Source organism: Amycolatopsis sp. NPDC114504 (genome assembly GCF_055633595.1).
This window is the reverse complement of record NZ_JBVKDU010000004.1, coordinates 506,279-563,949: the sequence shown is the minus strand read 5'-3', so window position 1 is coordinate 563,949 and position 57,671 is coordinate 506,279. Positions and strand designations below refer to the sequence as shown.

Below are 57,671 nucleotides of genomic sequence, written 5' to 3'. Positions count from 1 at the left end.
GTTGTCGCCGCCTTCGCGCGTCTCGATGATCTCCGTCGTCGAGCCGAGCCCGCTGCAGTCGTGGAAACTGGCCTGCGCGATGCCCTCCAGCTCGACGAGGAAGTTGAAGTTGCGGTACGGATCGACGCGCTGTCCGGTCTGTGGCATGGCTGTTGTCTCCTAGCTTTCGTTCACCGAGGCGCCGCCGTCCCAGATGCCGATGCGCACGACGACGTATTCGGCGGGCCGGGTCGGCGCCATTCCGATCTCGACGACGACCTCGCCGAGGGCGCGCGTCGCGGGCGGGTTGAGCTCTTCGTCGATCTTCACGTAGAACGCCTCCGCGGCCGTGCGCCCGAACAGCGCGCCGGACTGCCACACCCGCGTCAGGAACTCGGTGATCGAGCGCTCGAGGCCTTTCCACAGGCCCGTGTTGTTCGGCTCGAACACCGCCCAGCGCAGGCCCGCGAGGAGGGAGTCCTCCACGAAGGAGAAGAGCCGGCGGACGTTCACGTACCGCCACGGCGTGCCGTCGGTCAGCGTCCGCGCGCCCCACACCAGCGGCGGCTGCCCGGGGAAGGCCCGCAGCGCGTTGATGTTCTTGGTGTTGAGCTGGTCCTGCTCGAGGTTGTTGAGCGGGTAGGCCAGGTCGATCGCGCCGCGGACCGGCTCGTTGGCCGGCGCCTTGTGCACCCCGCGCGTGTTGTCGCTGCGCGCCATGATGCCCGCGACGTGCCCGGACGGCGGCTTGGTCAGCGTGACCGTCGTCCCGGGCGCCGCCTGCGGGTCGGGGATCACGACCCACGGCCAGTACAGGCCCGCGAAGCCGTTCTTGGAAAGCAGGCCGCCGCGCTGTTTCTGCAGCGCGCCGTCGCTCTTCAACGGCGTCGTGTCCGGTGCGCCGTCGAGGATGGCGAACCGGTCGCCCATGGCCTCGCAGTGGGCGATCACCGTGGACTGCACGGCCGGGTCGACCACGCCGGGCAGCGCGACCAGGCTCACGTCCGGCCGGCGGGTCAGCTGGTCGAGCGCCGCCGGCAGCCCCGCCAGGTCCTTGATCGGGACGACGTAGGCGAAACCGCCGCCGTTCTCGAAGAAACCCCGCACGGCGTAGGGCAGGTTCAGGGTGGTGGCGAAGTCGCCGAACTGGCTGGTGTACCCGGTCCAGCTGGTGATCGGGACGGGAATGCCCAGCTTGTCGTTCGGCACGGTCGCGGCCACCGTGCCGATCAGGGCCGGGGTGCTCGTGCCGCTGCCGGCGATCGGGCCGGCCGGCGTGATCTCCTCGATGTACACACCGGGCGCTTTGGTCGAATAATCCACCATCTGTGAATCCTTTGCTCAACCTTGCTGTTTCAGGTTCAACCGCACGTCCTGCACGGCCGGGAACTGCTCTGGCGGCTCCGCCAGCGCCAGGGTGATCGTGGTGGTGAGCGAGAACGCCGGCCGCGGCGCGATGCCCAGCGCGGTCCAGAACTGGCCGCTGCTCTGGTCCTCCTTGAGCTGGGCGACCATGGTCGGCGGCGGGAACGGCTGCGGCGGGCTGGCCAGGCCGCCCCGGAGGAACCCGGCCCCGATGACCGGGAACCGGTTGAGCCACACCAGGGCCAGCCCGAGCAGCTTGTGCTCTTCCTGTGCCCGCAACGCTCCCGTCTTGGTCGACCACGTCGTGACCAGGTAGGTGCAGTCGACCCGGATCGGTGGGGCGGCGCGTTCGAAGTGGCCGTCGACCAGGCTCAGGATCGGCGCGTTCTCCCGCAGTGAATGGTTTTCCTGAGCCTCGTAGAAGAAGAGGTTGACCACCGCGTGCGCGGGTGCGAAATCTTTGTCCGGGGTTTCGAAACTGACGTCGGCGGCACGCAGATCCGCGGGCGCCGCCGGGTCTTTCAATACCGCCTGGAGGGTGGCGTCAAGGTCGTCGAACAAGACGTCTCACCGACCTTTCCCGTCGGGGAAGCTCATGGCACACTACGCATTCGTGAGTGCGTCCGAAGGGGGAATTCCGGTGACGGCACGGGGATATGCGGACTGCCGGGAACACCTGGCCGACGAATTGCGGCGGCTGGACCTGCTGATCCGGACGCGGCTGACGGCGGCGGACGCCGCGGCCGACCAGGTGAGCCGGGCGATGTACGTCACCCGGCAGGAGGTCGAGTCGCTGCTGGCCGGCGAGGCCGCCGACCCGGCGCCGGACCTCGCCGGGCTCGACGAGTTCACCGCTCAGGTGGCCGCGCGGGTCGAGGCGAGTGCCGGAGCGCTGCCGTTGCCGGAGCTCGGCCGGATCTTCGGCCTGTCCGCCCTCGAGCTCGACGCGGTGCTGGTCTGCCTGGCTCCCGAGGTGCGCCGCAAGTACGACCGGCTCTACGCGTACCTGCAGGACGACATCACCCGGCAGCGGCCGAGCGTCGACCTCGTGCTGGACCTCTTGTGCCCCACCGAGCGCGAGCGCTGGGCGGCCCGCGCGGTGTTCGCCGACGGTGCGCCGCTGGCGCGGTCCGGGATCCTGCGCCCGGTCGAGGACCCGCACAGTCCGTCCGGCTCGTCCGGCCTGAGCCGGTTCCTCGCGCTGGACCCGCAGATCACCGCGTTCCTGCTCGGCACCGCGCGGCTGGACGCCCGCCTGTCCGGGCACGCCCGGCTGTACCCGGCGGCCGACCTCGAGGCTGGTCCCGGCCCCGAGGCCGGCCTGGCCGACCGGATGGTGCGGTTGTGCGGGCACCGGCCGGTCGTCTTCTACCTGCACGGCCCGGCGGGGGCGGGCAAGCGGGCGCTGGCGATGCAGTGCGCCGGGCGGCTGGGCGTGCCGTTGGTCAGCGTCGAGGCCGCGAGCCTCGGCGAGGACGGCACCCTGCTTCCCTTGGCGTTGCGCGAAGGCCTGCTGCACGGCGCCGCCGTGCACGTCGCCGGAGCCGACGAGCTGAACCACGCGACGCTGATGCCGGCGCTGGCCGGGCACGGCGGTCTCGTGATCCTCTCCGGGGAGTCCGAGTGGCCGGCCGGGGACGACGTCGTCCCCCTCGCGGTGACCCTGCCGGATCTCGCGCGCAGCACGGCCATCTGGCGCGAAAGCCTGGCCGCGTGCACCCCGGACGCCGCGGCGTGGGCCGAAGAGCTGGCCGGGCGCTACCGGCTGCCCGCCGGCCGCATCCCGGCCGTGGTCCGGCTGGCCCGGGACAACCGGCTGATGGCGCCGGACCCGGGGCCGCTGCGCCTGGCCGACGTGTCCGCCGCCTGCCGGCAGCAGTCCGCCCGCACGCTCGGCGGCGTCGCGGTGAAGATGACGGTCGCCGCCGGCTGGGACGACCTGGTGCTGCCCGCCGACCAGGTGGCCGTCCTGCACGAGATCCGTGACCAGTTCGACCACCGGCACCAGGTGCTCGAGAGCTGGGGCTTCGGCGCGAAGCTGGCGCGGGGCAAGGGCCTGACCGCGTTGTTCAGCGGTCCGCCGGGCACCGGCAAGACGATGGCCGCCGAGGTGCTGGCCACCGACCTCGGCCTGGACGTGTACCAGGTGGACCTGTCCCAGGTCGTCAGCAAGTACATCGGCGAGACGGAGAAGAACCTCGCGAAGATCTTCGACGAGGCGCGCAGCGGGAACGCGATCCTGTTCTTCGACGAGGCGGACGCGCTGTTCGGCAAGCGCACTGAGGTGTCCGACGCCCACGACCGGTACGCCAACATCGAGACCAGCTACCTGCTGCAGAAGGTGGACGAGTACGACGGCGTGGTGATCCTGGCCAGCAACCTCCGGCAGAACCTGGACGAGGCGTTCACCCGCCGGCTGCGCTTCATCGTCGAGTTCCCGTTCCCGGAGGCCGACAGCCGGCGCCGCATCTGGCGGGCGGTCTTCCCGCCCGCGGCGCCGTTGGCCGCCGACGTGGACTTCGCCGAGCTGGCCGGGCACTTCACGATCGCCGGCGGCAACATCAAGAACATCGCCCTGAACGCCGCGTTCCTGGCCGCGGTCGACCAGAGCGAGATCGGTCGCCGGCACGTCCTGAGCGCCACCCGCCGCGAGTTCGAGAAGATGGGCAAGGTGTGGACGGAGCCCGTCCCGGCCGCCTGACGCCCCCGCCGTGTCCCACGCGGACATGCCGATCACCCCCTCCCGTCGATCCCTGGGTGTCACGCTGGCACGGGCCGTCGACAATCCGTCGACAGTCGTCGACGGCCCCTCGACAACACCGGCCCGACCAGGCACGTCCACTCGGGACCGACCGGCGTTCCCGGGAGGTCGGGCACCCACGCAGTAGGCTGAGGCGAATGAGCGCGGCATCCGGCACGGAGCACTCGATGGTCGAAACCCGGCACCAGACCCGGCTGCTCACCCTGTTGCGGGACGAGGGCCCGATGTCGCGGGTCGAGCTGGGGGAGCGGCTGGAGCTGCCGCGGGCCCGGGTCGGGGCCGAGGTGACCCGGCTCGGCGAGGTCGGGCTCGTCGAGACCGCGGGGCCGTCGGCCAGCCGCGGCGGGCGCCGCTCGACGCTGGTCCGGCTCGCGGGAGACCTGCGGGTGCTTTCGGTGGACGTCGGCGCGACGTCGGTCGGCGTGGCGGTCACCGACGCTTCGTGCGAGGTGCTCGCGCACGCCGTCGAGGACTGCGACGTCCGGCAGGGGCCGCACCCGGTGCTGCGGCGGGTCGCCGAGCTGGCGGCGAAGATCCGCGACGAGGCACCCGGCCGGCTGGTCGCGGCGGGCATCGGGCTGCCGGGGCCGGTGAGCTTCGCCGAGGGGATGGCGGTCGCCCCGCCGATCATGCCGGGCTGGGACCGGTTCAACGTGCGCGACCACCTGGGCGGGCTGTGGGGCTGCCCGGTCGCGGTGGACAACGACGTCAACGCGATGGCGCTGGGGGAGCGCCACGCCGGGGTCGCCCGCTCGACGGACGACCTGATGTTCGTCAAGATCGGCACGGGCATCGGCTGCGGAATAGTCCTCGGCGGCAAGGTGTACCGAGGGGTCGCGGGCACGGCGGGCGACATCGGGCACATCCGCCTGGACGACTTCGGCCCGACGTGCGCGTGCGGCGAGGTCGGCTGCCTGGAGGCGTATTTCGGCGGAGCGGCACTGGCCCGCGATGGCTTGGCCCTGGCCCGCAGCGGCCGTTCGGCCCACCTGGCCGAGGTGGCAACGGAGCGAGGAGCGGTAACGGCCCGCGACGTAGGCCGCGCGGCAGCGGCAGGAGACTTCGGCGCGGTCAACCTCATCCGCGACGGCGGCCGCCGGTTGGGTCAGGTGGTGGCGTCGCTGGTCAGCTTCTTGAACCCGGGGATGGTGGTGATCGGCGGCGGGGTGGCCCAGCTGGGGCACCAGCTGCTGGCCGAGGTCCGGGGAGCGGTCTACCGCCGGTCCCTGCCGTTGGCGACGGGGAACCTGCCGATCGTGCTGTCGGAGCTGGGCGAGACGGCCGGGGTGATCGGGGCTGCGTGGTCGGCGACGGATCGGGCGTTCACGTTGAGCAGCTGATCGGGTGGGCCGCTCGGCCTTGCCGCCCCCGCCTTGCCGCCCGCGTTGCCCGCCCGGGCTTGGCGATCGCCGCCCGCACGGTCGCGTTGCCCTGCCGCCCACTCGCCTGCGCTGCCTGCCGCCCGCTGCGGTGTTGCCGGCCGCCGCCTGCTCGCCCATGCCGCGCTGGGCCCCGCTCCGGGGCGCTGGTTGCGCCAGCCGCCGCCGACCGCCGCCCGCCTGCCGCACGGTCGCGCTGCTGTGCCGCCCACTCGCCCGGGCTGCCTGCCGCCCGCTGCGGTGTTGCCGACCGCCGCCGACCGCCCCGGCCCGCCGCGCTGCTGTGCCGCCCGCCTCGGCCGCCCGCTCCGCCCGGACGCTCCGCCCGGGGGCCCCCGCTCGCGCTGCCCTGCCGCCGCCGCAGTGCCGCCCGCCCGGCCGCGCAGGCAGCGTGCACCCCGCCGCGGCCGACCCACCCCTCTCACCCTCGGTTCCTGAACAACCCCTCCTCGTAACGCCAAAACCAGACAGACTTTTGCATCAAAAAACCGAAAGTCTGTCCGGTTTCGCACGTCTATCCGGGTGAAAAGCGGACGTATCGCGACGACATCACCTTGACGAGTGATGCATACCACCCTACTTTCGCTGCCGGAGAGACAAAGTCCGTTCAGTAGGCAGCACAAGTTGGGGGCACCGTGGCCGTCACCGGGACGAGGGGCGCCGAGCCGGCGAGCCCGCGTACGGCGAACCTGGCCGCCGTCCTGCGGGCGCTGCGCGCCGGACCTCTCTCGCGTACTCAGCTCGCGGCCCGCTGTGGGATCGCGAAGTCCGCCGTTCCCGGGCTGCTCACCGAGCTCGCCGGGCGCGGGCTGGTCCGGCCCGCCGGGGTCCTCCCCGGCAACGGGCGGCCGAGCCGGCTGGTCGAACTGCACGGCGAAGACACCTACGCCCTCGCCCTCAGCATCGAGGCCGATCGGCTTTCGGCGCTGGTCACCGACCTCTCCGGACGAGTGCTGGCCGAGCGGGCGGAGACCGTCGACGTCGCCGCGCTCGGGCTTCAGAGAGGCATGGACGAGCTCGCCCACCTCGCCCACCGGGTGCTGCCCGGCCCGCCCGTCGGGGTCGCGATCGCGGTGCCCGGGCTGGTCGACTCGGCCGCGGCCGTGCTGCGGCTGGCTCCCGCCCTGCGGTGGCGTGACGCCGAGATCGCCGGCCTGATGGCGGCCCGGCTGAACCTCCCGGCCGACGCCATCGCCGTCGACAACGACGCCAACCTCGGTGCGCTCGCCGAGTCGGCCGCCGGTGCCGGTGAGCTCTTCTACCTCAGCGGCGGCACCACCGTCGGGGGCGGGCTCGTCTCCGGCGGCGCCATCCTCCGCGGCGCGCGCGGGTTCGCGGGCGAGGTCGGGCACATCGCCGTCGACCCGTCCGGGGAACGCTGCTCGTGCGGCCGGACCGGCTGCCTCGAGACGAAGGCGAACCTGGCCGCCGTCCTGCGCGCCGCGGCACCTCCCGGTGACTCGCTGCACGATCCCGCCCTCGGCGTCGACGGCCGGGTCGCCCAGCTGCGGCAGCGCGTCCGGCAGGGTGACCGGCGCGCGGCCACCGCCGTCCACGACCTCGGCGTCGCCCTCGGCATCGCACTGTCCACTGTGGTCGACGTGCTCGACCCGGACGTCGTCGTCCTCGGTGGTTACTTCGCCGAGCTCGCGGACTGGCTGGTCGAACCGATCCGCGTCGAGCTCGCCGTCCGGCCGCTCGGCCACGCCCGGGTGGTGCCGTCCCGGCTCGGCCTGAAGGCCCCCTTGCGAGGCGCCGCGCACCTGGCCGCCGAGCGGCTCTTCGCGAACCCGACGCTGATCGAGGAGGCCTCGGTATGAGCTTGCTGTCCGTTCGCGGCATCGTGAAGACGTTCCCCGGCGTCCGCGCGCTCGACGGAGTCGACCTCGACGTCGAACCCGGCGAGGTGCACTGCCTGCTCGGGCAGAACGGCGCGGGGAAGTCGACGCTGATCAAGGTGCTCGCCGGGGCGCACCAGCCCGACGCGGGGGAGATCACCTGGCAGGGCGAGCCGGCGAGCCTCGGCACGCCGGTCGACGCGTTGCGCCTCGGCATCGCCACCATGTACCAGGAGCTCGACCTCGTCCCCGGGCTTTCGGTGGCGGACAACATCTTCCTCGGCCACGAACGCGCCCGCTTCGGGTTCACGCGGATCTCGCAGGCCCGCGACGAAGCCGCCCGGCTGATGGCCCGGCTGGGCCACCCGGACATCCGGCCGTGGCACGAGGTCGGCAAGCTCTCCGCCGCCGGCCAGCAGCTCGTGTCGATGGCCCGCGCGCTGGCCCACGACGCGCGGCTGCTCGTCATGGACGAGCCCACCGCCGCGCTGGCCGGCGAGGAGGTCGACAACCTCTTCCGCATCGTCGGCGAGCTGACCGCGGACGGCGTCGCGGTCGTCTACATCTCGCACCGGCTCGAGGAGCTGCGCCGGATCGGGCACCGGGTGACCGTGCTCAAGGACGGCCGGACCGTCGGCACCGGCCTCGACGCCGCCGCGACGCCGACCGCGGACCTGGTCGCGTTGATGGCCGGGCGCAAGGTCGAGACCGTCTTCGGGCCGCGCCACGACGGCCACGCCGACCGCACCAAGGAAGCACTCACGGTCGACGGGCTCTCCCGGGCCGGCGAGTTCGAGGACGTGAGCTTCACCGTCCACGCCGGCGAGGTCGTCGGCATCGCCGGGCTGGTCGGGTCCGGCCGCAGCGAACTGCTGGAGACGATCTTCGGTGCCCGCAAGGCCGACCGCGGAACCGTGGCGGTGCAGGGGAAACCGCTGAGCTCCGGCAACGTCCGGGCCGCCGTCCGGGCGGGCATCGGGCTGGCCCCGGAGGAGCGCAAGAGCCAGGGCCTCCTGCTCGACCTTTCGGTGGCGCACAACGTGACGCTCGCCAGTCTCGGCCGCTACTCGAAGCTCGGGTTCACCGAGCGCGCGAAGGAGCTGGACGACTCCGGCGCGAGCCTGCGGCGCCTCGACCTGCGGCCCGCCGACCCGCGGCGGATCGTCCGGACGCTCTCGGGCGGCAACCAGCAGAAGGCGGTGCTCGCGCGCTGGCTGGTCCGCGGCTGCAAGGTCCTGCTGCTCGACGAGCCCACACGCGGCGTCGACGTCGGCGCCCGGGCCGAGCTGTACCGCCTGATCGACGAGCTGGCCGCGACCGGCGTGGCGATCGTGCTGGTGTCCAGCGAGATCCCCGAGGTGCTCGGCCTGTCCGACCGGGTGCTGGTGCTGCGCGAGGGCCGCGTCCTCGCCGACCGGCCGTCCGCCGGCCTGACCGAGGCCGAAGTGCTCGACGTGATTCTGGAGGGGAGCGCGGCATGACCGAAACCCAAGCACCGCCACAGGAAGCGCTTCCCGTCGAACGGAGGCGGTTCGCCTTCCGGGCCGACCCGCGGCTGCTCGGCCTGGCCGGGGTGCTCGTCGTGCTGTGCCTGGTCGGGCAGTTCACCCGGCCGGAGCTGTTCTTCACCGAAAGCAACATCTCGACGATCCTGCGGCTGGCCGCGGCCATCGGCGTGGTCAGCGTCGGGATGACGTTCGTGATCATCAGCGGTGGCATCGACCTGTCCGTCGGCTCGATCGTCGCGCTGTCGAGCGTCTGGCTGACGACGCTGGCCACCCAGTCCTACGGGCCGTGGGTCATGGTCCTCTGTGGACTCGCGGTCGGCCTCGGCTGCGGGCTGGTCAACGGCGTGCTCGTCTCCTACGGCAAGGTCGTGCCGTTCATCGCGACGCTCGCGATGTACGTCTCGGCCCGCGGGCTCGCCGAACGGCTCAGCGGCCGCCGCACGCAGGTGGTCGGCGACCTGGACTTCCTCGCGTTCTTCCGCGGCGCCTTCCTCGGCATCCCGGCGTTGATCTGGATCTTCGCGCTGGTGTTCGCGGTCGGCTGGGTCGTGCTCAACCGCACCACTTTCGGCCGCCGGACTTTCGCGGTCGGCGGCAACATCGAGGCGTCCCGCCTGGCCGGCATCAACGTCAAGCGCCACCTCGCGCTCGTCTACGGCGTGGCCGGGCTGTGCTGCGGGATCGCCGCGCTGATGGTCGTCGCGCGGACGACGGCGGGCGCGTCCACCAACGGCATGTTCTACGAGCTCGACGCGATCGCGGCCGTCGTCATCGGCGGCACCCTGCTCACCGGCGGCCGCGGCTCGTTGATCGGCACCCTGATCGGCGTGCTGATCTTCACGGTGCTGTCCAACCTCTTCACGCTCAACAACCTGGACACCGACATCCAGAACATCGCCAAGGGCGTGATCATCGTGCTCGCCGTGCTCTTGCAGTTCCGGGCCAGGAAAGCCAGGACCGGGTCGTAGTAGTCACCACCGATGGAGGTCATCATGGCCGAACAACCCTTCCTCGGCCGCCGGGGATTCCTGCTGGGCGGGGCCGCCGTCGGCGCCGGCGCGCTGCTGGCCGGCTGCACGTCGAACACACCGGCGGCGTCGGAGTCCAACGCTCCGGTCGCCAACGCGGGGGACAACGCCCAGCCCGGGAAGCCGGTCACGATCGGCTTCTCCGCGCCGGCCGCCGACCACGGCTGGATCGCGGCGATCACCAAGAACGCCAAGGCCCAGGCGCAGAAGTTCACCGAGGTGAAGTTCAACGCCACCGAGGGCACCAACGACGTCAACCAGCAGATCTCCCAGGTGGAGACGCTGATCAACGCCAAGGTCGACGTGCTCGTCATCCTGCCCTTCGACGGCAAGGCACTCACCTCGGTCGGGCAGCAGGCGATGGACGCGGGCATCCCGGTGATCAACCTGGACCGCGTCTTCGACACGCCGCTCGCGTACCGAACCTGGATCGGCGGCGACAACTACCGGATGGGCGTCAACGCCGGCAACTACATCGCGCAGCAGCTGAAGGCCAAGAACGTCGCGAACCCGATCATCGGCGAGGTCGCCGGGATCGACTCGCTGCCGCTGACCCAGGAACGCAGCAAGGGCTTCTCGGACGCGCTCGGGCGCGCCGGGTTCAAGGTCGGCCCGCGGGTCTCGGCGCAGTTCACCTCGGAGTCCGGTGAGCAGCAGACGGCGAACCTGCTCCAGGGCGCGCCCAAGCTGGACGCCCTGTGGAACCACGACGACGACCAGGGCATCGGCGTCAACGCGGCCATAGACACCGCGGGCCGCAAGGAGTTCCTCATGGTCGGCGGCGCCGGCTCGAAGAACATGATGAACCTGATCAAGGCCGACAGCTCGCCGATCAAGGCGACCGTGCTCTACAGCCCGTCGATGGCTTCGACGGCGATCGCGCTCGCGCGCCTGCTCGGGCAGAAGAAGGGCATCGGCGACCTCGCCGAGCACGACATCCCGGCCGAGATCACGACGTACTCCGCGGTCGTCACCAAGGAGAACGTCGACCAGTACCTGGACGTCGGCTTCGACTCCTGATCGGTCCATACCAACGAAACCAGAGGAGGGGTATGTCCGCGGCACGGGCAACGATCGGGATCGGCATGGTGGGCCACGCGTTCATGGGTGCGGTGCACTCCCACGCGTGGCGCAGCGTCCACCGGTTCTTCGACCCACCGCTGGTCCCGAGGCTCGCCGTGCTCGCCGGCCGCGACGAGACCCGGGCCACGGCGGCGGCGCAGCGGTTCGGCTGGGAAGCCGTCGAGACCGACTGGCGGAAGCTGATCGCCCGCGACGACGTCGACCTGGTCGACATCTGCACGCCGGGCGACACCCACGCCGAGATCGCGATCGCCGCGCTGGAGGCCGGGAAGCACGTGCTGTGCGAAAAGCCCCTGGCCAACTCGGTCGCGGAGGCCGAAGCGATGGCCGAGGCCGCGCGGCGGGCCCGTGACCGCGGGGTACGGGCCATGGTCGCGTTCAACTACCGCCGGGTGCCCGCCCTCGCGCACGCCAGGAAGCTGGTCGAAGGCGGGGCGCTCGGCGAGATCCGGCACGTGCGGTCGGTCTACCTGCAGGACTGGCTCTCCGATCCGCGGTCGCCGATGACCTGGCGGCTGCGGAAGGAGACCGCCGGCTCGGGCGCGCTGGGCGACCTCGGCGCGCACATCGTCGACGCCGCGCAGTTCGTCACCGGCGAGGTGGTCACCGGCGTCTCGGCGCTGACGAACACCTTCGTGAAGCAGCGGCCGGGCGAAAACGGCGGGACGGACGACGTGACGGTCGACGACACCGCGTTGTTCTTGGCACGGCTTTCCGGGGGAGCCGTGGCGAGCTTCGAGGCGACCCGGTTCGCGCTGGGCCGCAAGAACGCGATGCGGCTCGAGGTCAACGGGTCGAAGGCGAGCCTCGCGTTCGACTTCGAGTCGATGAACGAGCTCCAGTGGTACGAGGGGACCGGCACCGAAGCCGGGTTCCGGCGCATCCTCGTCACCGAACCGGACCACCCGTACGTCGGGGTGTGGTGGCCGCCGGGTCACCTGCTCGGCTACGAGCACACGTTCACCAACGAGGTCGCCGACCTCCTGGAAGCCATCGGCGCGGGCACCGATCCGGCGCCGGGCTTCGACGACGGCCTGCGCGTCCAGCGCGTGCTGGCCGCGGTCGAGGAAAGCGCTGCCGGAGAAGCGAAGTGGACCGCGGTGGAGGGAACGAAATGAGCCGTCCGGTCACGCTGTTCACCGGCCAGTGGGCGGACCTGCCGTTCACCGAAGTCTGCAAGCTCGCGGCGGAATGGGGGTACGACGGGCTCGAGATCGCCTGCTCCGGCGACCACTTCGAAGTCGACCGCGCACTGTCCGAAGAGGACTACGTGCCGGGGCGGCTGGCGCTGCTCGCCGAGCACGGCCTCAAGGTGTGGGCGATTTCGAACCACCTCGTCGGCCAAGCCGTCTGCGACGACCCGATCGACGACCGCCACCAAGCCATTCTCCCGCAGCGGGTGTGGGGCGACGGTGAACCCGAAGGCGTCCGGCAGCGGGCCGCGGCCGAGATGGCCGACACCGCGCGGGCGGCGGCGAAGCTCGGCGTGGACACGGTCATCGGCTTCACCGGGTCGAAGATCTGGAAGTACGTGGCGATGTTCCCGCCGGTCGGGCGCGATGTCATCGATGACGGTTACGCGGACTTCGCCCGCCGCTGGAACCCGATCCTCGACGTCTTCGACGAGGTGGGCGTCCGGTTCGCGCACGAGGTGCACCCGTCGGAGATCGCGTACGACTACTGGACGACCCGGCGCGCGCTGGACGCCGTCGGCAGCCGGCCCGCGTTCGGGCTGAACTGGGACCCGTCGCACTTCGTGTGGCAGGACCTCGACCCGGTCGGGTTCATCCTCGACTTCGCCGACCGGATCTACCACGTCGACTGCAAGGACACCCGCAAGCGCCTCGACGGCCGCAACGGACGGCTCGGCTCGCACCTGGCCTGGGCCGATCCGCGCCGGGGCTGGGACTTCGTGTCCGTCGGCCACGGCGACGTCCCGTGGGAGGACTGCTTCCGGGCGCTGAACTCGATCGGCTACGCCGGTCCCGTCTCGGTGGAGTGGGAAGACGCCGGGATGGACCGCCTCCGCGGCGCGGCGGAGGCGGTGAAGTACCTGCGCGAGCACCTGTTCGACCAGCCGTCGGCGGCTTTCGACGCGGCTTTCAGCAACCAGAGATGAGGGAGTTCCATGTGCGGTGACTTGCCAGAACAGCACTCCCGAAGGACGTTCCTGAACGTGGCGACAGCGGCGCTCACGGTGGGGGCGGCGGCGGTGGCCCTCCCCGGCTCCGCGAGCGCCTCTTCGGCCCGGCAGCGGGTCCCGGTCGACAAGATCAGCATCCAGCTCTACTCCCTGCGTTCCCTGCTGCAGAACGACCCCGAAGGCACGCTCTCCGCGCTGGCCGACATCGGGTACCGCAAGGTCGAGCTGGCCGGGACGTACGGCCGCAGCGCCACCGAGTTCCGCGCCATCCTCGACCGCAACCACATCAAGGCCACCTCGACGCACGTCGGCATCGACGGCGACCTGAACCAGGTCATCGCCGACGCGAAGGTCCTCGGCAACCGCTCCGTCGTGGTGCCGTACGCGAACTTCGGCACCATCGCCGAGTGGGAGGCCTTCGCGGGCCGGATGAACACCGCCGCGGTCGCCTTCAAGAAGGCCGGGCTCGCGCTCGGCTACCACAACCACGACCACGAGTTCCACCCGATCGACGGCGTCCTCCCGTACGACGTGCTCACCGCGAAGACGAACAAGCGGGACGTCCACCTGGAGATCGACCTCTTCTGGGCGGTCAACGGCGGCGCGGACCCGGTCGAGCTGTTCCGGCGCAACTACCCGCGCGTGACGCAGTACCACGTGAAGGACCGGACCGCGGACGGCCAGATGGTCGACCCGGGCGCGGGGGTCATCAACTTCCCGCGCATCTTCGCCGCGTCCTGCCACAACATCGGCGAGTACATCGTCGAGCACGACCAGCCGGCCGACCCGTTGGGCACCGCCAAGGTCGGCTTCGAGTACCTCCGCACCGTTCGGTTCTGACCCCCGGGGGAAAGCACATGCGAGTGTCACGTCGGTCGATGCTGGCCGGAACCGCCGCGGGGGTGCTCGTGCCCGCCATCGGCGTCGGCGCCGATTCGGCGTCGGCGGCGGGTCTGACCCGCAGGATCACGATCTACGCGGAAGCGCTTCCCGGCGGCCTCTACGGCTACGGCCTGGAGCCGGGCAAAGCGACGATCCCCGGACCGCTGCTGGAGATCTACGAGGCCGACACCCTCGAGATCGAACTGGTCAACACGACCGACCAGCGGCTGTCGATCCACCCGCACGGAGTCATCTACGACACCGAGTCCGACGGCGCCCCGCTCAACGCGTCGTTCAACAACCCGCACGAGACGCGGACCTACACCTGGAAGACGCGGACCCGGTACGAGGCGAGCGGCGGGTTCTGGATGCCCGGCAGCGCCGGCTACTGGCACTACCACGACCACGCGATGGGCACCGACCACGGCACCGGCGGCCTCGCCCGCGGGCTCTACGGCGGGCTGATCGTGCGCAAGCGCGGCGATCTGCTGCCCAGCAAGCAGTACACCGTCGTGTTCAACGAGATGATGATCAACCACGAGATGGCGCCCGACACCCCGATGTTCGAGGCGCGGCTCGGCGAGCGCGTCGAATGGATCTGCGTCGGGTACGGCAGCCTGCCGCACACGTTCCACCTGCACGGGCACCGCTGGGCCGACACCCGCACCGGGATGCTGAGCAGTGCCACCGACAACGCCCAGATCGTCGACAACAAGAACCTCGACCCGGGCAGCTCGTTCGGCTTCCAGGTGATCGCCGGCGAGGGGGTCGGGCCGGGGGTGTGGATGTACCACTGCCACGTCCAGACCCACTCCGACGGCGGCATGGTGGGCCTCTTCCTGGTCCGCGACCCCGACGGCGGGCTGCCGGCCGGGGCGCAGGACGCGATCGACCGCTTCAAGATGCACGGCCATTCCGGGCACGAGACGAATCCCGACGCCCACACGCATTCTTAGGAGGGGAGCCATGAAACGACGATGGTTCGGCAGGCGCGGGGCGCTCGTGCTCGCCATCGGGGCGGTCCTCGCGGCCGGGGCCCCGCTGATCACGATGCCGGTGGCCCAGGCGGCCCCGGCGGTGAACGTCCCGGTGAACGTGCTGGTCTTCCACGGCGCGGCCGGCGACCAGAAGGACCCGGTGCTGCGCGCGGCGGACGCGATCGCGCGGCTCGGGTCGGACAACGGCATCACGGTGACGGCGTCGTCCGACCCCGCCGTGTTCAGCACGGCGAACCTCGCCCGGTACCGCGGCGTGGTGTTCCTGTCCGCGCAGGGTGTGACGCTCGCGCGTGAGCAGGAAGCCGCGCTGCAGGCCTACATGAAGGCCGGCGGCGGGTTCCTCGGCATCTCCGACGCGGCTCGCGCACAGGACTCGTCCCAGTGGTTCACCGGCTTGATCGGCGCACGCCCGGTCGGCGCGCGCCCGACGCCCGAAGCGGTGGCGTCGGTGACCGCGAGCGCGGAGAACCCGCCGAACGAGACCAAGGAGAAACTGGCCGACAACAACGAGAACACCAAGTGGCTGACGTTCGCGACGACCGGCTGGGCGGCCTACAAGATGGCCACCCCGGTCGCGGTCAGCAGCTACTCGCTGGTCTCGGCGAACGACTTCCCCGGCCGCGACCCGAAGAACTGGACCCTCCAGGGTTCGGCGGACGGCGCCACCTGGACCGACCTGGACACGCGCACGAACGAGGTGTTCACCGACCGGTTCCAGACCCGGACGTTCACCTTCGCCAACACGACGGTGTACCCGAACTACCGGCTGAACATCACCGCGAACTCGGGTGAGCCGCTGATCCAGCTCGCCGACCTCAAGCTGTTCAAGGACACCTCGACCACCCCGCCGCCGCCCGAACCGGCACCGCAGCAGGCCGTCGTCGACGTCCTCGACGCCCAGCACCCGGCCACCGCCGGGCTGCCGCAGAACTGGACGCGGACCGACCGGTGGCTCAACTGGGAGTCGAACCCGGTGGGCACCGTCCACACCGTCGCGCAGGTCGAGGAGAAGGGCTACAACCCGGGCGTCGGCGCCAACGGCGCGTTCCACCCGATCTCGTGGTGCCGTGACTACGACGGCGGCCGCTCCTTCTACACCGGCATGGGCCGCACCGACGCCTCCTACGGCGAAGACCAGTTCCGCAAGCACCTGCTCGGCGCGCTGCGCTGGACGACCGGCATGGTCCGCGGCGACTGCCAGGCCGGCATCGCCGCGAACTACAAGATCGAGCGGCTGACCGGCAAGAACGCGGCCGGGCAGCTCGACCAGATCGGCGAGCCGCACGGGCTCACCATCGCCCCGGACGGCAAGGTGTTCTACATCGGCAAGGCGGCCTGCCCGACCGGGCCGATCGTCAGCTGGGACGACCCGAACGTCGGCCTCGGCTGCGGCACGGTCCACCAGTGGGACCCGGCCACCAAGAAGGTCAAGCTGCTCACGACCCTGCCGGTGATGGGCAACCGCGGCAGCGGTGACGAGCTCGTCAAGAACGAAGAGGGCCTGCTCGGCCTGACGCTCGACCCGAAGTTCACCGAGAACGGCTTCATGTACGCCTACTGGATGCCGCACGCGTCCATCGACCGCGACAAGCGGATCGGCAAGCGCACGATCTCGCGGTTCACCTACAACGCCACCGCGCAGACGCTCGACCAGGCCACGCGCAAGGACCTGCTGTCCTGGGACGTGCAGATCCACAGCTGCTGCCACGCCGGTGGCGGCATGGCGTTCGACAAGGACGGCAACCTCTACGTCGGCTCCGGGGACAACAACTCCTCGGGCGGCTCGAACGGGTACTCGGGCAACAACTGGACGCTCGACTACAAGGGCCTCTCGTTCCAGGACGCGCGCCGCACGGCGGGCAACACGAACGACCTCGGCGGCAAGATCCTGCGCATCCACCCGGAGGCGAACGGGACGTACACGATCCCGCAGGGCAACCTCTTCCCGAACGGGCCCGCGGACAAGACGCGCCCGGAGATCTACGTGATGGGCGTCCGCAACATCTCGCGGCTGCAGATCGACCCCGTGCACAACTGGATGACCGCGGGCTGGGTCGGCCCCGACGCCTCGTCGCCGAGCCCGGAGCTCGGCCCGGCGAAGTACGAGACGGCGACGATCATCACCGAGGCGGGCAACCACGGCTGGCCGTACTGCATGGGCAACCGGCAGCCCTACCGCGACCGCAGCAGCACGAACGCCGCGGAGCTGACCGGCTGGTACGACTGCGACAACCCGGTCAACACCTCGCCGCGCAACACCGGTCTGGTGAACCTGCCGCCGATCAAGGACAACATGATCTGGTACTCGCCCGACGGCGGCGGCCCGGTCTTCCCGAAGCGGCCGGGCTCGTCCATTCCGACGTACAACGCGGCGGACGCCACCTACACCCAGCCGTACCTGCGGGGCGGCGGCCAGGCGATCATGTCCGGGCCGACGTACCACCGTTCGCTGGTCAACACGAACAGCGGCGTCGCGTGGCCGGCGTACTGGGACAACAAGTGGTTCATCGGCGACGAGTCCAACTCGCAGAACCGCGTCGCGGTGACCGTCGACCCGGCGGGCGTGCCGACGCACCAGCCGCCGGTGTTCGCCGAGACGTTCCGGCAGATCATCCCCGGCGGCGCGGGGGACACCAAGGTGCAGAGCTGGATGGACGCCAAGTTCGGGCCGGACGGCGCGCTGTACGTGCTCGACTACGGCAACGGGTTCTTCTCCCTGGACCAGAACCAGAAGCTGCTGAAGATCAGCTACACCGGCGGCGCGCCGACTCCCGCGCCGGCGGCGTCGTCGGTGCTGGTGCAGAACAAGGCGCTGACGGCGGCGTTCACCGGGTCGAAGTCCGGCGGCGTCTCCTACCGCTGGGAGTTCGGCGACGGCTCGGTGTCCACCCAGGCCGACCCGCGGCACACCTACCCGCGGACCGGGATCTTCACCGCCAAGCTGACCGTGACCTACGCGAACGGCGAGGCGGTGACCACGCGGACCGCGGTGAACGTCGGGTGCGTCGTGGCCGATCCGAGTCCGGTGGTGACCCTCGGCGACCAGATCACCAAGGTGCCGAACCGCAACGCGGGCGGCGGGTGCTCGGTGGACGACTTCATCGACGACGAAAGCACGTGGAGCACGCACGCGGCCTTCGCCAACCACGTCGAACAGGCCACCGAGACGCTCACGGACATCGGCGTCATCAACGACGACGAGTCGGCCGAGCTGAACGCCGCGGCCGAGGCGTCGCCGATCGGGAAGCCGGGCACCACCGGCTACGACGCGATCTTCGACGGCACGGCGGCGTCGCTGCGCGGCTGGGAACAGGCGCCTTCCGGGCAGTTCACCCTCCAACCCGACGGGTCGATCCGGTCGGCCGGCGGGCTGGGCATGCTCTGGTACGCCCAGCGGCAGTTCACCGACTTCTCGGTGAAGGTGCAGTTCAAGGACATCGCCCCGGACCCGAACCGGGCCAACAGCGGCGTCTTCGTCCGGTTCCCGGATCCGCGGACACCCCTGGCCCAGCGGCCGCCGGGCAGCTGCGGCACGGTCGGGTCGGCGCGGGACTCGCAGGCGTGGGTCGCGATCTACTGCGGTCACGAGATCCAGATCTACGACGGCGACTCCGGCGAACCGCAGAAGACCGGGTCGGTCTACAACTTCGACCCGCGCCCGCTCGACCAGGCGGGTGCCCGGCCGAAGGGCACGTGGAACGAGTATGAGATCAAGGTCGTCGGGCAGCACTACACGATGATCCGCAACGGCGTGGTGATCAACGAGTTCGACAACACGCCGGGTCAGCAGTCCTCGCGCGCCGGGGACCCGCCGACCGACCTGCGGCAGTTCGTCAGCGGGTTCATCGGGCTGCAGAACCACAGTGACAACGACCTGATCGAGTTCCGCAATATCCGGGTGCGGCAGCTGTAGCGCGATGGGGGCCGGGCACGCGCCCGGCCCCCATCCCTCACAGGAAGGTTCCTCCGGCGATGTCCCCTCCACGCTTGATCACAGTGCTGCTGGCCGGGTTGCTGGCCTTGTCCGGGCTGGCCACGCCCGCGGTGGCGGCGCCGGTCCAGACGCTGACCTGGACCGCGAACAACAGCACCACCGAATACGCGTCCGCGCCCACCGGGGCGCTGCCCGGCGAAACCACGATCGTCTTCGAGAACAGCGAAGCCACCGGCAACACGACGGGGATGTCGCACACCCTGACGTTCGACACGTCGACGCCGGGCTACAACCACGACGTCTCGCTGAACGTCCTGGCCAACCCGTTCGACCCGCAGAACGGCCGGCACGAGGCGGTCGTGACGCTCACCCCCGGCAAGTACCGCTACTTCTGCACGATCCCCGGCCACACGACGATGGTCGGCGAGTTCGTCGTGTCCGACGGTACCGGCGACACGACCCCGCCGACCGTGACGGCCGCGGTGGCGGGGGACAAGGATCCGTCCGGCAACTACATCGAGTCGGCCACGGTTTCCCTGTCCGCGACGGACGCGGGCTCCGGCGTGGCCTCGGTCGAGTACCAGCTCGACGGCGGGACCTGGACCCCCTACGCGGCGCCGGTCGTGGTGTCCGCCGTGGGCATGCACATGCTCCATTACCGTGCCACCGACGTCGCCGGGAACGCGTCCGAAGAGGGCATGGAGCACTTCACGATCGTCGAAGGGCAGGGGGACACGACCCCGCCCACGGTGACCGCGGCGATCAGCGGTACGCAGGACTCCTCGGGCAGCTACGTCGACGTCGCCACGGTCAAGCTGACCGCGACCGACGCCGACTCGACGGTGGCTTCGGTCGAGTACCAGCTGGACGGCGGGGCGTGGACCGCCTACACCGCACCGGTCGCGGTGACCGGGGCGGGCGAGCACATGGTCCACTTCCGGGCGACCGACGCCGCCGGGAACACGTCACCGGAGGGCATGTCCCACTTCACCGTGGTGAAGAGCGACACGACCCCGCCGATCGTCACGGCTTCGGTGGCCGGCACGAAGGACGACGCCGGCAGCTACGTCGGCAAGGCGACCGTCACGGTCGTGGCGTCGGACACCGGGTCCGGGGTCGCCGCGGTCGAGTACCAGGTGGACGGCGGCGCGTGGACCGCTTACACGGCCCCGGTGGCGGTTACCGCCCCCGGCGCGCACACGGTGGGCTACCGCGCTCGTGACGTCGCGGGGAACTCGTCCGCCGCGGGGAGCGTGTCGTTCACGGTGGTGGCCGGCGGCGACACGACGGCACCGGTGCTGACGATGATGGTGGGCGGCAACCAGGGCGGCGACTGGTCGTACATCGGCCGGGCGACGGTGACGGTGACCGCCAGCGACGCCGAGTCCGGTGTGGACTCGGTCGAGTACAAACTGGACAGTGGAGCGTGGACCCGGTACACCGCCCCGGTGGTGGTGACCGCACTCGGTACGCACACGGTGCGTTCCCGGGCCACGGACGTCGCCGGCAACGTCGCGCCGGAGGTGTCCGGCACCTTCACGGTGGTCGCGACCCCGCCGCCACCGGACGCCTGCCCGGACTCGGACCTCCGCGAGACGGTGGTGATCGGCGAGGTCGACAGCCAGGTGGAGAACATCGACATCGGCAACGGCTGCACGCTCAACGACGTCATCGACGCGGACGCGGAGTACGCGTCGCACGACCGGTTCGTCAAGCACGTGAAGGCGGTGACGCAGGAACTGGTCGGCAACGGAGTGCTGTCGAGCGGGGACCGCAACCGCGTCGTGACGGCGGCGATCGAGTCCGACATCGGCGGCTCCGCTGCCGCCGACCGCGGCCGAGATGTGAAGAAGGCGCTCTAGCACCAGGAGCTGCTCGGCCGGGCGCCTTCCTCTCGGATGTCGAGAGGAAGGCGCCCTTCGTCGTCGACCGGGGTCACGACGGCAGGGAACCCCGGATACCGGCCATGATCAGCTCGAGCCCGCACTCGAACGCCCGGTCCCGCTCCTCCCGCGGCCACCCGGTCTTCCGTGCCTGCTCCTCGATCGTGAAACCGTTGGCGTAGGCCAGAACGGTGTCCACCGCGACCGTCGCCGTCCCGACCGGCACACCCGCGCCGGCCAACGCGCCGATCAGGTACGAGAACGCCGCGATCGCCTCGTCGCCCGGGTGGTGGAAGCCCGAGATCAGCCGGGCGCCGTCGCGGTGGGCCAGCATCACCTCGCGCAGGCCCGATGCCGCGCCGCGCAACGCCTCCTCCCAGGACCCTCCGGGTGGCGTGGCGCCGGAGCTCACCAGGTGCGCGACCATCGCGTCGAGCAGGGCCTGCTTGCTCGGGTAGTGCCGGTACAGGGCACTCGCGCGCACCCCGAGCCGGCTCGCCAGGAGCCGCATCGTGAGGGCGTCCAGGCCGGCCTCGTCGAGCAGCTCGATGGCCGCCTGCAGTACCTCGGTGCGTCGCTGCCCCACGAAAGTCCTCCAAAATCCGGGCTTGACAGTACCGCCCCGGCTACGTGAACAATGTACACGTGAACGTTGTTCACCTGGAGATGGGGGATCATGATGACAAGAGTTCTGGTGATCGGCGCCGGGCTGGGCGGGCTGACCCTCGCGCACGCCCTGGTCCGCGCGGGCCTCGACGTCCGCGTGTTCGAGGCCGACGACGGGACCGGCGAACGCACCCAGGGCTACCGGATCGCCCTGGCGCCGCCGGCGATGGACGCCCTGCGCGCGAGCTTGCCGCCGCGGCTCTACGCGCTCGCCGAGGCCGCCAGCGGCAGCCTGACCGGGCCGGGGCTGCTCTTCGACGAGCAGCTCACGTTGCTCGGCAGCGACCTGCCCGGCCCGGAGACGTCGAGAGCGTTCGACCGGCAGGTGCTGCGGCAGATCCTGCTCGGCGAGCTGGGCGACCGCGTCACCTTCAAGAAACGGCTCAAGAGCTTCACCGACGCCGACACCGTCACCGCCTTCTTCTCCGACGGGACCAGCGCCACGGGTGACGTCCTGGTCGGCGCCGACGGCGGCAGCTCCGCGGTGCGCCGCCGGCTGGTGCCCGAGGTCGGGCTCGTCGACGCCGACCTCTGCGGAGCGATGGGACGCACGCCCATCACCGAGCGCTTCCGCCGGCTCGTCCCCGGCCGCGGCACGATGGTCAAGGGACCTGAGATCACGTTGATGCTGGGCCGGATGGAGTTCGATCGCGAGCCCTCCGCGGCGGCCGCCGAACTCGTTCCCGGGCTGCCCATGCCGCACCGGGAAAGCTATGTGCGGTGGGTCCTGCTCGTCCCGCCGGCCACCCCGCCGACCGGGGAGGACGCCCGCGAACTGGTACTGGAGCTGATCGACGGCTGGCACCCCGACCTCCTCGACCTGATCAAGAGCGCCGACCTGAGCAGCGTCGGCCGCTCGAAGGTCTTCGACCGGCCGATGCCGCCCTGGCCGGTGAGCCGCGTGACGCTGCTGGGCGATGCCGCGCACCAGACGCTGGCCAGCGGCGGCAACGGCGCCATGACCGCGATGCAGGATGCCCTGCAGCTGAGCGCACTGCTGGCCGGGGGAGGGAACCTGCACGAAGCTCTTCGGGACTACCAGCACGACCTGCTGGCCCGCGGGAACGCGGCGGTGGAGGCCGGCAAGCAGGCCCTGCGCAGGTTCGTCCCGGTCGCGGGGGAGGCGCGATGAACGACCAAGTCGTTTCGGCCGACGGCACCACGATCGGCTACCGCACCCTCGGCGACGGTCCCGCGGTGATCCTCCTCCACGGCGGAATGCTGGCGTCGCCGGACTTCTCGAAGCTGGCCGACGCGCTGGCGGGGGAGTTCACCGTCCACGTGCCCGACCGGCGCGGCCGCGGGCTGAGCGGTCCACACGGCGCCGGCTCCCGTGTCGAGCGGGAGGTCGAAGACCTGCGAGCGCTCCTCACCGCGACCGGGGCGTCGCGAGTCTTCGGTCTGAGCTCGGGTGCGCTGGTCGCCCTGCGCACGGCCTTGGTCACGCCGGCCCTGGACCGGATCGCGCTGTACGAGCCGCCGCTGTCGATCGACGGGTCGGTGCCGACGGGCTGGCTGGCGCGCTTCGACCGGGAGATCGCCGACGGCAAGACGTCGGCCGCACTGGTCACGGGCATGAAGGGGCTCGCCACGGAACCGTCGCTGTTCAGCCGGGTTCCCCGCTTCGCCCTGGTGCCCGCCCTGTCGGTCGGCGCGCGGCTGCAGGGCAGCGGGTCACCGATCGCCGCGCTCATCCCGACGCTGCACTACGACATCGAGCTGATCGACGAGGTGGCCGACACGGTCATGGACTACGCGAAGCTCGAGACACGGGTGTTGCTCCTCGGCGGCACCAAGAGCGCGGACTACCTGGGCCGAGCCCTGCGGAAACTCGCCGAGGTACTCCCGCACGCGCAAAGCCGTACGTTGCCGGGACTCGGCCATTCGGGGCCGGAGAACGACGGCGCGCCGCTCGTCGTGGCGCGGGAGCTAAGCGCGTTCTTCGGCTAGGAATACGTCCAGTGGCCCAGCCAGGACTCGCGCCAGGCCACGGTCAGCTCGCTCACCCCGTCCACACCGGACTGGTCCACGTGGGCCTTCCACGCCTCCTCCAGCGCCGCGCACAGCTTGGACGCGGGCAGCTCGGCGCCGCCCGAGGAGAACTGGCGCAGGACCGACTTCGGCACCGCCAGCTTCGCCTTGCCCCGCACCACGGACTGCTCGGTCGCGCGGCAGATCAGGTACTCGACGGTGGCGAGGTCGCCCGCCGAGCCCGTGGTGCCCGGGGACACCGAGGGCGCCACCTGGGCCAGCGCGCGGTAGAGGCAGTCCAGCGGGGCGGCCAGCCCCCGGTGCTGGCGGGCGATCTCCCACGACACCCACACCGCCATGCAGTCGGGCATCTGGTATGGGCGGTTGACGAACGCGGGACCGGTGAACGTCTGGTAGTCGCCGGTCGGGTCCTTGGCCGCCGGGCCCGGGCCGTCGGGGTCGGGCGGCAGGCCGAGGCGCTTGAACAGCTCGCGCAGCAGCTTCTGCGGCCGGGCCGGGGTCGTGGACTCGCCGAGCAGCTTGCCGAGGATGCGGTTCAGCCGGTCCGCGGCCACGCCGTGGATCGCCAGCTGCAGGTGGACGAACGCGACGTCCGACAGCGTCGTCGCCGCGCAGCCGACCACCCCCACCTGGGGGTAGCGCTGCAGGAAGGAGGCGATCGCGTTCGTCGAGCCGACCCGCGCCGGCCCGACGAACGTCACCGGCAGGACCGCGCCGATCCGCTGGCGTGACCGCAGGTCACCGCGGTACAGCGGGGAGAACTCGCCGTCGGCGTGGTAGACCTCGAACCAGTTGCCCTGCCGGTGCCCCGGCCGCGTGTCGGCCAGCCAGAAGCTGTAGCCGTGCTTCTCGCACAGCTCCCGGAACCGGTCGGCCAGCTCGAACCGCGCGGCCGCGGACGCGTCCCGCAGCGCGATCGCGAACCGGATCGCCAGCGACGCGCACGGCGACGCGACCTCCTTGCGGGTGCGGAGGTCGTGGTTGCGGGTCTTGACGACCGTCGGCAGCTGGGCCGGGCACTGCAGCGAGAGCAGCGGCGCGTCGATGAGCGAGGACGCGGCGTCGGAGATCTCCCGCACCAGGTCGCGGATGGCCAGGCCGTGCCACTCGCACACCTCGCGCGCCGCCGGGTCGATCGCGATCAGGCCCTCGAACCGCTGGGCGGACTCGTAGATGAACGTCGGGTTGGGGGACGTCGTCTGGCGGAACACCCAGCCGCCCGCGTTCTGCTGCGGGCGTTCGGCCGGCTGCTGGCCGTCGACGCGCTCGACCACCTCGGTGCCGTCCAGCGGCTTGCGGGTGCGGGTGCCGATCACGACGCCGGCGCCGTTCGTGGCCGAGCACAGCGTCTCCAGGAAGACCGTGCTCTCGGAGTCCGCGGAGACGAGCTCGCGCAGATAGCCGTGGCGGGCCATCGCGTGGTGCACCTCGAAGTCCACTTTGGTCACCGGCTGCCGGGCGATCTCGAAGCCGGCCCGGGCCAGGTCGGCCACGTTCCGCACGGAGATCCGCTGGCCGCGCATCCGTCACCACCCCCCGGACGAGTCGAACCGCACGTCGGCTTCCAGTGGTTTGCGGCGGTCCCAGGCGCCGGAGCCCGCCCACCGCGGCGCCCCGATGCGCGACAGCGGGATCGCCGACTCGCGCCACGACGCCTGGCCGAACAGCACGAGCGCGGCGAGCACCGGCAGCCCCACCGCGACGGTGAGGGTGGCCTGCACGACGACCCCGCCGCTCTGGGTCGCGACGGCCGCGGCGAACGCGGCGACGGCCGCGATGCTGAGCTGGACCAGCGCCTGCGGCAGCGTGCCGAGGTACCCGAGCACCGTGCGGCGCGGTGGCAGCGACAGCCGGCTGTAGAGGAAACCGGGTAGCAGCAGCAACATGGTGATCACGGACTGGCCGTCGCCGATGTGGCCGAGCGCCTCGGTCGCGGCCCGGCCGTACGGCCACGGACTGCCGACCAGCAGCCAGCCGAGCACGAACGAGACCGTCGCGACGGCCAGCGCGTAGAACGTCACGTTGAGCGGGCCGGACTTGGTGGAGTCCTTGAGCACGAGCGTCGCGCGCACCCGGACGTGGTCGCCGCGCGGGTCGCGGCCGCCGGAGCGGCGCCAGTACGCCCGCGCCTCGTTGTCGGTGATGCCGTTGACCAGCACGAGGTCCTGCCCGAACTCCCGCTCGGTCAGCTCGCGCGCGGCCTCGCGCAGGTTGGCCGAGGTGAACTCCGGGTGCCGTCGCAGCGAGTTGTCCAGCTCGTTCGTGTCGGTCCGGACCGCTTCGCCGGTCGTGGCCGCGGCGGCGAGCCGGTGGCAGGCCGGCAGGCTGCGCGGGGACAGCTCCACCCCGGACTGCCCGGCCTCCCACTTGCGGCGGCGCACCAGGTCGGCCAGCCGGCGCAGCACGGTCTGGGCCTGCAGCTCCAGGATCTTGTGCCGGGCGCCGTCGGCTTCCTGCAGCGGGGCGGCGTCCTGGCGTTCGGCCAGCGAGAGCAGGTCTTCGGCCAGGCCGTCCACCTGGTGCTGGTCGGCGTCGGTGGAGAGGTACATCCGGGAGATCTCGGCCTCCGGCGCGGTCCCGGCCACCAGGTGGTAGGACTTCAGCGTCGCCGGGATCATGGTCTCGTAGCTGACGACGTAGCCGCGGCGGCTGGAGGCCAGCCGCCGCCACTGCTCCTTCGCGACCGGCTGACGGGCGTCGACGTGCAGTGGGGTTTCGTAGCTGAGCCGGTGTTCCTCGACCGAGTCGTCCAGCGCCACCACCAGCATGTAGTCGCGGACGGCGACGTTCAGCAGGTACGCGTACTCGACCAGCAGGTCCGCGCAGCCTTCGAGGATGTCCAGCGCCAGTTCCCGGCACTGCCGCCCGTAGCCGGGAACCGTGCCGCCGGTCGGGGCGAGCGCGAACTCCTCTTCCGGGTGGTTCCGCTCGGTGAGCAGCGTCAGCAGCGCCTGCTGGATGAGCCAGCGCGGTTCGTGTACCTGGAACAGGAAGGTGTTCAGCTCGTGCTTGGCGGTCTGGGCGTTCTCGTCGCCGGCGAGGATCCCGCGCAGCAACCGGTAGAGCCCGGCGGCGACCAGCCGCGACGCCTCGTGCTGGGTCAGCCGCGGCAGTTTCTGGCCCGCGCTGTCGAAGACGTCGATGGGGGAGACGTCGCGGCGCGGCAGCCGGGCCAGCGGCACCCACAGGGACCGTTGCCGCGCCGGGCGCGAAGCCGCCCGCTCGCCGTGTTCCTGCCCGATGAGGTCCTGCAGCTGCGCGGTCGCCTGGCGCTGGCCTTCGTCGAGGAGCTTGAGGCTGACGTCGACCTCGGTGCTGCGCCGCGCGGTCCCGTGTTCGACGACGGTCAGCCGCTCGGTCAGCCGGCGCACGTGGTTGAGCCGCAGCGAGGTGTCCAGCAGCGCCAGCCCGACGGCCGCACCCTGCCGCGACAGCCGCGGCGGGGCGCCGGGAATGGGGATCGTCTCGATGGCGTGCCGGAGACTCTCGATGCCGTCCACACCACTGAGAGTAGGAGGTCCCGCGAGTTGATACGAGCAGAATGAAGCGATTGCCCGAATGGTCGAACCTCCGCGGCGGCCCGGTCCTCAGGCGGCGCGCCGCAGCTCGTCGCCCGGGTACGGGCCCGGCTTCGGACGGACCTTGCCGCCGGGGAAGGCCAGCCGCAGGATCGTGCGGTGCACCGTGCCGAGCTGCTTCGACAGCGGGCCCGTGTTGTACGGCAGGCCGTAGCGGCGGCAGATGTCGCGGACCCGCGGGGCGATCTCCGAGTAGCGGCTGCTGGGCATGTCCGGGAACAGGTGGTGCTCGACCTGGTAGCCGAGGTTGCCGCTCAGCAGGTGGAACAGCGGGGAGCCGGTGATGTTCGCCGCGCCGACGAGCTGGCGGACGTACCAGCCGCCGCGGGTTTCGTCGCGGACCTCGTCCTGGCCGAACGTGTAGGTCTGGTCGGGGAAGTGGCCGCAGAAGATGATCGAGTGCGCCCACAGGTTGCGGATGATGTTCGCGGTGAAGTCGGCCCAGAACGTCGCGGCGAACGTGGCGCCGCCTTCCCGGCGGGCCGCGGCGAGCCGGTCCCGCACCGCACCCTTCCCGCGCCGGGTCCGCGAGCGGGGCGCGGGACGCACGAGCCGGCCCACGGCGGTCGCGGCGAGCGCGCTCACCAGCGGCCAGCCGACGTAGTCCTTGAGGATCTGGTCGCGGGCCTTGCCCGAGATGCCCTTGAGGTCGTGCCAGACGTCCTTCATCGGCTTCTCGCCGGCGCGGATGGCTTCGACGTCGAGGTCGTGGACCGCGACGCCCCATTCGAAGAACGCCATCAGCAGCAGGTTGTACAGCGGCTGCGCCAGGTACGCCGGGTGCCACTTCTGGTGCGGGTCGATGCGCATGATCTCGTACCCGAGATCTTTGTCCTTGCCGCGGATGTTCGTGTACGTGTGGTGGATGTAGTTGTGCGAGTGCTTCCACGCCGCCGCGGTCGACGCCGTGTCCCAGTCCCATGTGGACGAATGGATGTACGGGTCGTTCATCCAGTCCCACTGGCCGTGCAGGACGTTGTGCCCGATCTCCATGTTCTCCAGGATCTTCGCGACCGCCAGGCAGCCGGTGCCCGCCGTCCAGGCCACCTTGGACCGGGAGCCGAGCAGCAGCGCCCGGCCGGCCACCGCGATCTGCCGGTGCAGCCGGATGACGCCCTTGATGTAGCGGCGGTCGCGTTCGCCCAGGTCGGCGCGCACCTCGTCGTGGATGGCGTCGAACTCGCGGGCGAGGTCGTCGAGCTGGTCCGCGCTCAGGTGGGCGAACGGGTGCGTGGGGGCGGTCATGGGTTCCTTTCGCGTTCGGAGTTCGATGCCTGGAGTTCGATGCCTAGAGCTCGACCGTGACCCGGCCTTCGGCGCCGTGCACGCAGGTGCGCACGATCTCGTTGCGCTTCTCGCTGACGGCGTTCGTGCGCAGGTCGCGGAGCCGGCCTTCCCGGATCGGCAGCACGCACGTGTGGCACACCCCGACCCGGCAGCCGAAGGGCATGTCGACGCCCGCGTTCTCGCCCGCGACGAGGATCGGGGTGCCGGGCGGGCAGTCCGCGTCGAGGTTGCGGTGCGCGAACCGCACGGTCCCGCCCGCCCCTTCGGCGTCTTCGCCGCCGACGATCGGCTGGAACCGTTCGTGGTGCAGCCGGCCGGTGTCGCCGTCGCGCTTCCAGTGCGCCCGCAGCGCGTCCAGGAGCTCGCCGGGTCCGCAGGCGTAGGTCTCCCGCTCACGCCAGTCCGGGCACAGGGTGTCCAGGTCGGCGGGGGTGAGCCGGCCGTCCTCGCCCGTGATGCGCAGTTCGAGGCGGAAACCCTCGTGCTGCTTTTCGAGCGCGGCCAGCTCGTCGCCGAACGTCACCCCGTCCGCCTCCCGCGCCGAGTGCACGTGGACGACGTCGCGCAGGCCGGGACCCGGAGCCAGGTGCCGCAGCATGCTCATCACCGGGGTGATGCCGCTGCCGGCGGTGACGAACAGCAGGCCGCGGTCGAGCCGGTCCGGCAGGGTGAACGATCCTTCGACCTCGCCGAGCCGCACGACCTCCCCCGGGCGGACCTGCTCGACCAGGAACGGCGAGACGACCCCGACGTCGACCCGCTTGGGGGTGACCGAGATCAGCCCGTCCTCGCGGTCCGGGCTCGACGTCAGCGAGTACGCGCGCCAGTGGTGGACGCCGTCGATGACCACGCCCAGCCGCACGTACTGCCCGGGCCGGTGCCCGACCCAGTCGAAGCCCGGCCGGATCAGCACGGTGGCCGCGCCACCCCGTTCGGGCTCGACGCGTTCGACGCGCCCGCGCAGCTCCCGGGTCGACCACAGGGGGTTGATCAGCTCGAGGTAGTCGTCCGGGCGCAGGGGGGTGAAGAGCCAGCGCACCGCGCGCAGTGCCCGGCGCCGCAGCGGCGACGCCGGGGGACGCATTCCCACTTCAGCCATGCCAGTTGAGTGTACAGACGTGCACTCAACTCGCAGCCCGAGTCGCTCTTCGGGCTATGAAACGTTTAAGTCAGCGGGACGTTCACGAGCCGGTACGGCCGCAGGGTCACCGGCCCGAGCAGACCGGACGCGAGCCCCTGGCCGCGCGCGTTGGCGCCGGTGTTCGTGACGCGCACCCGGACGCGGTTGCGGCCGGGACGCAGGGCGGCGGTGACGTCGAGCCGGTAGGGCGCCCACAGCCGCGACCCGGTGGCCGTGCCGTTGACCTCCACCTCGGCCACCTCGTGGACCTCGCCGAGATCGAGCGTCCACCGCCGGCCCGGGACGGCGGGCACGTCGAACTCCGTTTCGTACCAAGCGGATCCGGAGTAGGCGGCCTCCACGTCGGTCCACGAACCGAGCGGGCGCGTGACCGTCGGTGCGCCCGCGCGGTCGAAGTGGAACGTCCAGTCACCGTCGAGGGGAACCGGCGCCAGGGAGTCGGAGACGGTCGTCGAGCCGCGGAGGCCGGCTGTCGCGGTGACGGTGATCCGCCCTGGTCCGGTGGCCCGCACGATCGCGCTACGCCCGCCGATGCGCTCCACCGGCGCCGAGGCGGAGACGGCGTGCAAGGGCTCCCGCGCGTTCCGGAAGACCACCAGCAGCGCGGCTTTAGGCTCCAGCCGCAGCGACACCGCGGTGGTGGCCCCGGTCTTCCGCCAGACGCCCGCCGGTGTCGCCGTGCCGGTGTCGGGGTCCCACACCTCGGGGACGCCGGTCGCCGGGAACGTCGCGGTCAGGTCGACGGCGTCGGCGCGTTCGCTCACCACGACGAAGGCCTGCTCGCCCCGGTTTTCCAGGCGCAGCAACCGGATGTCGGTGTGCGGCGGGTCGAGCGCGGCCGCCGCACCGCCGGCCGTGACCGCCGCGGCCGCCGCGGCACCCGGGTCGGCCACGCGCACCACCGAGCGCGTCGCGAACAGCGCGGCCAGCGCGGTTCGCAGGCCCGCGTCGTCGCCGCCGGCTTCGCGAGCCGGTGGCGTGCCGGTGACGACCACGGCGCCGCCACCGCGGGCGAACCGGGTCAGCGTCCGCACCGCGCCGAGCGACAGGACCGGCGTCGCCGGCACCACGACGATCCGGTACGCCTGCTGCCCGACGAGCAGCTTCGGCCCGTCCGGCCGGGCGTGGGCCAGCAGCGCGGGGTCGGCGTCGAGCGCACCCTCGTCGAGGAAGTCGAAGTCCACCTGGACGTCTTCGAGCGCGTGCGCGGCGGTCAGGAACGCCGTGTCGAGCTCGGCCATCGCCGGGGTGTCCTGAGTGGACTCCGCGGCCCGTTGCGGCTGCAGCAGGGCGGTCCGCGCCACGGCCGGGGCGCGGCAGGCTTCCATGAGCCGGCCGATCCAGTCGTTGAGCGGCGCGGACACCGGCCACCACGGGTTGGCGGGCTGGAACGGCGGCGGGTAGACGATCTGGTTCTCGTCGCTGAACCGCGCGTGCAGCAGCGTGTGGTTGACCCCGCGCACGGCGAACGCGCCGACGACCTCGCGGACGAACGACGGCGTCACCGGCCACCCGGTGCCTCCCATGGCCTCGAGGTAGACCCGGTCGAGGCCCAGCTGGTGCGCGGTGCTGGCCGGGAACCGCGACAGCGTGCGGTGGTAGCCGCGCTGGTAGTGGTCGAAGATCAGGTCGGTGCCGGGCACCTGCGCCCACTGGTTGTTCGCGTTGAGGTTGCCCGAGCTCTGGAGTTGTTCGCCCGGGCCGTATTCGTCCCAGAGCGGGTTCGAGATGAACTTGACGCCGTGGTCGGCCATCCACCGGCCCTGGGTGCGGTAGTAGGCGGCGGCGAACCGGTTGCTCACCGCGCGCCAGAACAGCCCGCGCAGGCGAAGCCCGTCCGTGCCGAGGTCGTCGTGCACCGCGGTCAACGCGATCCCGGCGGACGTCCCGAGCCGGCCCAGCTCGGCGTCGAGGGTGGGGGACCAGGGGACGGTGTCGAAGGGGCCGTGCGCCGAGGCGAGGTAGGGCTCGTCGTCGGCGAAGCCACGCAGGACCGTCTTCGCCGCCCACGGGAACCGGCGCAGGTACTCGCCCGGGACGGCGTCGAGGAACAGCCGCACCGCTTCGTCGTCGAGGAGGTCGAGGTAGGCGCGGCCGGAGCCGGTGGGCGTGCTCAGCGGGCGGACGGTGAACAGGTCCAGCTGCCATCGCCCGGTCGGCGGCGTCCACGTCCCGCCCGTGCGGGCCTGTTTCGTGAGATCGACCAGCTCCCTGGGGTCGCCTGAGCCTGCCGGCCGGGCGGTCGCGGCGACCAGCGGCAGGCCGCCGGCGGGCAGGTCGAAGGCGTCGATCGCGGCGGCGGTGTCGAAGGTTTCTTCGTACAGCACGGTTCCGGCGGGATCGCGGACGGTCAGCCGGTCCCAGGAGGACCGCTGGCTCGCCACCGCGCGCACGCCGACGCGGCCGGTGGCGAAGGCGATGTCCGCCGGGGCCTGCGCGGTGCCGTCGAGCGTCACGGTCAGGTTCGTGCCCCGTGCCTTGACGAGGAGTACGTGGTCGGCGCCCGGGTCGAAGCCGGGGACGGGGGTGCCGCTCCGGACGAGGGCGAAGGAGCCACCGGTCTGCTGCCAGACGTCGACGGCGCCGTCGGCCCGCAGGTCGGCGAGGACGCCGTCGCCTTCGCTCGCGCTGCGCACCATCAGTCCCGCGGTCGCGCTCTCGACGCGGACCTTCGCTTCGACGTCGTAGTCCTGCCATTGAGCGCCCTGTTTCAGCAGCGTGACGCCGTCACGGGTGGCGGCGTCGACGAGCAGCCGGCCGTCCGAAACGGACAGTCCGCGGCTCACGAGCGTCACCGGCGCGCCGCCGGCGACGGTCAGGACCTGGTGCCCGACGCCCTTGAGCCGCAGATCCGGCCGCGGCGGGTGGACGCGCCCACCGACGGTCCCGCCATCGACGACGAACCCGCCGGCGCGGCCGCTCGGGAAGTAGTCGTCGTTGAACAGCCAGAGGTGCATACCGTGGCGCTGGGCTTCGCGGAGGGCGAATTCGATGACGGCGAACCAGTCTTCGCTGAAGAAGGCGGGCTTCAGGGCCGAGGTTTCGAAGGGGAAGAGGAGGACTTCGTACACGCCTTGGCCCCGCAGGTCGGCCAGCCCGGCGGCGACGAGGTCCGGCGTGACCGTGCCGTTCCAGAACCACAGCACGGTGGGCCGCGAGTCGGGCCGCGGATCGGCGAAGCGGCCGGCTTGGAAGCCGGCTCCTTCGGTGGCTTCGGCTGCTTCGGCTGCGTCGGCGTCGGGGACCCGGATGGCCAGTCCGGTCGCGACGGTCGTCGCCGCGGCGAGCGCGAGCAACTGCCGCCGCGAGAGGCGGACGCCGGCCACGATCCGCACTTCGTCGTGCTCGGTCATGAGGTCCCCTCAGTGTGTTGAAACGATTCAACGAGGAGATAACTTACGTGACCCGGCTCACGTTCGTCAAGGACTGATCGGGGGTGCACACGGGTACGGTGCGACGGTGGACCCTCTGGTGGTGACCCTGGTGGTCGACGAGCGCGCCCAGACGGCGTGGAACTCCCGGCGGCGCCGGTGGTTCCCGCCGGAGCGCCTGCTCGTCGACGCGCACCTGACCCTGTTCCACGCCCTGCCAGGGGAGCGGGCGGCGCCGGTGCTGGCCGACTGCGCCGAGATCGCCCGGGCCACGGCACCCTTCGAGCTGACGGTGACCGGTCCGAGGTCGCTCGGCCGCGGAGTCGCTCTCGACGTCAGGTCGCCGGAGCTGGCGCGGCTGCACGCGGACCTGCGGGCGCGGTGGGAGTCCTGCCTGACCCGGCAGGACGCGCAGCCGTTCAAGCCGCACGTGACGCTGCAGAACAAGGTGAGCCCCGAGGTGGCGGCGGAGACTCTGACGGCGGTGCGCGCCGACCCGGGTCCGGTGGTGGCGAAGGCGGCCGGGGTGCGGATGTGGTGGTACCGGGGCGGTCCCTGGGAACCCGTCGCCACCGAGCTTTTCGCCGGCTAGTGCGGCGTGTTCCGCGCGTACTCCGTCAGCTCGCCCCGGTTCTGCAGGTTCGACTTCGCCATCAAGCTCGCCACGTGCTTCTCCACCGTGCGCGGCGAAATGTGCAGCCGGCGGGCGATGTCCTTGTTGCCCATGTTGTCCGCGAGCAACTGCAGCACCTCGTACTCCCGCACCGTCACCCCCGCCGAGCGGAGGGTCGCCGGGAGGCGGTCCGAGCCCGTGCGGCGCTGGCCCACCGGGGCGCCGATCTTGCGCAGCAGACCGCGGCACGCGCTCGCCACCGCCGTCACCTCGGCCTGGTGGAAGTACTCCTCGGCCTCCTTGAGCCACGTCACCGGGTCGCCCCAGCCGTCGGCCGACGCGGACTCCGCCACCATCCTCAGACCCAGGTGCCTGCTCACCGGGAACGGGGCCGCCGCCTCGATCGCCGCCGCCACCGCCGCGTCGGCCTGCTCCGGGGAACCCGCGCGGCCGTGGCGGACCGCGTCGCCCAGGAGCACGAACTGGCGGTTCCAGCGCATCCCGCTGACCGCCGTCGGGGGACGGGCCACCTCCGGCTCCGTCCCGTCGAGCGCCTCGACCAGCAGCCGCAGGCCGTGCTGGCCGGCCAGGTGGAAGCGGCTCGGCTGACGCTCCTCCAGCGACAGCACCTGGGCCAGCTCGCGGCGGGCGCGCTCGGCGTCCTCCTCCAGCAGGGAACAGAACACCTGCGCCAGCCCGACGCTCAGCACGAGCTCCTGCGCCCCCGCACCACCCTCCGCGCGGAAGTCCTCCAGCGCACGCTCCATCCGCGGCCGGTCCGCCTGGTGGGCGGCCACCATCGCGCGCGTCATGTGCGTGTACTGCAGCAGCGCGACCAGGCCGAGCCGGCCGAGCACCGCCAGGTTCTCGTCGAGGATCGTGTCCGCCTGCGCGAACTCGCCGCGCATCGCCGCGTGCACCGCGCGGCTCGCGTCGACCGCGCAGGTCAGCGTGATCGCGCCGGTGCGCTGGGCCTCCGCGCGGGCCAGGTCGAACGTGCGGACGTCGCCCTCGGCCAGCATCCGGTGCCCGCCGAGCCGGACCAGCACCTGGGTGCGCAGGTGCGTCAGCTGGTGGTGCTCGGCCAGCCGCCGCGCCAGCTGCAGGTAGCGCTCGGCCTCGGCCAGGTCCGTCTCCAGCGCGACCATCCCGAGGACCTGCAACGCCTGGCACGTCGCGATCGGCACGCCCGCGCGCTCGGCGACCTCCCACGCCTGCTCGGCCAGCTTCCGGGCCCGCTCGGTGTGCGCCGGGCCCGGGATGTCCAGCCACAGCGTCGCTTCGACGGCGTCCAGGCCGGCCTTCTGCTCTTCGGTGATCTCGCCGCCGAGCGGGGCGCGGGCCTGCTCGATCTGGTTGAGGCACTCGTCGTGCCGCCCGCCGATGTAGGCCGCCCACGCCAGCTGGATGTGCAGGTCGACCGCCCGTTCCAGGCGGCCGATCTCGGCGAAGCGGGCGGAGAACCCGGCGGCCCGGTCGAACTGCCCGGTCTGCCCGAGCGCGTGCAGCAGGGCCTCCAGCGCGTCGGCCCGGTCGTCGGGGCTCGCCGTGGCCAGCAGCTCGACGGCGCGGGTCAGCATCGTCACCGCCGAGTCGGCCGCGCCCCCGTCGAGCGCGCGGCGGCCGGCCTCGGCGAACAGCCGCCCGGCGCCGGGGTGGTCCATCGCCGTCAGCCGCAGTGCCGCGGCCAGCGCGCACAGCTCGCCGGGCAGTCCGGGATGCAGGAGCTCGACGGCGTCGGCGGCCCGGCGCGCCAGGTTCGCCTTCGTCGACGGCACGAGGCGGGCCAGCAGGGCCTCGGCGGTGAGCGGGTGGCGGAAGGCGTACCAGCCGGGCGTGGTCTCGTCGGTGGTGACCAGGTGCGCGGCGACGCTAGCGCTGATGTGGTTGTGCAGCATGCGGTCGTCCATGTCGGTGACCGCCTGCACGACCGAAAGCGGGAACCGCCGGCCGAGCACGGCGGCCACCGAAAGCAGCGTCTCGCCGTCCGACCCGAGCGCGTCGACGCGGGCGGCGATGCTGCTGATCAGCGCCTCCGGCACGCGCGCCTGCAGCTCGCCGACGACCTGCCAGCCGCCCGCGCCGCCGACGAGCAGGCCGTCGCCGAGCATGCCGTGCAGGAGCTCCTCGACGACGAACGGCACGCCTTCGCTGTTCTGCCACAACAGGTTCGCGACGGCGGCAGGCACCGCGGCGGGCTCGGTCTCCAGGCAGGCGGCCGCGAACTCGCGGGTGCGCTCGGCGTCGAGGCGGGCCAGTTCGAAGGTGTGGCTGGACGAGCGCTGCGCCGCCGCGGTCGCCAGCCGCAGAGCCTCACCCGGCTCGCCGCGCAGGGTGCCGATCAGCATGACGCGGCTCGACGCCAGGTTGTCGACCAGGTACTCGACGATGAACAGCGTTTCGGCGTCGGCGTTGTGCAGGTCCTCCAGCACGATCAGGCAGCCGCCTTCGCGGCCGGCCACCGACAGCAGCCGGAACACGGCTTCGGCCAGCACGAGCAGGTTCCCGTTGTCGTGCGGCCGGTCGCCGCGGTACCAGTCGGGCACGAGCCGGGCGAGCACCGGCACGAGCGGGTCGAGCTCGGGCGCGGCGGGCGGCAGGCCGCCGCGGAAGTGCGAGAGCAGGGCTTCGGCCAGCGGCCGGAACGGCACCATCGGGCCGATCGAGCTGGCTCGTCCGCGTAGCACGGGGAGCCCGGTCGCCAGTGCCCGCGAGGCGATGTCGGCGGCGAGCCGGGACTTCCCGATCCCGCCTTCGCCGACAAGGAAGAAGGCCCCACCGTGGTCGGTGCGGGCCTTCTCCAGAGCCTGGGACAGTGCGCCGAGCTCCCTGTCGCGTCCGATGAGACGCGTCGACCGGATGCCCATCGCGGTCACTATATCCGGAGTGGCCACATCCGGACGTAGGTCGAATTACCGACGCCGGAAACGTCTCACCATTCGGTGAAACCGCCCGTGACGACCGTGATGTCCATCGTGGTCAGGGAGTTCTGGCTGACCCGCGCCGCCTTGCCGGACAGTGCGTGGTTACGGGCGCCGGTGCGGGCGGTCCGGGGGAGGGTCAAGTCGCCGATCGGGTTGTCCGTGCCGGCGAAGTCGTGCTCGGTCATGCGGGTGGCTCCACTCTCGGTAGTGCTGGGGACGGGAACGGCTACTGGGGGAACGCGATGCTGACGGTGAAGACCGGGGTGATGTCCAGGGTGTCGGCGCCGTTGTGGCTCAGCCGCGCGGTCCGGCCGGCGAGGGCCCGGTTGCGGGCGCCGGTCCGGGTCGGCACCGGGAGGGTGGGGTCGCCGACGGGGTTGTCCGTGCCGGTGAAGTCGTGCTCGCTCATGGCGTGTTCTCCGCTTTCGGTCGCAGGTCGAGGCAGGGACGGACGTCAGAGGGCGAAGGTGCCGTTGGTGACGACGGTGGGGCCACCGAGCGTCTCGAGGGTCATCCCGGAAAGCCGGGGCCGGGTGCCGGCCAGCGCCTGGTTGCGGGCGCCGCGGCGGTTCGCGCGCGGGAGCACCAGGGCGCCGACGGTGGCTTCGACGGTCTCGGCGGTGGTTTCGGGCATGGTTCGTTCTCTCCTCGGGTGGGGACGGGGGTGGGGACGGGTTTCGGATCAGCGAGTGGCGGGTTGCAGGAGCAGGGCGGACGGGACGCGGGGGCCGAAGCCGAGGCGCAGCAGGCCGTAGCCGATGCCGGCCAGGCCGGTGAGCAGGCCGGGGGACGGGACGCCGTCGGGGGTGCCGCAGCGCGCGCCGTCCTGTTCGACGGCGGTGAGCAGCTGCCCGGTGCGGGTGGCGACCGCGGCGGTGGCGCCGAGGTGCCCGGTTTCGGCGAGGAAGCCGAGCACGTCGGTGATGCCGGTTTCGCCGTGGCAGAGGCTGAGGTCGCGCAGCGGGTCCTGGGCGGCGAGCCGCGCGACCTGCTCGTCGAGCCCGCCGAGCACCGCGGGCTGGCCGGCGTAGGCCAGCACCTGGCCGGCGAGGCCGGAGCACCACCCGTGCCCGGTGGCGGCCTTGGCCGGCGGCAGGGTCGCGGTCGCGCGCGGGTACCCGGCGAGGGCCCAGTCGACGCCGGCCGCGCCGTGCGCGAACCCCGGGTCGGCGAGGTCGGGATCGAGGGAGCGGATGGCGAGCTCGGCCGCGTAGGCGTCGGCCAGCAGCGCGGCTTCGCCGGACCCGGTCTGGGTGGCCACCGAGCGCAGCGCGACGAGGCCGCCGGCCAGTCCGGTGGTGTAGCGCGGCGACGTCTCGGGCGTCGGGGCCGGCATGACGGCGACCGTGCGGGCGGTCAGGTCGAGCAGGTCCGGCCGGTCGAGCAGCCGGGCGAGCCGGGCCGCGGCGTAGGCGACGCCGCCGAGCCCGAGCAGCCCGCCGGGGCCGGCCGCGGCGGCGAGCTCCGGGTCGGCTTCCAGCGCCGACACCAGCCACGGCAGCCCGGAAAGCGCCTTCCCGGCCAGGTCGCGGTAGCGGTCGATGCCGGTCAGCTCGGCCAGCTGCGCCAGGAACAGCGCCACGCCGGTGTAGCCCTCGCCGAGCCCGGCGCCCATCGGCAGCACGGTCCAGTACTTCTCGTCGACGAGCTCCAGCCCCACCCAGTTGACCCGGCCGCCGGCCGAGGACGCGCGGGCGATGATGGCGTCGGCGACGCCGCACGCGGCCGAGAGCAGGTGCGCGGGTTCGGGGCTCTTGCTCGGCAGGACGGTGTCGGTGACCCCGGTGCCGGCGTGGGTCTCGGCCACCGGCCGGGTCGCCAGCGCCGCGGAGATCAGCCATTCCTGGTCGCGGCGGTCGATCGTGGTCATCCCGGCGACCTTCGCGCGCACCGTCTCGAGCGGCGGTTCGCCGAGGAGCCCGGAGAGGCGGTTCCCCTCGGCGTCCCCGAGGTCCGCGGACCCGGGCCGGCCGGTGAACATGGGGACGTCGCCCGCCCACAGGTCGGTGAGCTCGGCGGCGACGAGCCCGCGGCGGACGTCGTCGGTGCTGTCGTCGTGCAGCAGCCCGAACGCGTCGTCGCGGGCGTCGGCTTCGGCGAGCAGCGACGGGTGCGTGGTCTCGTCGAGCAGCCGCGTGTAGAAGCTGGTCGGGCGGACCAGGACGCGGATCTCCGCGCCGGCGCAGCGGTCGAGCAGCTGCCCGAACTCGGCCGCGCCGGCGGCGATGGCGTCGTACCCGGCGCGGAACCCGGCCAGCAGCGCGGCCCCGTGCTCGGCCGGCTCGACGTCGACGCCGCCGAGGGTGGGCCGGTTGACGCCGGTGCCGACGCCGCCGGGCACCCGGGTCAGCCGCATCCGGTCGGTGCCGGCGTCGAGCCAGTCGACGCGCGTCAGCGCCGGGGCGGCCGCGCGGCCGCCGCCGAGGCCGGAGATGTCGACCGCGCCGTGCTCGCCGACGATCATCTGCGGCAGCAGCAGCGTCCGGTGCACCGACCGGGCCAGCAGCTCCGAAGCCGGATCCGGCTCGGCTGCGGTGTCGTCATCGGCCGGCAGCACCGGCTGGAACAGCGTCTCGATGTCGATCAGCACCGGCTGGTCACCGGCGGCGATGATGTTCTCGAAGTGCACGTCGGTCCCGTCGAGGGCGTGCAGCAGAGCGAGCAGCACGCCCTGGCGGCGGTAGAAGCGGTCGACCTCGGTGAGGTCGGCGCACGGCCGGTGCTCGACGAAGCGGAGCCAGCCGTAGCCGGGGCGCACGATCACGTCGACCGTGCGCAGCTCCAGGCCGGGCACGCGCGGGTTGAGCCAGTTCGCCAGGTCGGTGAACGCGGCGTGCAGGTCGAGCGGGCGGGGCTTGTAGATGACACGCGCGCCGCCGGCGAACCGCAGCTCGCGGACCGAGCGGCCGCGCTGGTGGGCGTCCCCGGTGCCGCCGCTGATCTCGACCAGGAGGCCGGGGTCGGTGCCGGTGAACGCGGTGAGCGCGGCCTGGTCGGCGGCGAAGCGGCCGAGCAGCTCGGTGACCGACTCGATCGCGTGCAGCGCCGCCTGCGCGGCGAGCCGGGCGAGCACCGGGTAGCGGTGCAGCAGGTCGGTGAGCCCGGCCGGGGTGCCGGTCTGCCGGACGAAGTCGGCGAAGCGCTCTTCCGGCGTTTCCCCCGCGAGGACCTCGGCGCGGCGCGCCCGGCCCAGCTCCAGCACCAGCGTGCGGGCGGCGAGCCCGGCGAGCTGGTGACCGAGCTGTGCGGCGCAGCGCCCGGCGACCGCGGCGGCGTCGACGGCGGGCGAACCCGCTGCGGCACCGGCGATCGCGGCGCGGGCCGCGTCGGTGAGGGGGTGGAACACCGCGGCGAAGGCGGTGCGCCAGTGCGGCCCCGGTGCCGGGGCGGCGGGCCGGGCCGACGCGAGCGCCGTCTCGGCGAAGGCCGCCCACACGGGGAGGGGGCCGCCGGTACGGCGTTCCCGCGCGGTCAGCGCCGCGGCCCACCAGGTGGGCGGGAGCGTCGTGGTCGCCGGGTTCGGCTGCGGGGGAATCACGGGATCGAGCATGCCAGCGGGTGACGGGGGTTACATGGGGGTGCTACGCCCGCATTCCCGCGCGGCATGGGGGCGTCGTAGGGGTTCATGGGGGCACCGCCGGCGAAACGCCTGGTCGCCGACCACGTACTTAGCCCGGACGGACGTGGCGGTTGCTCCGTTCGGCGGGCGGGCTCCACAGGGGTTGACGAGGGCGTGCGCGCCCCTGATCCCCCATGCGGGGCACCCCCGGCGCACCGGACTCCGCGGTCGCGCGCGCGGCCGCGTCGCCCGCGCGCGAGGCGGACCCGGGGCCGGGAGCGGCGCCGGAATGCGGGTCCGTCGCACCCATGTGCGCCGGCCGTCGGGCGATGACGATTCGTCGTGAGAAGTTCGCGGCTCGCCCCGCGGACGTTCCCCGAACGCACAGGGAGCGACGCACGATGACCACGTTCCAGATCGAGCAGACCCCCGACGGACCCGGTGTGGCCGCGGGCCCTCCGCTCAAGTTCGTCCTGTCCAGCGTCCAGTCCGACTCGCACATGTGGAACCTCGTCGCCCTCCAGCTGATCATGGAGGAGATGGGGCACGAGGTGGTCAACCTCGGGGCCTGCGTCCCGGTGGAGCGGCTGCTGGCCGCCTGCCGCGCCGAGCGCCCCGACTGCCTGGTGATCAGCACCATCAACGGCCACGGCCACGTCGACGGCGCCCGGGTGATCTCCGCCCTGCGCGCCGACGCCCGCCTGGCCGGCCTGCCCGCCGTCATCGGGGGCAAGCTCGGCGTCCAGGGTGACGCCAACGCCGAGCTGGAGACCGAGCTGCTGGCGCTGGGCTACGACGCGGTGTTCCACGTCGGCGCCGGCGACTCCGGCCAGGCGATCGAGTCGTTCCGCGAGTTCGTCGCGGCGAACGTCCGGACCTTGCGGTGACCGCTGCCCGGTCGGTGTTCAGCGGTTTCGTGGCCGAGCACCGGCGCCGCCGGACGCTGCTCGTCCAGCCGCGCATGGGGTTCTCGGACCCCGTCACCATGCGCCGCGGGCTGCGCGCGGTCGCCGAAGCCGGGGTGCCGGCCATCGGCACCGTGACCCTGGACAGCTACACCCGCACCGGGCAGCACGACCTCGCCGCCATGTCGATCGCCTCCGGCGTCCCGCTCAACGGCTACCCGCTGGTGGCGCTCGGCGCGGCCGTCACCGCCGAGCTGGTGGACGGCCTGTACGGCCCGCGCTTCCCGGTCCAGGTGCGGCACGGGTCGGCGCAGCCGGAGGACATCTTCGCCGCGATGCTCGAAGCCGGGCTCGACGCTTCCGAAGGCGGGCCGGTGTCCTACTGCCTGCCCTACAGCAGCGTGCCGCTGCGGACGGCGGCGAAGTCGTGGTCGCGCTCGGCGTCACTGCTCGCCGGGCAGGCCGTGGAGTGCCACCTGGAGAGTTTCGGCGGGTGCATGCTCGGCCAGCTGTGCCCGCCCGGGTTGCTCGTCGCGCTGTCGGTGCTGGAGTGCCTGTTCTTCGTCGAACACGGCGTGCGCAGCGTGTCGGCCAGCTACGCGCAGCAGACCAGTCCGGAGCAGGACGCCGAAGCGCTGTGGGCGATGCGAAGGCTGTGCGCCGAGGAACTGTCCACTGTGGACCACCACATCGTACTCTACACCTACATGGGCCTGTTCCCGGAGTCCGCGGCCGGGGCGCGGGAGCTGGTCGCCGAGAGCGTCCGGCTGGCCGTGCGCACCGGCACCGAGCGGCTGATCGTCAAGACCACCGCGGAAGCGCACCGGATCCCGACCGTCGAAGAGAACGTCGAGGCACTGCGGCTGGCGCACGCCACGGCACTGGACGCTCCTGCGCCGGGGCCGCCGCCGGCGGGGGAGACCGAGGTGTACGCGCAGGCGCGGCTGCTGGTCGACGAGGTGCGTTCGCTCGCCCCGACCCTGGCCGAGGCGCTGCCGGCGGCGTTCGAGCGCGGCCTGCTCGACGTCCCGTACTGCCTGCACCCCGACAACGGCAACGAAACCCGGTGCGTGCTCGACGACGAAGGCCGCCTGCAGTGGTGGCACACCGGCCGGATGCCGCTGCCGCCCGCGCTGGGCGGCCGCCGCGGCCACGACCGGGTCAGCGCGACCCGGCTGCTCGCGGACCTGTCCTACCACCGCCGAAGGCTCGACCCGGTCCTGTCCTGATCCGTCCCGACCAGCTGGGAGTGAGAACGCCATGGAGTACACCGATCCGCCGGACCCGCGCACGCACCTGACCTCGGAGACCACGCGGCTCGTGCTGGGCCTCCAGCACAAGCTGCTCGCCGAGGCGCGCGCGTTCCTCGGCGCCCGCGGCTTCACCGAGCTGCTGCCGCCGGTGATCGGCCCGGTCACCGATCCGGGCGGCCGCGGCGCGAAGCAGGTGGACGTCGACTTCTACGGCCACCGCTACAAGCTGATGACCAGCGCGATCCTGTACAAGCAGGCGTCGCTGCTGGGCTTCCCGAAGATCTTCTACGTCGCGCCGAACGTGCGGCTCGAGCCCCTGGAGACGGCGAACACGAGCCGGCACCTGGCCGAGTTCCACCAGCTCGACGTCGAGGTCGCCGGCGCGTCCCGCGACGACGTGCTCGACCTGCTGCAGGAGCTGGTGGCGCACGTGGTGCGCCGCGTGGTCGAGGACGCGGGCGACGTGCTGGAGGCGCTCGGCCGCGACTCGGGCGCGTTCACCGACCTGCTCGGCGGCGCGTTCGGCCGGCTGTCGCACGCCACCGCCGTCGAGACGCTGCGCGAGCTCGGCCACCCGCAGAGCGCGGACGCCGAGATCGACTGGGCGGGCGAGGCGATCCTGTCGGAGAAGCACGCGCGGCCGTTCTTCCTCGTCGACTACCCGAAGGGCTCGCGCGGGTTCTACGACCGGGAAAGCGTTTCCACGCCGGGCGTGCTGCGCAACTTCGACCTGATCGCGCCCGAGGGGTACGGCGAGCTGTGCTCCGGCAGCGAGCGCGAGCACGACTACGGCCGGATCGTCACGCGGATGCGCGAGACGGGCGAGAACCCGGCGAAGTACGCGTGGTACCTCGACCTGGTCCGCTCCGGTATTCCCGCCAGCTCCGGGTTCGGGCTGGGCGTGCAGCGGTTCACGCGGTACGTGGCCGGCCTGGACGCGGTGTGGCAGGCGACGGCGTTCCCGAAGCTGCCGGGGGTGGTCTCGCCGTGACCGCGTTGCACGCCGGGGGTTTCCCCGCCGATGAGGTCCGGGCGCGGGCGCTGCAGGGTGCCGCGGCGGTGTTCCCTTCCGCTTCTTCCTATGGGACCGCGTTGTTCGGTGCTGCTGCTTCTTTGCCGGGTGATGCTCTGGAGTCGGCGCGGCTGGTGCCGCCGGTGTTCGTGCCGCGGCGGCTGGAGAAGCTGATCGAGCTGGGCCGCGAGCCGCTGTACGGCGACGTCTCGCTGTCGACGTCGATCGGCGGGTTCGAGTCCTCGCTGCCGCTGTACCTGTCGGCGTTCGGGTCGACGCAGGTGGCCGGGGCCGGGCTGGGCGCGGCGGCTTCGGCGCAGGCCGCGCGGCTCGGGATCCCGATGGTGATCGGAGAGAACGTCGTCCCGGTGCACGGCCACGGCCGCGGCGGTGGGGCGTCGGACGGGACGCTGCTGGAGCGGATGCGGGCGTACGCGGACGCGGCGCCGGACGGGCTCGGCGGGGTCGTCGTCCAGCAGAGCACCGAGGACGCGGACGCGGAGGTGTGGAACCTCGTGTACTCGGACCCGTCGGCGGCTTCGCTGCTGGAGTCCGGGCGGCTGGCGTTCGAGTTGAAGGTCGGGCAGGGCGCGAAGCCGGGTCTCGGCGGGATGACGCTGGTGTCGCCGTCTGACGCGGCTTCGCTGGCTTCTCAATACGCGGTCGATCAGTCGTTGGGCTCGCGGGTGCTGCGCAGCAGTTCGCCGGGGACGTTCACCGACGAGATCCTCCGCCAGCAGATCCGCTTGATGCGCAACAACTTCCCGCGCGCCGGGGTGTGGGTGAAGCTCCCGCCCGGCCGTGACGTGGCTGCCGCGGCATCGGTGGCGTGGGCGGCGGGAGCATCGGCTGTGACGGTCGACGGCGCCGAGGGCGGCTCGGGCTGGGCGCCTACTTCTTTCGCCTCCGTCGGGCTTCCCTTGGCGGAGTGTCTTTCCCGGATCGGCACGCCCGAGGGGTGCTTGCTGGCCTCGGGCCGCATGTGGGAGGGGACGCGGGTGGCGAAGGTCCTGGCACTGGGCGCCCGAGCGGCGGGCCTGGGCCGGGCGGCGCTGCTGGCGGTGGACACGGATCCGGTCGACGGGCTGGTCCGCTTCGCGGAGGCGCTGGCGCTGGAGCTGCGGTTGTTGTTGAGCGCACTGGGCCAGTACCGCCCGGACGCCCTGACCCCGGCCGACGTCTGGTTCCCGGGAACGCCGGAGCAGGTCCGCGAGCAGGTGCTGTCATGAGCCCCCGGTCGAGTGGTCTGCCGCGGCCGGTCGTGAGTGAGAAACAGTGTTCTAACCCGGTTTCCCACTCACGACCCCAGGCGAGCACGGCCGGCGGTGTGTCATGACGGCGGTCGACGAGCCTCGCGCGGCGGCTGGGCCGGCCGGCGCGGCGGGTGGTAGCGGGGTTGCGCCGGGTGCTGCGGCTCAGGCTGCCGTCGTCGCGCTCGAGCCGGGCGTCGCGGTCGAGTCGGGGGTCGCCGCGGCCGAGCCTGCCGGTAAAGCCCTTCCCGCCCCCTTCCTCGGCCTGGTCCTCGCCATGGGCCTGTCCTCCTTCGGCGACGCCGTCTGGCTGATCGCCCTCTCCATCACGCTCGTCGGCACCGCCGGACCCGCGCTCGCGGGCCTTGTCCTCGCCCTCGGCTCGCTCCCCAAGGTCCTCACCCTCCTCGTCGGCGGCGCCGTCGCCGACCGGACCGGGCCGCGACGCGTCCTCGTCATCACCGACCTCATCCGCGCCGGGGCCATGCTCGTCGGCGCCGCCGCCGTCCTCGTGGTCGGGCCTCGACTGCCCCTTCTCGCCGGGCTCATCGTCGTCATGGCCGTCGCGAGTGCCTTCTTCATCCCGGCCTCCGATGCCCTGCGCCCGAACCTGCTCCCTCCCGAACACCTCGTCCGCGGCAACGCCGTCTACCTCGCCGCCGTGCGGGGAGGGCAGGCCGCCGGCGGTGCGCTCGGGTCGTGGCTGGCCGGGCTCGGGGGGCTCGTCACCGTCGCCGTCGTCAACGGCGTCAGTTTCGGGATCTCCGCCTTCGCCGCCGGCAAGACCAAGACCCTCACCAGCAAAGAACCCCGGGAACGCGTCAAGATCAAGCAACTCGGCAAGGAAATCGCGGAAGGCGCACGTTACGTCGCCAGCAGGCCCGCCCTCCGGACCGCCATGATCGTCACCGGCCTCCTCGAACTCAGCGGAGCCGGCCCGATCAACCTCGGCCTGGTCCTGCTCGGCGGCAACCGGGGCGCCGGCTGGCTGCTCACCGCCATGACGCTCGGCGCGTCCCTCGCCTTCGTCGTCTCGGTCAAGTGGCCGCCGCGGGAGAAGGCCGGGCGGCTCGCCACCGTGGGACTCGCCGCGCAGGTCGGCTGCCTGGCCCTGCTGGCCACCGGGAACCTCGCCGTCGGCATCGCCGCCTTCTTCACCCTCGGCCTGGTCGCCGGCCTCACCGCCCTCGTGCTCGTGAGCCTCGCCCAGCGGTGGTCGACGAAGGAGATGCGCGGCCGGGTCATGTCGATCCTCGCGCTGTTCACCCTCGCCGCCACCCCGGTCGGGAACCTGCTGATCGGCGTCATGACCGAGACGCTCGGCGTCCCGCTCACCATGTTCGCCCACGCCGCGGTCGCGCTCGTCGCGCTCGCCCTGCTCGTCGCCACCCCGGCACTCGGCCGGGCCGCCCTCACAGAGGAGAAGAAGTCATGACCAACCCCTTCGAAGACGAGAACGCCACCTTCCTGGTCCTGGTCAACGACGAGAACCAGCACTCGCTCTGGCCGTCCACTGTGGACGTCCCGGCCGGCTGGCGGACCGTGCACGGCGAGGACACCCGCGCCGCGTGCCTGGAGTACGTCGAGCAGAACTGGACCGACCTGCGCCCGGCGAGCCTCGTCGCCGCGATGCGCTGACCACCCACCCGCCGGCAGAACCGAACTGGAGCTGATCTACGTGAACGACGACACCCGGCAGCTGCTGGCGGCCTGGAACGACACCACCACCGACGTCCCGGGCGCGGGCCGCACGCTCGCCCGGCTGCTCGCCGAGCAGGCGGCCCGCACCCCGGACGCGACGGCGCTGGTGTTCGAAGGCGAGTCCCTGACCTACCGCGAACTCCACGGACGGGCCAACGGGCTCGCGCACCTCCTGGTCGAGCGGGGCGTGGGCCCCGGCGTCCTGACCGGCGTCTGCGCCGACCGATCCCTTGAGCTCGTTATAGCCCTGCTGGGGGTGCTCAAGGCCGGCGGCGCCTACGTCCCGCTCGACCCGGACTACCCGGCCGACCGGCTGGCCTACATGGTCGCCGACAGCGCCGCGCCGGTCGTCCTCACCCAAACCCACCACAGAAACCTCTTCGACGCCGAGACGATCTGCCTCGACACCCTGGACCTCGGCACGGCCGCCGAACCCGAAACGACGACGTCCACCAAGGACCTCGCCTACGCCATCTACACCTCCGGCTCCACCGGCCGCCCCAAGGGTGTGCTGGTGCCGCACGAAGGCATCGTCAACCGCCTCGCCTGGACCCAGGCCGAGTACGGCCTCACCGCCGAAGACCGGGTGCTGCAGAAGACGCCGTCCAGCTTCGACGTCTCCGTCTGGGAGTTCTTCTGGCCGCTGCTGACCGGCGCCACGCTCGTCCTCGCGCGCCCCGGCGGCCACCGCGACCCCGCCTACCTGGCCGGGCTGATCCGCGCCGAGCGGATCACGACCGTCCACTTCGTCCCGTCGATGCTGCAGGCGTTCCTGCTCGACCCCGCCGCCGCGACCTGCGCCGGCCTGCGCCGCGTCCTGTGCAGTGGCGAAGCCCTGCCCGCCGAGCTGCAGGCCCGGTTCTTCGAGACGCTGCCGGGTGTCGAGCTGCACAACCTCTACGGCCCGACCGAAGCCTCGGTCGACGTCACCTACTGGGCGTGCGACCCAGCACAAAGGACAGTCCCCATCGGACGTCCGGTGTGGAACACCCGGACCTACGTCCTCGACGCCGAGCTGCGGCCGGTCGCCCCCGGCGTCGCGGGTGAGCTGTACCTCGCCGGGATCCAGCTGGCCCGCGGCTACCACGGCCGGCCCGGCCTGACGTCCGAGCGGTTCGTGGCCAGCCCCTTTGAGCCGGGGGAGCGGATGTACCGAACCGGCGATCTCGCGCGCTGGTCGGAAGACGGCGCGCTGGAGTACCTCGGCCGCACCGACCACCAGGTGAAGATCCGCGGCCTGCGCGTCGAGCTGGGCGAGATCGAGGCCGTCCTGGACCGTCAGCCCGGCGTCGGCGGCTCGTGCGTGCTGGCCCGCGAAGACCGCGCCGGTGACCAGCGCCTGGTCGGCTACGTCGTCCCGGACGGCGTGACGCCGGACGTCGACGCCCTGCGCGCGGCCCTGGCGGAGAACCTGCCGGAGTACATGGTCCCGGCCGCCTTCGTCGTCCTCGACGACCTGCCGCTGACCCCGAGCGGCAAGCTCGACCGCAAGGCCCTCCCCGCACCGGACTGGTCCGCGGCCCGCACCGGCCGCGCCCCGCGCACCCCCCGCGAAGCGGCGCTCTGCGCGCTGTTCTCCGAGATCCTCGGCGTCGACGGCGTCGGCATCGACGACGGCTTCCTCGCCCTCGGCGGCCACTCGCTGCTGGCGGCCAGGCTCGTCTCCCGCATCCGCGCGACGCTCGGCGTCGAAGCGGCCATCGGCGACGTCTTCCGCGCGCCGACCCCGGCCGGCCTGGCCGAGCTCCTCGAAGACGCGCCCGAAGCCCGCCCGGCCCTGACCCCGCGGCCACGCCCCGAGCCGATGCCGCTGTCGTTCGCGCAGCGCCGGCTGTGGTTCCTCGACCAGGCCGACACCCGGAACGCGAGCTACCACATCCCGCAGGCCGTTCGCCTGACCGGCCCGATCGACGCCGGCGCGCTGCGGAGCGCCGTCGAAGACGTGGTCGCCCGCCACGAAACCCTGCGCACGATCTTCGCGAGCGACGGCGAGGAGCCGGTCCAGCACATCCTGCCGTCCGGAGAGGTCCCGTGGGCCCTCGAAACGTCCACTGAGGACACCCTCGCCGCCGCCCTGACCGCGGCCACCGAGGCCGCCTTCGACCTCGCCCGCGAACTCCCGATCCGCGCGAGGCTCTTCACCCTTCCCGGCGACGCCGCCGTGCTGCTGCTGGTCGTGCACCACATCGCGAGTGACGGCTGGTCGTTCGCCCCGCTCCTGCGTGACCTGTCGACCGCCTACGCGGCCCGCGTCGCCGGAGACTCTCCACAATGGACGAAGTTGCCGGTCCAGTACGCGGACTACACGCTGTGGCAACAGGAACTCCCCGTCGAGCGTGATCTGGCCTACTGGCGGGACGCGCTGGACGGACTCCCCGAGGAGCTGCCGCTGCCCGCCGACCGCCCGCGTCCGCCGGTCGCGAGCCACCGCGGCGGGGTCGTCCCGATGGACGTGCCCGCCGACGTCCACCGCCGCCTCGCCGCACTGGCCGCGGCGGAGGGCGCGACGCTGTTCATGGTCCTGCAGGCCGCGTTCGCCGCGCTCCTGTCCCGCCTCGGCGCCGGTGACGACGTCCCGGTCGGCTCGCCGGTCGCGGGCCGCACCGACGCCGCCCTCGACGACCTCGTCGGGTTCTTCGTCAACACCGTCGTCCTGCGCACCGCCACCGGCGGCGACCCGACGTTCCGCGAGCTGCTCGACCGCGCCCGTGAGACGTGCCTGGCCGCGTTCGAGCACTCCGAGGTGCCGTTCGAGCGCGTCGTCGAGGAGCTGAACCCGGCCCGCTCGCTGGGCCGCCACCCGCTGTTCCAGGTGCTCCTGGTGCTGCAGAACAACCTCGCCGCCGAGCTGGACCTCCCGGGCGTCCACGCCACCGGCGAGCGCGTCGACATCGGCTACGCGAAGTTCGACCTGGCCGCGATCTTCGAGGAACGCGACGGTGAGCTGACCGGCCTGCTGGAGTACGCGAGCGACCTGTTCGACCGCGACACCGCCGCCACGCTGGCCGGCCGCCTGCTGCGCGTCCTCGCCGCCGTCGCCGAGCACCCGGACACCCGCATCGGCGACCTCGGCCTCCTCGACGCCGCCGAGCGGATCCAGGCCGAGACGGGCGGCATGCCCGCCCCCGCCGCGCCGGCCGTCACCCTGCACGAGCTGGTCGAGAGCCACGCCCGCCGCACGCCGGACCGCGCCGCGCTGCTGTTCGAGGCCGAGACGGTCACCTACGCCGAGCTGGACGCCCGCGCGAACGGCGTCGCCGCGCTCCTGGCCGGCGTCCCGGCCGGGCGGATCGTCGCGATCTGCCTCGACCGCGGCCCCGGCCTGGTCGCCGCGATCCTCGGCGTGCTCAAGGCCGGCTGCGGCTACACGCTGCTGGACCCGTCGTTCCCGGCCGAGCGGCGGCAGCTGCTGGCCGAGCAGGTCGACACTCCGATCGTGCTCGACGACCTGTCGTCCGTGGTGCCGGCCAACCGGGCACCGGGCCGGCACGTCGACCCGGCCGGGCCCGCGTGCGTCATGTTCACCTCGGGCTCCACCGGCACGCCGAAGGGTGTCATCGCCTCGCACGAAGCCGTCGCGACGACGATCCTCGGCCAGGGCTACACCGGTGCCGTCTGGCTGCAGACCGCGCCCGTCTCCTGGGACGCCTTCGCGTTCGAGCTGTTCGGCGCGCTGCTCACCGGCGCGACCTGCGTTCTGCAGCCCGGCCCCAAGCCCGAGCCCGCGCTCATCGCGGACCTGGTCGAGCGCCACGGCGTCACGACGATGTTCGCCTCCGCCAGCCTCCTGAACTTCCTCCTCGACGAGTACCCGGCCGTGTTCTCGCAGGTCGGCCACGTCTACACCGGCGGCGAAGTCGCGTCGGTGTCCCACCTGGCCAAGGCGCTCGAAAGCCACCCGGAGGTGGCGTTCAGCAACGCCTACGGACCGGTCGAGAACATGATCTTCGTCAGCTGTCACCGCGTCACGGCGGCCGACCTGACCGGCGCGCCGATCCCGATCGGCGTGCCGCTCAACGGCAAGCGCGCCTACGTCCTGGACGAGCGGCTGCGGCCGGTCGCGCCCGGCGTCGTCGGCGAGCTGTACGCCGCGGGGGGCGGCATCGCGGACGGCTACGTCGGCCGTCCCGACCTCACCGCCGTCCGGTTCGTGGCGTCGCCGTTCGAGGCGGGGGAACGGATGTACCGCACCGGCGATCTGGTCCGCCGCCGCGCCGACGGCGTCCTCGAGTACGCCGGTCGCGCCGACGACCAGGTCAAGATCCGCGGGTTCCGCGTCGAGCCGGGCGAGATCCGGACGGCGCTGGGCACGCACCCGGCCGTCGCCGAGTCCGCCGTCGTCGTCCGCGAGGACCGGCCCGGCCAGAAGCTCCTCGTCGCCTACGTCGTGGGTTCGCCGGCGGACTTCCGCGCGTACCTCGCCGAGCGGCTGCCGGAACACCTGGTGCCGAGCGCGTTCGTCCTGCTCGACGCGCTGCCGCTGACGCCCAACGGCAAGCTCGACCGCCGGGCCCTGCCCGCCCCCGAGCGCACGAGCACGACCCGCGCGCCGCGCACCCCGCGGGAAGAAGTCCTCTGTGGACTCTTCGCCGACGTCCTCGGCGTCGAGACGGTCGGCGTCGACGACGGGTTCTTCGCCCTCGGCGGGCATTCGCTGCTCGCCGCCCGGCTCGTCGCCCGCGTCGGCGCGGTGCTCGGGGTCCGGATCGGCGTCGCGGACGTCTTCCGCGCCCCGACCGTCGCCGGGCTGGCCGCGGTGCTCGACACCGCCCGCGCCGCCCGCCCGGCCGTCGTGGCCCGGCCCCGCCCGGACGTCCTGCCGCTCTCCTCGGCGCAGCGCAGCCTGTGGTTCGTCGAACAGCTCGACCAGGCCGGCGCCACCTACAACGTACCGCGCGCCCTGCGGCTGACCGGCGCCCTCGACGTCCCCGCGCTGCGGCAGGCGTTCGCCGACGTCGTCGAGCGGCACGAGGCGCTGCGGACGGTGTTCCCCGACACCGACGGCTTGCCCCGCCAGGAGATCCGCCCGCTCACCGGGCTGCCGTGGACCGAAGCCGCGACCGACGTCGCCGAGTTCGCCGCCCGCACGTTCGACCTGGCCGCCGACCTGCCGATCCGCGCCGCGCTGATCCCCGACGGCGACGACCACGTCCTGGTGATCGTCACCCACCACATCGCCGGCGACGGCTGGTCCTTCGGCCCACTCCTGCGCGACCTGTCGGCCGCCTACGCCGCCCGCGCGGCCGGCGACGCTCCGAAGTGGACACCGCTGCCGGTGCAGTACGCGGACTACGCGCTGTGGCAACAGGACCTGCCCGAGGACTCCCTGGACTACTGGGCCGACGTCCTCGCCGGGCTGCCCGACGAGATCTCGCTGCCCTTCGACCACCCGCGCCCGCCGGTCGCGAGCCACCGCGGGGCGACCGTCCCGATCGCCCTCGACGCCGACCTGCACGCCCGGCTCCTGCACCTCGCCCGGGGCGAGCACGCGACGCTGTTCATGGTGCTGCAGGCCGGGTTCGCGGCCCTGCTGTCCCGGCTCGGCGCCGGGGACGACGTCGCCGTCGGCACCCCGTCGGCGGGCCGGCCGGACGCCGCGCTCGACGACCTCGTCGGCTTCTTCGTCACGACTCTGGTGCTGCGGACCGACCTCAGCGGTGACCCAAGCTTCACCGATTTGGTACGCCGGGTCCGCGCAAGCTCACTCAAGGCGTTCGACCACGCCGACGTCCCGTTCGAGCGGGTCGTCGAGCGGCTGAACCCGGCCCGTTCGACCGCGCGGCACCCGCTGTTCCAGGTGATGCTGGCGCTGCAGAACAACGTCGCGGCGAACCTGACCCTGCCCGGCCTGGCCGCGGCGGACGTGCCGGTGACCACTGAGACGGCGAAGTTCGACCTCACCCTCAACCTGGAGGAGAACGCCGCCGGCATCGGGGGCTACCTCGAGTACGCGACCGACCTCCTTGACCCGGGTACCGCGGCCGACCTGGCCGACCGGTTCGTCCGCCTGCTCACCGCCGCGGTCGACGCCCCGGACGCCGCGCTGTCCACTATGGACTTGCTGTCGGACGGCGAGCGCGTGGCCATCGAGACGGCGAACAGCGCAACGGCCCGGCCGCTGCCGGACACTTCGGTGATCGAGCTGTTCGAGACGCAGGCCGCGGCCACCCCGGAGGCGCCCGCGCTGGAGTTCGGCGCCACGACCCTGACCTACGCGGAGCTGAACGCGCGGGCCAACCAGCTCGGCCACCACCTCGCCGCGCGTGGCGCCGGGCCGGAGCGATACGTCGCCCTCGCCCTGCCACGCGACGAGCAGCTGATCATCGCCATGCTGGCCGTGCTCAAGACCGGCGCGGGCTACCTCGCGCTCGACCTGGAGTACCCGGAGGACCGGCTGGCGATGATGCTGGAGGACGCCGCCCCGGCCCTGGTCCTGACCCGCGACGACCTCGTCTTCGAGGGAGACACCGGGAACCTCCCGCACACGGCGTCACCGGACAGCGCCGCGTACGTGATCTTCACGTCCGGCTCGACCGGGCGCCCCAAGGGCGTCGTCGTCCCGCGCCGGCCGCTGCTGAACTTCCTGCTGGACATGGTCGACCGCTTCGGCATCACCCCGGACGACCGGCTCCTGGCCGTCACGACCGTCGGGTTCGACATCGCCGGCCTGGAGATCTTCGCGCCGCTGCTGGCCGGGGCGACCGTCGTCCTCGCGAGCCGCGACGACGTGCGCGACACCCGCGCGCTGGCCGCGCTCGCCGAGGACCGCGTCACGCTCCTGCAGGCCACGCCGAGCCTCTTCCACGCGCTGCTGGCCGAGCCCGTCGAACTCTCCGGCGTGCACGTCCTGGTCGGCGGCGAAGCCCTGCCGGACGACCTGGCCGTCGCGCTGCGGGCGCGGGCCGCGTCGGTGACCAACATGTACGGCCCGACCGAGACGACGATCTGGTCCACGACGGCCCGCGTCGGCGAGGGCGCGCCGACCATCGGCACGCCGATCGCGAACACCCAGGTCCACGTGCTGGACGGCGCGCTGCGGCCGGTGCCGGCGGGCGTGCCGGGCGAGCTCTACCTCGCCGGGGACGGCGTCGTGCGCGGCTACCTCGGCCGCCCCGACCTCACCGCCGACCGGTTCGTCGCCTCGCCGTTCGCGGCGGGAGAGCGGATGTACCGCACCGGCGACCTGGTCGCCCGCCGCCGCGACGGCGAGATCCGGTTCCTCGGCCGCGTCGACCACCAGGTCAAGATCCGCGGCTTCCGCATCGAACTGGGCGAGGTCGAGGCCGTGCTGGCCACGCACCCGGCCGTCGCGCTGCGCGCGGTCGTCGTCCGCGAGGACCGGCCCGGCGACAAGCGCCTGGTCGCCTACGTCGTGGCGCACGGAAGGGCCGAGGTCGACGACCTGCGCCGGCACCTCGCCGCCGCCCTGCCCGGGTACATGGTGCCCTCGGCATTCGTGCTGCTCGACGAGCTGCCCCGGACCCCGAACGGCAAGCTCGACCGCAAGGCTCTGCCCGCACCGGCCCTGGACAGCGGCAGCGGCCGGCTCCCGCGCACCGCCCGCGAGCACGCGCTGTGCGAGCTGTTCGCCGAAGTCCTCGGGGTGCCCGAGGTCGGCGTCGACGACGGCTTCTTCGACCTGGGCGGCCACTCCCTGCTGGCCACCCGTCTGGCCGGGCGGATCCGCGCGGTGCTCGGCCTCGACGTCACCGTGCGGACGCTGTTCGCGAACCCGACCGTCGCCGGGCTCAGCGAGAGCCTCGGGGACGCCGTCGCCGCGCGTCCGGCGGTCACGCGCCGCGAGCGTCCCGGCCGCCTGCCGCTGTCTCCCGGCCAGGAGCGGTTGTGGTTCCTGTCCCGGATGGACAGTGCCGACGTCTCGTATCACATGCCGATCGCTTTGCGGCTGCGCGGCGACGTCGACGCGACCGCGCTGGCGGCCGCACTGTCCGATGTGGCCGGACGGCACGAAGCCCTGCGCACGTACTACGCCGAGGACGAGTCCGGCCCGTACCAGGTGATCCTGGACTCCTTCGAGGTCCCGTTCGAGGTCACGACCGGCTCGGTCGCCGACGCCGCGCGGACGCCGTTCGAGCTGGCCGCCGCGCCGCCGGTGCGGTCGTGGCTGTTCAGTGAAGGCGACGAGCACGTCCTGCTCGTGCTGACCCACCACATCGCCGGCGACGGCTGGTCCATCCCGGTCCTGCTCCGCGACCTCGCCACCGCCTACGCCGCGCGTCTCGAAGGCGACCGTCCGCAGTGGACGTCACTGCCGGTCCAGTACGCGGACTACACGCTGTGGCAACGGGAACTCGACAGCGACGTCGCGTACTGGGCGGAGGCGCTCGCCGGGCTGCCCGAGGAGCTGGCGCTGCCGTACGACCGCGTCCGGCCCGCCACCGCGGACCACACCGGCGGGTCGGCGGCGGTCGCGATCCCGGCCGAGCTGCACGCCCGGCTCCTGGAGCTGGCGGCCGGGCACCGCGCCACTCTGTTCATGGTCCTGCAGGCCGCCCTCGCGACGCTGCTGGCGCGGTTCGGCGCCGGCGACGACATCCCGATCGGCACGCCGGTCGCCGGCCGTCCCGACCCGGCGTTGGACGACCTCGTCGGGTTCTTCGTCAACACCCTCGTGCTGCGCACCGACGTCAGCGGCGCCCCGGCGTTCACCGAGCTGCTGGACCGCGTCCGCGAGGCCGACCTGAGCGCGTTCGAGCACGACGACGTCCCGTTCGAGCGCCTGGTCGAGGAGCTGAACCCGGCCCGCTCGGCGGCCCGGCACCCGCTGTTCCAGGTGATGCTGGTGCTGCAGCAGGACGCCCCGGCCGTCGCGCTGTCCGGAGTGGACACCGAGCCGTACGAGGTGGCCCGCGCGGTCGCCAAGTTCGACCTCACCGTCGCCCTCGAGGAACATGCCGGGGGCATCACCGGTGCCTTCGAGTACGCGACGGCGTTGTTCGACGCCGCCACGGCCGAGCGGCTGGCGAGCGCGTTCGTCCGGCTCCTCGAGCAGATCGCCGACGCGCCCACGACGTCGGTCGCGGCGTTCGACGTCCTCACGAGCACCGAACGCGACCTCGTGCTGACCTCGGGCAACGCGGTGGAGGTGAGCGCCACGCCTGAGGACTGCCTGCACACCATCGTCGAACGGCAGGACCCCGGCGCTGTCGCGATCCTGTTCGAGGGCGAGTCGTTGACCTACGGCGAGCTGAACTCCCGCGCCAACCGGGTCGCCCACCACCTGCTGGACGACGGCGTCCGGCGCGGCGAGGTGGTCGGGATCCTGCTGGACCGCGGCCTCGACTTCGCCGTGGCGGTGCTCGGGGTCCTCAAGTCCGGCGCCGCCTACACCCTGCTGGACCCGAGCTACCCGGCCGAGCGCCTGGCCGCGGTCACCGAGCAGGCCGGCGTGCGACGGGTCCTGACGGCGATCCCGGACCACCCGGACACCACGAACCCCGGCGTCGAGCTGACCCCGGCCGACCTGGCCTGCGTCATGTTCACCTCGGGCTCCACCGGCGTGCCCAAGGGGGTCGCCACCTCGCACCGCGGGGTCGTCGCGACCATGGGCCAGGGTTACGCCCCCTTCGACGCGGACCAGGTGTGGCTCCAGTGCGCGCCGGTGTCGTGGGACGGTTTCGCGCTCCAGCTGTTCGGCGCGCTGCTCTACGGCGGCCGGACGGTCCTGCAGCCCGGCCAGAACCCCGAGCCGGACCGCATCGCCGCCCTTGTCGTCGAGCACGGCGTCACCGTCCTGCACGCCTCGGCGAGCCTGTTCAACTACCTGCTCGACCAGGAGCCGCAGGTCTTCAGCGTGCTGCGTCGCGCCATGACGGGCGGCGAGCCGGCGTCCGTCGAGCACGTGACGAAGGCGCTGCGCGAGTACCCGGACGTCGCGCTGATCAACGGCTACGGCCCGGCCGAGAGCATGGGCTACACGACGTTCCACCCGATCACATCGGCCGACCTCGGTGGGATCGCCATCCCGATCGGCCGGCCGGTGGCGAGCAAGCGCGCGTACGTCCTCGACGCGCACCTCGCCCTGGCCGCGCCCGGCGTGACGGGTGAGCTGTACCTCGCGGGGCACGGCCTCGCCGACGGGTACCGCGGCCTGCCCGGCGCCACCGCCGAGCGGTTCGTCGCGTCGCCGTTCGTGGCGGGGGAGCGGATGTACCGCACCGGCGACCGGGTGCGGTGGAACGCCGAGGGGGTCCTCGAGTATGTCGGCCGCGCCGACGACCAGGTCAAGGTCCGCGGCTTCCGCGTCGAGCCCGGCGAAGTCCGGGCGGTGCTGGCCCGCCACGACGGGGTCGAGCAGGCCGCGGTCGTCGTCCGCGACGGGCGGCTGCTCGGGTACGTCGTCGGCTCGGCCGAGCCGGCCGCGCTGCGGGCGTACCTGGCCGACCGGCTGCCGGACTACCTGGTGCCGTCGGCGATCGTGCCGCTGCCCGAGCTGCCCCGGACGGCCAACGGCAAGCTGGATCGCCGTGCGCTGCCCGCGCCGGACTTCGCCGCGGGCCTGCGCCGCCGGCCGCGGACCGTCACCGAGAACGTCCTCTGTGGACTCTTCGCCGAGGTGCTCGGGGTGCCCGAGGTCGGTCTCGACGACAGCTTCTTCGACCTGGGCGGGCATTCACTGCTGGCCGCCCGGCTGATCGGCCGCGTCCGCTCGGTGCTCGGCGTCGAGCTGGGCATCCGCGACCTGTTCCGCACCCCGGCCGTCGCCGGGCTCGCCGAGGTGCTCGGTGACGCCGCCCCGGCGCGGCCGCCGGTGACGCGCCGCGAGCGTCCGGAGCGGCTGCCGCTCTCGTTCGCGCAGCAGCGGCTGTGGTTCGTCGACCAAGCCGAGGAGGCCAACGCGGGCTACGACGTGCCCCGCGCGCTGCGTCTTCGCGGCACGCTCGACGTGTCCGCTCTGCGAGCGGCGCTGGCCGACGTCGTGGAGCGGCACGAGTCGCTGCGGACGGTGTTCCCCTCGCACGAAGGCGAGCCATGGCAGGAGATCCTGACCTCTCCGCCGATCCCCTGGACGGTCGTCGAGTCCACTGAGGACGCGCTGGACGACGTGCTCGCCGAGGCCGCCGCGCACGTCTTCGACCTGCGCACCGAGCTGCCGATCCGCGCGCACCTCGTCGCGGTGGCCGAGGACGACCACGTGCTGCTGCTGGTGCTGCACCACATCGCCTCCGACGGCTGGTCGGCCGCGCCGCTGTGGCGGGATCTGGCCACCGCCTACGCGGCGCGCCTCGATGGCGCCGCGCCGGACTGGGCGCCACTGCCGATCCAGTACGCGGACTACACGTTGTGGCAGCGAGAAGTCCTCGACGAGCCGGAGATCGCCGGCCAGCTCGCGTTCTGGCGGGACACCCTCGCCGGCGCCCCCGAAGAACTGGCGTTGCCCGCCGACCGGGTCCGCCCGGCTGTCGCGAGCCACCGCGGCGGTTCGGTGGACTTCGCGCTCGACGCGAGTGTCCACAAGGGACTTTCCGACCTGGCGCGAGGGAGTGGCGCGACGCTGTTCATGGCACTGCAGGCCGGGTTCGCGGCCCTGCTGTCACGGCTCGGCGCGGGCGACGACGTCCCGCTCGGGACCGCCGTCGCCGGCCGCGGCGACACCGCGCTCGACGACCTCGCCGGG

At 72.5% G+C, this 57,671-nt stretch carries 36 protein-coding genes (2 of these 36 running past the window's edge); 22 read left to right on the top strand and 14 right to left on the bottom strand.

All coding sequences use genetic code 11. From position 1 onward, the window contains the following. The 3 genes in view from ACZ7PG_RS32295 to ACZ7PG_RS32285 are tightly spaced (at most 15 nt apart) and all read right to left on the bottom strand, a layout consistent with a single transcriptional unit that may run on beyond the window. Positions 1-147 carry the start of a phage tail protein gene (locus ACZ7PG_RS32295; protein ID WP_470242914.1) on the bottom strand. The gene continues 294 nt to the left of window position 1, outside the view, so 147 of the gene's 441 nt are visible here — the first part of the coding sequence; the start codon lies at positions 145-147; its stop codon lies beyond the left edge, outside the window. Positions 148-159: 12 nt separating this feature from the next. Then, on the bottom strand, positions 160-1,305 hold the full coding sequence (locus ACZ7PG_RS32290) for a phage tail sheath family protein (RefSeq protein WP_470242913.1): 1,146 nt from the start codon (positions 1,303-1,305) through the stop codon (positions 160-162). A gap of 15 nt (positions 1,306-1,320) precedes the next feature. Next, a complete protein-coding gene (locus tag ACZ7PG_RS32285) occupies positions 1,321-1,905 on the bottom strand; it encodes a Pvc16 family protein (protein ID WP_470242912.1) in 585 nt (194 codons plus the stop codon). Positions 1,906-1,984: 79 nt separating this feature from the next. Here ACZ7PG_RS32285 and ACZ7PG_RS32280 point away from each other — a divergent pair, with 79 nt between their 5' ends. The 12 genes from ACZ7PG_RS32280 (at position 1,985) to ACZ7PG_RS32225 (ending at position 20,760) form a co-directional block, all read left to right on the top strand. After that, a complete protein-coding gene (locus ACZ7PG_RS32280) occupies positions 1,985-4,045 on the top strand; it encodes an AAA family ATPase (protein ID WP_470242911.1) in 2,061 nt (686 codons plus the stop codon). 197 nt (positions 4,046-4,242) lie between these two features. Beyond that, the gene (locus ACZ7PG_RS32275; RefSeq protein WP_470242910.1) at positions 4,243-5,445 is read left to right on the top strand and encodes an ROK family transcriptional regulator; all 1,203 of its coding nucleotides are present in this window, start codon (positions 4,243-4,245) and stop codon (positions 5,443-5,445) included. A gap of 674 nt (positions 5,446-6,119) precedes the next feature. Further along, positions 6,120-7,304: an ROK family protein gene (locus tag ACZ7PG_RS32270; RefSeq protein WP_470242909.1), complete on the top strand. Its 1,185-nt coding sequence runs from the start codon at positions 6,120-6,122 to the stop codon at positions 7,302-7,304. Beyond that, on the top strand, positions 7,301-8,803 hold the full coding sequence (locus ACZ7PG_RS32265) for a sugar ABC transporter ATP-binding protein (RefSeq protein ID WP_470242908.1): 1,503 nt from the start codon (positions 7,301-7,303) through the stop codon (positions 8,801-8,803). Before ACZ7PG_RS32270 ends, ACZ7PG_RS32265 begins: the two co-directional genes overlap by 4 nt. Beyond that, the gene (locus tag ACZ7PG_RS32260) at positions 8,800-9,798 is read left to right on the top strand and encodes an ABC transporter permease (protein WP_470242907.1); all 999 of its coding nucleotides are present in this window, start codon (positions 8,800-8,802) and stop codon (positions 9,796-9,798) included. The genes ACZ7PG_RS32265 and ACZ7PG_RS32260 overlap by 4 nt, the downstream gene beginning before the upstream one ends. Positions 9,799-9,822: 24 nt before the next feature. Then, on the top strand, positions 9,823-10,878 hold the full coding sequence (locus tag ACZ7PG_RS32255) for a substrate-binding domain-containing protein (protein ID WP_470242906.1): 1,056 nt from the start codon (positions 9,823-9,825) through the stop codon (positions 10,876-10,878). Between the two features lie 32 nt (positions 10,879-10,910). Beyond that, positions 10,911-12,059: a Gfo/Idh/MocA family protein gene (locus ACZ7PG_RS32250; protein WP_470242905.1), complete on the top strand. Its 1,149-nt coding sequence runs from the start codon at positions 10,911-10,913 to the stop codon at positions 12,057-12,059. Further along, a complete protein-coding gene (locus tag ACZ7PG_RS32245; protein WP_470242904.1) occupies positions 12,056-13,060 on the top strand; it encodes a sugar phosphate isomerase/epimerase family protein in 1,005 nt (334 codons plus the stop codon). Before ACZ7PG_RS32250 ends, ACZ7PG_RS32245 begins: the two co-directional genes overlap by 4 nt. Positions 13,061-13,069: 9 nt before the next feature. Next, the gene (locus ACZ7PG_RS32240) at positions 13,070-13,924 is read left to right on the top strand and encodes a TIM barrel protein (RefSeq protein ID WP_470242903.1); all 855 of its coding nucleotides are present in this window, start codon (positions 13,070-13,072) and stop codon (positions 13,922-13,924) included. A gap of 17 nt (positions 13,925-13,941) precedes the next feature. Continuing rightward, positions 13,942-14,922 (top strand): multicopper oxidase domain-containing protein, encoded by a 981-nt coding sequence (locus tag ACZ7PG_RS32235; RefSeq protein WP_470242902.1) that lies wholly within the window; start codon positions 13,942-13,944, stop codon positions 14,920-14,922. Between the two features lie 10 nt (positions 14,923-14,932). Beyond that, on the top strand, positions 14,933-18,877 hold the full coding sequence (locus ACZ7PG_RS32230; protein ID WP_470242901.1) for a ThuA domain-containing protein: 3,945 nt from the start codon (positions 14,933-14,935) through the stop codon (positions 18,875-18,877). Between the two features lie 83 nt (positions 18,878-18,960). Continuing rightward, complete coding sequence (locus ACZ7PG_RS32225; RefSeq protein WP_470243654.1) at positions 18,961-20,760, top strand: cupredoxin domain-containing protein; 1,800 nt, start codon at positions 18,961-18,963, stop codon at positions 20,758-20,760. Positions 20,761-20,833: 73 nt separating this feature from the next. Here the strand turns inward: ACZ7PG_RS32225 and ACZ7PG_RS32220 are convergent, their stop codons facing one another. After that, positions 20,834-21,367 carry a TetR/AcrR family transcriptional regulator C-terminal domain-containing protein gene (locus tag ACZ7PG_RS32220; RefSeq protein ID WP_470242900.1) on the bottom strand — a complete coding sequence of 178 codons (534 nt, stop codon included), beginning with the start codon at positions 21,365-21,367 and terminating at the stop codon, positions 20,834-20,836. Between the two features lie 90 nt (positions 21,368-21,457). On the opposite strand from ACZ7PG_RS32220, the gene ACZ7PG_RS32215 reads away from it, so the two are divergent. Together ACZ7PG_RS32215 and ACZ7PG_RS32210 are read left to right on the top strand one after the other, a co-directional pair. Then, complete coding sequence (locus ACZ7PG_RS32215; protein ID WP_470242899.1) at positions 21,458-22,579, top strand: FAD-dependent oxidoreductase; 1,122 nt, start codon at positions 21,458-21,460, stop codon at positions 22,577-22,579. Next, the gene (locus ACZ7PG_RS32210; protein WP_470242898.1) at positions 22,576-23,397 is read left to right on the top strand and encodes an alpha/beta fold hydrolase; all 822 of its coding nucleotides are present in this window, start codon (positions 22,576-22,578) and stop codon (positions 23,395-23,397) included. The genes ACZ7PG_RS32215 and ACZ7PG_RS32210 overlap by 4 nt, the downstream gene beginning before the upstream one ends. Here ACZ7PG_RS32210 and ACZ7PG_RS32205 read toward each other — a convergent pair. The 5 genes from ACZ7PG_RS32205 to ACZ7PG_RS32185 form a co-directional block, all read right to left on the bottom strand. After that, positions 23,394-24,962 carry a hypothetical protein gene (locus ACZ7PG_RS32205; RefSeq protein ID WP_470242897.1) on the bottom strand — a complete coding sequence of 523 codons (1,569 nt, stop codon included), beginning with the start codon at positions 24,960-24,962 and terminating at the stop codon, positions 23,394-23,396. The two genes, ACZ7PG_RS32210 and ACZ7PG_RS32205, sit on opposite strands and share 4 nt — an antisense overlap. Positions 24,963-24,965: 3 nt before the next feature. Continuing rightward, positions 24,966-26,939, bottom strand: coding sequence for a hypothetical protein (locus ACZ7PG_RS32200; protein ID WP_470242896.1), 1,974 nt, complete (start codon positions 26,937-26,939; stop codon positions 24,966-24,968). 87 nt (positions 26,940-27,026) lie between these two features. After that, positions 27,027-28,262 carry a fatty acid desaturase family protein gene (locus ACZ7PG_RS32195; protein WP_470242895.1) on the bottom strand — a complete coding sequence of 412 codons (1,236 nt, stop codon included), beginning with the start codon at positions 28,260-28,262 and terminating at the stop codon, positions 27,027-27,029. Positions 28,263-28,305: 43 nt separating this feature from the next. Further along, positions 28,306-29,403 (bottom strand): ferredoxin reductase, encoded by a 1,098-nt coding sequence (locus tag ACZ7PG_RS32190; RefSeq protein WP_470242894.1) that lies wholly within the window; start codon positions 29,401-29,403, stop codon positions 28,306-28,308. A 65-nt stretch (positions 29,404-29,468) separates the two neighbouring features. Further along, positions 29,469-32,798, bottom strand: coding sequence for a glycosylhydrolase-like jelly roll fold domain-containing protein (locus ACZ7PG_RS32185; protein WP_470242893.1), 3,330 nt, complete (start codon positions 32,796-32,798; stop codon positions 29,469-29,471). Positions 32,799-32,904: 106 nt separating this feature from the next. Here ACZ7PG_RS32185 and ACZ7PG_RS32180 point away from each other — a divergent pair, with 106 nt between their 5' ends. Continuing rightward, positions 32,905-33,408 (top strand): 2'-5' RNA ligase family protein, encoded by a 504-nt coding sequence (locus tag ACZ7PG_RS32180; protein ID WP_470242892.1) that lies wholly within the window; start codon positions 32,905-32,907, stop codon positions 33,406-33,408. Here the strand turns inward: ACZ7PG_RS32180 and ACZ7PG_RS32175 are convergent. From ACZ7PG_RS32175 to ACZ7PG_RS32155, 5 genes are all read right to left on the bottom strand, one after another. Further along, a complete protein-coding gene (locus ACZ7PG_RS32175; protein ID WP_470242891.1) occupies positions 33,405-36,296 on the bottom strand; it encodes a helix-turn-helix transcriptional regulator in 2,892 nt (963 codons plus the stop codon). The genes ACZ7PG_RS32180 and ACZ7PG_RS32175 overlap by 4 nt on opposite strands. 65 nt (positions 36,297-36,361) lie before the next feature. Then, positions 36,362-36,538 carry a hypothetical protein gene (locus tag ACZ7PG_RS32170; protein ID WP_470242890.1) on the bottom strand — a complete coding sequence of 59 codons (177 nt, stop codon included), beginning with the start codon at positions 36,536-36,538 and terminating at the stop codon, positions 36,362-36,364. A 41-nt stretch (positions 36,539-36,579) separates the two neighbouring features. Continuing rightward, a complete protein-coding gene (locus ACZ7PG_RS32165; protein ID WP_470242889.1) occupies positions 36,580-36,762 on the bottom strand; it encodes a hypothetical protein in 183 nt (60 codons plus the stop codon). A gap of 45 nt (positions 36,763-36,807) precedes the next feature. After that, positions 36,808-36,987 (bottom strand): hypothetical protein, encoded by a 180-nt coding sequence (locus ACZ7PG_RS32160; RefSeq protein ID WP_285479057.1) that lies wholly within the window; start codon positions 36,985-36,987, stop codon positions 36,808-36,810. Between the two features lie 48 nt (positions 36,988-37,035). Continuing rightward, the gene (locus tag ACZ7PG_RS32155; RefSeq protein WP_470242888.1) at positions 37,036-39,891 is read right to left on the bottom strand and encodes a type 2 lanthipeptide synthetase LanM family protein; all 2,856 of its coding nucleotides are present in this window, start codon (positions 39,889-39,891) and stop codon (positions 37,036-37,038) included. Positions 39,892-40,313: 422 nt separating this feature from the next. Here ACZ7PG_RS32155 and ACZ7PG_RS32150 point away from each other — a divergent pair, with 422 nt between their 5' ends. The 7 genes from ACZ7PG_RS32150 to ACZ7PG_RS32120 form a co-directional block, all read left to right on the top strand. Beyond that, positions 40,314-40,799, top strand: coding sequence for a cobalamin B12-binding domain-containing protein (locus ACZ7PG_RS32150; RefSeq protein WP_470242887.1), 486 nt, complete (start codon positions 40,314-40,316; stop codon positions 40,797-40,799). Next, a complete protein-coding gene (locus ACZ7PG_RS32145) occupies positions 40,796-42,046 on the top strand; it encodes a methylaspartate mutase (RefSeq protein ID WP_470242886.1) in 1,251 nt (416 codons plus the stop codon). The genes ACZ7PG_RS32150 and ACZ7PG_RS32145 overlap by 4 nt, the downstream gene beginning before the upstream one ends. A 31-nt stretch (positions 42,047-42,077) precedes the next feature. Continuing rightward, positions 42,078-43,061 carry an asparagine synthetase A gene (locus tag ACZ7PG_RS32140; RefSeq protein ID WP_470242885.1) on the top strand — a complete coding sequence of 328 codons (984 nt, stop codon included), beginning with the start codon at positions 42,078-42,080 and terminating at the stop codon, positions 43,059-43,061. Continuing rightward, the gene (locus ACZ7PG_RS32135; RefSeq protein WP_470242884.1) at positions 43,058-44,311 is read left to right on the top strand and encodes a glutamate synthase-related protein; all 1,254 of its coding nucleotides are present in this window, start codon (positions 43,058-43,060) and stop codon (positions 44,309-44,311) included. The genes ACZ7PG_RS32140 and ACZ7PG_RS32135 overlap by 4 nt, the downstream gene beginning before the upstream one ends. 103 nt (positions 44,312-44,414) lie before the next feature. Further along, positions 44,415-45,767 carry an MFS transporter gene (locus ACZ7PG_RS32130; protein WP_470242883.1) on the top strand — a complete coding sequence of 451 codons (1,353 nt, stop codon included), beginning with the start codon at positions 44,415-44,417 and terminating at the stop codon, positions 45,765-45,767. Continuing rightward, a complete protein-coding gene (locus ACZ7PG_RS32125; RefSeq protein ID WP_470242882.1) occupies positions 45,764-45,970 on the top strand; it encodes an MbtH family protein in 207 nt (68 codons plus the stop codon). Before ACZ7PG_RS32130 ends, ACZ7PG_RS32125 begins: the two co-directional genes overlap by 4 nt. Before the next feature lie 25 nt (positions 45,971-45,995). Next, a protein-coding gene (locus ACZ7PG_RS32120; RefSeq protein WP_470243653.1) for a non-ribosomal peptide synthase/polyketide synthase crosses the window boundary here: on the top strand, positions 45,996-57,671 show its 5' portion. It continues 8,337 nt past the right edge of the window; 11,676 of the gene's 20,013 nt are visible here — the first part of the coding sequence; it begins with the start codon at positions 45,996-45,998; its stop codon lies beyond the right edge, outside the window.

Bases quoted from the DNA above. Each gene is read 5' to 3' on its own strand.
- ACZ7PG_RS32255 (WP_470242906.1), top strand. From the start codon at position 9,823: ATGGCCGAACAACCCTTCCTCGGCCGCCGGGGATTCCTGCTGGGCGGG.
- ACZ7PG_RS32140 (WP_470242885.1), top strand. From the start codon at position 42,078: ATGGAGTACACCGATCCGCCGGACCCGCGCACGCACCTGACCTCGGAG.
- ACZ7PG_RS32230 (WP_470242901.1), top strand. From the start codon at position 14,933: ATGAAACGACGATGGTTCGGCAGGCGCGGGGCGCTCGTGCTCGCCATC.
- ACZ7PG_RS32130 (WP_470242883.1), top strand. From the start codon at position 44,415: ATGACGGCGGTCGACGAGCCTCGCGCGGCGGCTGGGCCGGCCGGCGCG.
- ACZ7PG_RS32240 (WP_470242903.1), top strand. From the start codon at position 13,070: ATGTGCGGTGACTTGCCAGAACAGCACTCCCGAAGGACGTTCCTGAAC.
- ACZ7PG_RS32250 (WP_470242905.1), top strand. From the start codon at position 10,911: ATGTCCGCGGCACGGGCAACGATCGGGATCGGCATGGTGGGCCACGCG.
- ACZ7PG_RS32210 (WP_470242898.1), top strand. From the start codon at position 22,576: ATGAACGACCAAGTCGTTTCGGCCGACGGCACCACGATCGGCTACCGC.
- ACZ7PG_RS32175 (WP_470242891.1), bottom strand. From the start codon at position 36,296: ATGGGCATCCGGTCGACGCGTCTCATCGGACGCGACAGGGAGCTCGGC.
- ACZ7PG_RS32260 (WP_470242907.1), top strand. From the start codon at position 8,800: ATGACCGAAACCCAAGCACCGCCACAGGAAGCGCTTCCCGTCGAACGG.
- ACZ7PG_RS32125 (WP_470242882.1), top strand. From the start codon at position 45,764: ATGACCAACCCCTTCGAAGACGAGAACGCCACCTTCCTGGTCCTGGTC.
- ACZ7PG_RS32290 (WP_470242913.1), bottom strand. From the start codon at position 1,305: ATGGTGGATTATTCGACCAAAGCGCCCGGTGTGTACATCGAGGAGATC.
- ACZ7PG_RS32150 (WP_470242887.1), top strand. From the start codon at position 40,314: ATGACCACGTTCCAGATCGAGCAGACCCCCGACGGACCCGGTGTGGCC.
- ACZ7PG_RS32190 (WP_470242894.1), bottom strand. From the start codon at position 29,403: ATGGCTGAAGTGGGAATGCGTCCCCCGGCGTCGCCGCTGCGGCGCCGG.
- ACZ7PG_RS32165 (WP_470242889.1), bottom strand. From the start codon at position 36,762: ATGAGCGAGCACGACTTCACCGGCACGGACAACCCCGTCGGCGACCCC.
- ACZ7PG_RS32265 (WP_470242908.1), top strand. From the start codon at position 7,301: ATGAGCTTGCTGTCCGTTCGCGGCATCGTGAAGACGTTCCCCGGCGTC.
- ACZ7PG_RS32205 (WP_470242897.1), bottom strand. From the start codon at position 24,962: ATGCGCGGCCAGCGGATCTCCGTGCGGAACGTGGCCGACCTGGCCCGG.
- ACZ7PG_RS32235 (WP_470242902.1), top strand. From the start codon at position 13,942: ATGCGAGTGTCACGTCGGTCGATGCTGGCCGGAACCGCCGCGGGGGTG.
- ACZ7PG_RS32185 (WP_470242893.1), bottom strand. From the start codon at position 32,798: ATGACCGAGCACGACGAAGTGCGGATCGTGGCCGGCGTCCGCCTCTCG.
- ACZ7PG_RS32195 (WP_470242895.1), bottom strand. From the start codon at position 28,262: ATGACCGCCCCCACGCACCCGTTCGCCCACCTGAGCGCGGACCAGCTC.
- ACZ7PG_RS32170 (WP_470242890.1), bottom strand. From the start codon at position 36,538: ATGACCGAGCACGACTTCGCCGGCACGGACAACCCGATCGGCGACTTG.
- ACZ7PG_RS32275 (WP_470242910.1), top strand. From the start codon at position 4,243: ATGAGCGCGGCATCCGGCACGGAGCACTCGATGGTCGAAACCCGGCAC.
- ACZ7PG_RS32160 (WP_285479057.1), bottom strand. From the start codon at position 36,987: ATGCCCGAAACCACCGCCGAGACCGTCGAAGCCACCGTCGGCGCCCTG.
- ACZ7PG_RS32245 (WP_470242904.1), top strand. From the start codon at position 12,056: ATGAGCCGTCCGGTCACGCTGTTCACCGGCCAGTGGGCGGACCTGCCG.
- ACZ7PG_RS32215 (WP_470242899.1), top strand. From the start codon at position 21,458: ATGATGACAAGAGTTCTGGTGATCGGCGCCGGGCTGGGCGGGCTGACC.